Annotated in this window: 64 protein-coding genes (2 of these 64 cut by a window edge); 29 read left to right on the top strand and 35 right to left on the bottom strand. The window is 39.0% G+C overall.

The annotated features are described in order from the left end of the window. From MR181_RS01935 to MR181_RS01805, 27 genes are all read right to left on the bottom strand, one after another. Positions 1–861: the 5' portion of a recombinase family protein gene (locus MR181_RS01935; RefSeq protein WP_242334260.1), read on the bottom strand. It extends 717 nt beyond the left edge of the window; the window shows 861 of its 1578 coding nt (coding positions 1–861); the start codon lies at positions 859–861; the stop codon falls past the left edge of the window. Continuing rightward, the gene (locus MR181_RS01930; protein WP_242334257.1) at positions 854–2515 is read right to left on the bottom strand and encodes a recombinase family protein; all 1662 of its coding nucleotides are present in this window, start codon (positions 2513–2515) and stop codon (positions 854–856) included. Before MR181_RS01930 ends, MR181_RS01935 begins: the two co-directional genes overlap by 8 nt. A 35-nt stretch (positions 2516–2550) precedes the next feature. Then, entirely contained in the window at positions 2551–2784 is a 234-nt protein-coding gene (locus MR181_RS01925) for an SHOCT domain-containing protein (RefSeq protein WP_057741378.1), read from the bottom strand. Between the two features lie 467 nt (positions 2785–3251). Continuing rightward, positions 3252–4130, bottom strand: a complete 879-nt coding sequence (locus tag MR181_RS01920; protein WP_242334254.1) for a GH25 family lysozyme — start codon at positions 4128–4130, stop codon at positions 3252–3254. Continuing rightward, positions 4127–4540 (bottom strand): phage holin family protein, encoded by a 414-nt coding sequence (locus tag MR181_RS01915; protein WP_242334251.1) that lies wholly within the window; start codon positions 4538–4540, stop codon positions 4127–4129. Before MR181_RS01915 ends, MR181_RS01920 begins: the two co-directional genes overlap by 4 nt. Beyond that, positions 4527–4910 (bottom strand): phage head closure protein, encoded by a 384-nt coding sequence (locus MR181_RS01910; RefSeq protein ID WP_242334248.1) that lies wholly within the window; start codon positions 4908–4910, stop codon positions 4527–4529. The genes MR181_RS01915 and MR181_RS01910 overlap by 14 nt, the downstream gene beginning before the upstream one ends. Beyond that, positions 4910–5188: a head-tail connector protein gene (locus MR181_RS01905; RefSeq protein WP_003671991.1), complete on the bottom strand. Its 279-nt coding sequence runs from the start codon at positions 5186–5188 to the stop codon at positions 4910–4912. Before MR181_RS01905 ends, MR181_RS01910 begins: the two co-directional genes overlap by 1 nt. 16 nt (positions 5189–5204) lie before the next feature. After that, positions 5205–6383, bottom strand: a complete 1179-nt coding sequence (locus MR181_RS01900; protein WP_242334245.1) for a phage major capsid protein — start codon at positions 6381–6383, stop codon at positions 5205–5207. A gap of 19 nt (positions 6384–6402) precedes the next feature. Continuing rightward, complete coding sequence (locus MR181_RS01895) at positions 6403–7074, bottom strand: head maturation protease, ClpP-related (protein ID WP_242334243.1); 672 nt, start codon at positions 7072–7074, stop codon at positions 6403–6405. Continuing rightward, positions 7071–8336: a phage portal protein gene (locus tag MR181_RS01890; protein ID WP_242334241.1), complete on the bottom strand. Its 1266-nt coding sequence runs from the start codon at positions 8334–8336 to the stop codon at positions 7071–7073. Before MR181_RS01890 ends, MR181_RS01895 begins: the two co-directional genes overlap by 4 nt. A gap of 28 nt (positions 8337–8364) precedes the next feature. Beyond that, positions 8365–9963 (bottom strand): terminase large subunit, encoded by a 1599-nt coding sequence (locus MR181_RS01885; protein WP_242334238.1) that lies wholly within the window; start codon positions 9961–9963, stop codon positions 8365–8367. A gap of 67 nt (positions 9964–10030) precedes the next feature. Beyond that, positions 10031–10237: a DUF5049 domain-containing protein gene (locus tag MR181_RS01880; protein ID WP_007124177.1), complete on the bottom strand. Its 207-nt coding sequence runs from the start codon at positions 10235–10237 to the stop codon at positions 10031–10033. A 2-nt stretch (positions 10238–10239) separates the two neighbouring features. Beyond that, positions 10240–10860 (bottom strand): hypothetical protein, encoded by a 621-nt coding sequence (locus tag MR181_RS01875; protein WP_242334235.1) that lies wholly within the window; start codon positions 10858–10860, stop codon positions 10240–10242. 72 nt (positions 10861–10932) lie between these two features. Continuing rightward, complete coding sequence (locus MR181_RS01870) at positions 10933–12159, bottom strand: site-specific DNA-methyltransferase (protein WP_242334232.1); 1227 nt, start codon at positions 12157–12159, stop codon at positions 10933–10935. Continuing rightward, positions 12159–12701, bottom strand: a complete 543-nt coding sequence (locus tag MR181_RS01865; protein WP_003671981.1) for a P27 family phage terminase small subunit — start codon at positions 12699–12701, stop codon at positions 12159–12161. Before MR181_RS01865 ends, MR181_RS01870 begins: the two co-directional genes overlap by 1 nt. Before the next feature lie 119 nt (positions 12702–12820). Then, a complete protein-coding gene (locus MR181_RS08905; protein WP_003716700.1) occupies positions 12821–13000 on the bottom strand; it encodes an HNH endonuclease in 180 nt (59 codons plus the stop codon). A 345-nt stretch (positions 13001–13345) separates the two neighbouring features. Continuing rightward, positions 13346–13813 carry a restriction endonuclease gene (locus MR181_RS01855; protein WP_242334229.1) on the bottom strand — a complete coding sequence of 156 codons (468 nt, stop codon included), beginning with the start codon at positions 13811–13813 and terminating at the stop codon, positions 13346–13348. Next, positions 13810–15165, bottom strand: coding sequence for a DEAD/DEAH box helicase (locus tag MR181_RS01850; protein WP_242334226.1), 1356 nt, complete (start codon positions 15163–15165; stop codon positions 13810–13812). The genes MR181_RS01855 and MR181_RS01850 overlap by 4 nt, the downstream gene beginning before the upstream one ends. Next, positions 15146–15427, bottom strand: a complete 282-nt coding sequence (locus MR181_RS01845; RefSeq protein ID WP_242334223.1) for a VRR-NUC domain-containing protein — start codon at positions 15425–15427, stop codon at positions 15146–15148. The genes MR181_RS01850 and MR181_RS01845 overlap by 20 nt, the downstream gene beginning before the upstream one ends. Before the next feature lie 211 nt (positions 15428–15638). After that, positions 15639–17894 (bottom strand): phage/plasmid primase, P4 family, encoded by a 2256-nt coding sequence (locus tag MR181_RS01840; protein WP_242334220.1) that lies wholly within the window; start codon positions 17892–17894, stop codon positions 15639–15641. Between the two features lie 2 nt (positions 17895–17896). Then, the gene (locus MR181_RS01835) at positions 17897–18283 is read right to left on the bottom strand and encodes a DUF7768 domain-containing protein (RefSeq protein ID WP_229048342.1); all 387 of its coding nucleotides are present in this window, start codon (positions 18281–18283) and stop codon (positions 17897–17899) included. 84 nt (positions 18284–18367) lie between these two features. After that, positions 18368–20302 (bottom strand): DNA polymerase, encoded by a 1935-nt coding sequence (locus MR181_RS01830; protein ID WP_242334217.1) that lies wholly within the window; start codon positions 20300–20302, stop codon positions 18368–18370. A 55-nt stretch (positions 20303–20357) separates the two neighbouring features. Beyond that, a complete protein-coding gene (locus MR181_RS01825) occupies positions 20358–20909 on the bottom strand; it encodes a DUF2815 family protein (RefSeq protein WP_346816012.1) in 552 nt (183 codons plus the stop codon). Position 20910: 1 nt separating this feature from the next. After that, entirely contained in the window at positions 20911–22050 is a 1140-nt protein-coding gene (locus MR181_RS01820) for a DUF2800 domain-containing protein (RefSeq protein ID WP_242334214.1), read from the bottom strand. Further along, on the bottom strand, positions 22047–22382 hold the full coding sequence (locus MR181_RS01815) for a hypothetical protein (protein WP_098034985.1): 336 nt from the start codon (positions 22380–22382) through the stop codon (positions 22047–22049). Before MR181_RS01815 ends, MR181_RS01820 begins: the two co-directional genes overlap by 4 nt. After that, entirely contained in the window at positions 22366–22569 is a 204-nt protein-coding gene (locus MR181_RS01810; protein ID WP_098034986.1) for a hypothetical protein, read from the bottom strand. The genes MR181_RS01815 and MR181_RS01810 overlap by 17 nt, the downstream gene beginning before the upstream one ends. Positions 22570–22667: 98 nt before the next feature. Next, positions 22668–23186, bottom strand: a complete 519-nt coding sequence (locus tag MR181_RS01805) for a sigma-70 family RNA polymerase sigma factor (protein WP_098034987.1) — start codon at positions 23184–23186, stop codon at positions 22668–22670. Positions 23187–23609: 423 nt separating this feature from the next. Between MR181_RS01805 and MR181_RS01800 the strand changes: the two genes are divergently transcribed. The 6 genes from MR181_RS01800 to MR181_RS01775 all read left to right on the top strand — a co-directional run bounded on the left by MR181_RS01800 (position 23610) and on the right by MR181_RS01775 (position 30416). Then, a complete protein-coding gene (locus MR181_RS01800; RefSeq protein WP_242334211.1) occupies positions 23610–24479 on the top strand; it encodes a hypothetical protein in 870 nt (289 codons plus the stop codon). A gap of 12 nt (positions 24480–24491) precedes the next feature. Continuing rightward, complete coding sequence (locus MR181_RS01795) at positions 24492–25142, top strand: hypothetical protein (protein WP_242334208.1); 651 nt, start codon at positions 24492–24494, stop codon at positions 25140–25142. After that, on the top strand, positions 25133–27430 hold the full coding sequence (locus tag MR181_RS01790; protein ID WP_242334205.1) for an AAA family ATPase: 2298 nt from the start codon (positions 25133–25135) through the stop codon (positions 27428–27430). The genes MR181_RS01795 and MR181_RS01790 overlap by 10 nt, the downstream gene beginning before the upstream one ends. Before the next feature lie 95 nt (positions 27431–27525). Beyond that, the gene (locus tag MR181_RS08900) at positions 27526–27606 is read left to right on the top strand and encodes a helix-turn-helix domain-containing protein (protein ID WP_242334538.1); all 81 of its coding nucleotides are present in this window, start codon (positions 27526–27528) and stop codon (positions 27604–27606) included. Positions 27607–27616: 10 nt separating this feature from the next. Then, positions 27617–28615 carry a DUF2971 domain-containing protein gene (locus tag MR181_RS01780; protein WP_242334202.1) on the top strand — a complete coding sequence of 333 codons (999 nt, stop codon included), beginning with the start codon at positions 27617–27619 and terminating at the stop codon, positions 28613–28615. Positions 28616–28655: 40 nt separating this feature from the next. Then, positions 28656–30416: a restriction endonuclease FokI recognition domain-containing protein gene (locus tag MR181_RS01775; RefSeq protein WP_242334199.1), complete on the top strand. Its 1761-nt coding sequence runs from the start codon at positions 28656–28658 to the stop codon at positions 30414–30416. A 48-nt stretch (positions 30417–30464) separates the two neighbouring features. On the opposite strand, the gene MR181_RS01770 is transcribed toward MR181_RS01775, so the two are convergent. Beyond that, on the bottom strand, positions 30465–32441 hold the full coding sequence (locus MR181_RS01770; RefSeq protein WP_242334535.1) for a Dam family site-specific DNA-(adenine-N6)-methyltransferase: 1977 nt from the start codon (positions 32439–32441) through the stop codon (positions 30465–30467). A 1088-nt stretch (positions 32442–33529) separates the two neighbouring features. On the opposite strand from MR181_RS01770, the gene MR181_RS01765 reads away from it, so the two are divergent. The 7 genes from MR181_RS01765 to MR181_RS01735 all read left to right on the top strand — a co-directional run bounded on the left by MR181_RS01765 (position 33530) and on the right by MR181_RS01735 (position 39001). Continuing rightward, positions 33530–34087, top strand: coding sequence for a hypothetical protein (locus tag MR181_RS01765; protein ID WP_242334197.1), 558 nt, complete (start codon positions 33530–33532; stop codon positions 34085–34087). Positions 34088–34310: 223 nt separating this feature from the next. After that, positions 34311–36212 (top strand): heavy metal translocating P-type ATPase, encoded by a 1902-nt coding sequence (locus MR181_RS01760; RefSeq protein WP_242334194.1) that lies wholly within the window; start codon positions 34311–34313, stop codon positions 36210–36212. A gap of 25 nt (positions 36213–36237) precedes the next feature. After that, on the top strand, positions 36238–36468 hold the full coding sequence (locus MR181_RS01755) for a heavy-metal-associated domain-containing protein (RefSeq protein ID WP_242334191.1): 231 nt from the start codon (positions 36238–36240) through the stop codon (positions 36466–36468). Further along, positions 36468–37013, top strand: coding sequence for a DNA-binding protein (locus MR181_RS01750; RefSeq protein ID WP_242334189.1), 546 nt, complete (start codon positions 36468–36470; stop codon positions 37011–37013). The genes MR181_RS01755 and MR181_RS01750 overlap by 1 nt, the downstream gene beginning before the upstream one ends. A gap of 19 nt (positions 37014–37032) precedes the next feature. Then, a complete protein-coding gene (locus MR181_RS01745; RefSeq protein ID WP_242334186.1) occupies positions 37033–37668 on the top strand; it encodes a Crp/Fnr family transcriptional regulator in 636 nt (211 codons plus the stop codon). 25 nt (positions 37669–37693) lie between these two features. Next, positions 37694–38281 carry a uracil-DNA glycosylase family protein gene (locus MR181_RS01740; protein ID WP_242334183.1) on the top strand — a complete coding sequence of 196 codons (588 nt, stop codon included), beginning with the start codon at positions 37694–37696 and terminating at the stop codon, positions 38279–38281. A 12-nt stretch (positions 38282–38293) separates the two neighbouring features. Further along, positions 38294–39001, top strand: a complete 708-nt coding sequence (locus MR181_RS01735; protein WP_242334180.1) for an aspartate/glutamate racemase family protein — start codon at positions 38294–38296, stop codon at positions 38999–39001. Positions 39002–39100: 99 nt separating this feature from the next. Here the strand turns inward: MR181_RS01735 and MR181_RS01730 are convergent, their stop codons facing one another. Both MR181_RS01730 and MR181_RS01725 read right to left on the bottom strand, forming a co-directional pair. Then, entirely contained in the window at positions 39101–39271 is a 171-nt protein-coding gene (locus MR181_RS01730) for a hypothetical protein (protein WP_242334177.1), read from the bottom strand. Next, positions 39271–39876: an Rpn family recombination-promoting nuclease/putative transposase gene (locus MR181_RS01725; RefSeq protein ID WP_242334176.1), complete on the bottom strand. Its 606-nt coding sequence runs from the start codon at positions 39874–39876 to the stop codon at positions 39271–39273. Before MR181_RS01725 ends, MR181_RS01730 begins: the two co-directional genes overlap by 1 nt. Before the next feature lie 543 nt (positions 39877–40419). Between MR181_RS01725 and MR181_RS01720 the strand changes: the two genes are divergently transcribed. Both MR181_RS01720 and MR181_RS01715 read left to right on the top strand, forming a co-directional pair. After that, a complete protein-coding gene (locus MR181_RS01720) occupies positions 40420–40947 on the top strand; it encodes a DUF7010 family protein (protein ID WP_242334173.1) in 528 nt (175 codons plus the stop codon). A gap of 118 nt (positions 40948–41065) precedes the next feature. Then, complete coding sequence (locus MR181_RS01715) at positions 41066–41839, top strand: CPBP family intramembrane glutamic endopeptidase (RefSeq protein WP_242334171.1); 774 nt, start codon at positions 41066–41068, stop codon at positions 41837–41839. Between the two features lie 79 nt (positions 41840–41918). Here the strand turns inward: MR181_RS01715 and MR181_RS01710 are convergent, their stop codons facing one another. Together MR181_RS01710 and MR181_RS01705 are read right to left on the bottom strand one after the other, a co-directional pair. Next, on the bottom strand, positions 41919–42365 hold the full coding sequence (locus MR181_RS01710) for a DUF3021 domain-containing protein (protein WP_242334168.1): 447 nt from the start codon (positions 42363–42365) through the stop codon (positions 41919–41921). Beyond that, complete coding sequence (locus MR181_RS01705) at positions 42362–42796, bottom strand: LytTR family DNA-binding domain-containing protein (RefSeq protein ID WP_242334165.1); 435 nt, start codon at positions 42794–42796, stop codon at positions 42362–42364. The genes MR181_RS01710 and MR181_RS01705 overlap by 4 nt, the downstream gene beginning before the upstream one ends. A gap of 406 nt (positions 42797–43202) precedes the next feature. Here MR181_RS01705 and MR181_RS01700 point away from each other — a divergent pair, with 406 nt between their 5' ends. The 3 genes from MR181_RS01700 (at position 43203) to MR181_RS01690 (ending at position 44948) form a co-directional block, all read left to right on the top strand. Further along, positions 43203–43505, top strand: a complete 303-nt coding sequence (locus MR181_RS01700; RefSeq protein WP_242334162.1) for a hypothetical protein — start codon at positions 43203–43205, stop codon at positions 43503–43505. A 20-nt stretch (positions 43506–43525) separates the two neighbouring features. Next, a complete protein-coding gene (locus MR181_RS01695) occupies positions 43526–43729 on the top strand; it encodes a hypothetical protein (protein ID WP_242334159.1) in 204 nt (67 codons plus the stop codon). 82 nt (positions 43730–43811) lie between these two features. Further along, positions 43812–44948: a CPBP family intramembrane glutamic endopeptidase gene (locus tag MR181_RS01690; protein WP_242334156.1), complete on the top strand. Its 1137-nt coding sequence runs from the start codon at positions 43812–43814 to the stop codon at positions 44946–44948. Between the two features lie 39 nt (positions 44949–44987). Here the strand turns inward: MR181_RS01690 and MR181_RS01685 are convergent, their stop codons facing one another. Further along, positions 44988–45713, bottom strand: a complete 726-nt coding sequence (locus MR181_RS01685; RefSeq protein WP_242334153.1) for a lantibiotic ABC transporter permease — start codon at positions 45711–45713, stop codon at positions 44988–44990. Position 45714: 1 nt separating this feature from the next. Beyond that, on the bottom strand, positions 45715–46602 hold the full coding sequence (locus MR181_RS01680) for an XRE family transcriptional regulator (protein ID WP_242334150.1): 888 nt from the start codon (positions 46600–46602) through the stop codon (positions 45715–45717). Positions 46603–47032: 430 nt separating this feature from the next. Here MR181_RS01680 and MR181_RS01675 point away from each other — a divergent pair, with 430 nt between their 5' ends. The 4 genes from MR181_RS01675 (at position 47033) to MR181_RS01660 (ending at position 51217) form a co-directional block, all read left to right on the top strand. Then, positions 47033–48505, top strand: coding sequence for a C69 family dipeptidase (locus MR181_RS01675; RefSeq protein WP_242334147.1), 1473 nt, complete (start codon positions 47033–47035; stop codon positions 48503–48505). Positions 48506–48753: 248 nt separating this feature from the next. Further along, positions 48754–49110: a hypothetical protein gene (locus MR181_RS01670; protein WP_242334144.1), complete on the top strand. Its 357-nt coding sequence runs from the start codon at positions 48754–48756 to the stop codon at positions 49108–49110. 127 nt (positions 49111–49237) lie between these two features. Further along, positions 49238–50623, top strand: a complete 1386-nt coding sequence (locus MR181_RS01665; protein WP_242334141.1) for an MFS transporter — start codon at positions 49238–49240, stop codon at positions 50621–50623. 45 nt (positions 50624–50668) lie between these two features. Then, positions 50669–51217, top strand: a complete 549-nt coding sequence (locus MR181_RS01660) for a hydrophobic protein (RefSeq protein WP_191911411.1) — start codon at positions 50669–50671, stop codon at positions 51215–51217. A 106-nt stretch (positions 51218–51323) separates the two neighbouring features. Here the strand turns inward: MR181_RS01660 and MR181_RS01655 are convergent, their stop codons facing one another. Then, positions 51324–52031, bottom strand: coding sequence for a Bax inhibitor-1/YccA family protein (locus MR181_RS01655; RefSeq protein ID WP_242334138.1), 708 nt, complete (start codon positions 52029–52031; stop codon positions 51324–51326). Positions 52032–52138: 107 nt separating this feature from the next. Between MR181_RS01655 and MR181_RS01650 the strand changes: the two genes are divergently transcribed. The 7 genes from MR181_RS01650 to MR181_RS01620 form a co-directional block, all read left to right on the top strand. Continuing rightward, positions 52139–52912, top strand: a complete 774-nt coding sequence (locus tag MR181_RS01650; RefSeq protein ID WP_242334532.1) for a sulfite exporter TauE/SafE family protein — start codon at positions 52139–52141, stop codon at positions 52910–52912. Positions 52913–53032: 120 nt separating this feature from the next. Beyond that, the gene (locus MR181_RS01645; RefSeq protein ID WP_242334135.1) at positions 53033–53542 is read left to right on the top strand and encodes a helix-turn-helix domain-containing protein; all 510 of its coding nucleotides are present in this window, start codon (positions 53033–53035) and stop codon (positions 53540–53542) included. Positions 53543–53625: 83 nt separating this feature from the next. Further along, entirely contained in the window at positions 53626–54021 is a 396-nt protein-coding gene (locus MR181_RS01640; protein WP_242334132.1) for an iron-sulfur cluster biosynthesis family protein, read from the top strand. Positions 54022–54129: 108 nt separating this feature from the next. Then, positions 54130–54618, top strand: coding sequence for a prolyl-tRNA synthetase associated domain-containing protein (locus MR181_RS01635; RefSeq protein WP_242334125.1), 489 nt, complete (start codon positions 54130–54132; stop codon positions 54616–54618). Between the two features lie 125 nt (positions 54619–54743). Beyond that, a complete protein-coding gene (locus MR181_RS01630) occupies positions 54744–55412 on the top strand; it encodes a type 1 glutamine amidotransferase (RefSeq protein WP_242334116.1) in 669 nt (222 codons plus the stop codon). Positions 55413–55553: 141 nt separating this feature from the next. Then, positions 55554–57077, top strand: coding sequence for a glutamate--cysteine ligase (locus MR181_RS01625; RefSeq protein ID WP_242334113.1), 1524 nt, complete (start codon positions 55554–55556; stop codon positions 57075–57077). Between the two features lie 66 nt (positions 57078–57143). Then, positions 57144–57671, top strand: the 5' portion of a protein-coding gene (locus MR181_RS01620) for a lactate/malate family dehydrogenase (protein ID WP_242334110.1). 402 nt of this gene lie beyond the right edge of the window; the window shows 528 of its 930 coding nt (coding positions 1–528); the start codon lies at positions 57144–57146; its stop codon lies off the right edge, out of view.

Below are 57671 nucleotides of genomic sequence, written 5' to 3'. Positions count from 1 at the left end.
TACATAGTATTGAGGCATGATACCGTTATTCTTGACGCGTTTCTTGCTCAGAAAATCAATAGTGTAAGTCTTTTGCAATAGAGCATCACCCATGTATTTCTCATTCTTTAGAATTTTTGAAACACCGCTGGATTGCCAGTTCTTTGTTTTACCACCAGTTAAAATACCATCAGCTTTGAGTGAGTCCGCGATTTGCTTCATACTCATCCCGTTTAGATAACTATAGAAGATCCGTTTGATGACTTTAGCTTCTTCCGGTTCAATTACCAGATTACCCTGAGCGTCCTTGGTATAGCCGAGAAAATGATTATGGTTGACGAAGACCTTACCTTGTTGGTAGCGGTACTGGATTCCCATTTTAACGTTTTGCGATAGGGATTCACTTTCTTGCTGGGCAAGAGAAGCCATGATGGTAATCAGCACCTCACCTTTGGCATCCATGGTGTTGATGTTCTCTTTTTCAAAGAAGATGGCCACATTGATGGCTTTTAAGTCTCGGATATACTTCAAACAATCAATGGTATTTCGAGCAAACCGGCTAATTGATTTAGTGACGATCAGGTCAATTTTACCGGCTTTGCAGGCTGCAATCATCTGATTAAATTGTTCCCGCTTCTTAGTGTTAGTCCCTGAGATTCCATCATCGGCGTAGATACCTGCAAACTCCCAGGTTGGTTCTTTTTGAATTAGTTCTTTATAGTGAGCCACCTGAGTTTCATATGAACTGGCTTGTTCATCATAATCAGTCGAAACCCTGCAGTAGGCCGCCACTCGGAGCTGTTCAAATGGTAGTCTATTTTTTTGCGGTTGAACGCTATTGCCTTTTTGCTGATGAGCGGGGATAATCCTCACTTTACCCAATTAAATCACCTTCACTCTCGATAATACTGTACAAATATTCTGCTTGTTTGATTGGATCGTTGTAACGTTGTTTGATGATGTCACGGTAAAAGTGTTTCTCAATAGTAGCGGCTTTATTCAGCTTTTCGGGTAGTGACAGTCCGCACTTCAATTTAAAAGTTGCTTCGTTTGAACTGTTTACCACCACCTGTCGGACAAATTCCTGAAATAGGGTGCCGTCAAATTCTGTTAGCATTTGGCCTTGCTGGCACCAACGCAACAAGGCACGAACATCCTCAAAGTTATTTGCTGAATCAGTATTTTGACCATTAAGCTGTTTAATCTTCTCCCGACATTGATAGGTATCTTGTTCGAGCTTCGCAGTTTGGTTGACGTAGATCGCTTTATCTAGTAAGCTGGCATGCATCAATTCGGTGAGCGTTTCAGCTTTGTGGTCATTTGTTTTGATTTGCTTAGTTAAAGAAATCAGTTGACCATCGCTATTGGCATTAGATTCTTCTTTCAGGCCTTCTAACAATGGCCGCAGTAAGAACTTCTCACTGTAAACTAGCTTATTTATTATATTGCAGAAGGCAGCTTCCAAACTTTTTTCACTGACTGCTTTAACTGGACACTGTTGAGCTGACTTCAAATGTTGCTGGCAGGCCCAGCAGATTTTATGCGGCCTCGTTTGTCGCTTGAAAACTGTACCGCAATAGCCGCAGGTGATCTTTCCAGAAAAAAGATAATGTTGTTGATACTTATGGCTACCAACTTCAATGTGGTGCTTTTGTGCTGCTTCCTTAATCAATACTTGAGCCCGATGGTAAGATCTATGATTAATCAGACTTGGGTGATGATCCTCAATTAGGTATTGGGTTATTTCGCCTTGATTAAAGTGACGGTGATATTGATCGTCACGGTAGGTTTTCTGGCAAAGCATGTCACCGGTGTAATTGATATTTCGTAAAATATTGATCACAGTGTTGCTGCGCCATTGTCCGCCACGCTTTGTCGGCACCTGCTTTTGATTTAATTTTTTAGCTATTTGGCTGGCTGATATGCCACTTAAAAAGCGTTGAAAGACTTGTCGTACAGTCTTGGCTTCAGTATGGTTGATGACTAAGTTGCCATCTTTAATTGAATAGCCATAGGGTGCTGAAGATACGTGGAACTTACCACTAGCAAATCGTTGCCTGATCGCCCAACGCAAATTACCTGCCGTCGAGTGGGATTCGTCTTGGGCAAGGCTGCTGAAGATGGACAAGAATAATTCACTGGCCATCTCTCCGGTATTAATGTGTTCCTTCTCAAAGATGATTGGGATATTTAATTGCTGCAGTTCTCGAACGATTTCCAGACAGTCAGTTGTGTTCCGCGATAAACGGCTGATTGACTTGGTAACTACAAGATCAATCCGGTGATTACGACAATCTGTCAGCAGTTCTTTTAGGGCATTGCGCTTGGTTAATTTAGTTCCAGAGATGCCTTCATCATAGTAGATCTTAGCCAGCTCCCAATTGGGGTGGTTGTTAATGTACTTTTGATAATGGGAACGCTGATTTTCAAGACTTTCAAGTTGTTCGATATTATCAGTGGAAACTCGACAATAGGCCGCCACACGGAGTTGTTTGACATCACGTTGGTAACCTTGAATTTTGGTAATGGTTGACATGACATTCCTCCTTTCATCAGTGTGGTATGTTAGCTCTAGAACCTTGATGTATCAACATTTCCAGGGCCTAATAGTGGTGAAAATGATTGCTTGTTTAAGGTATCGATTTGGTTGAATTCATCAGGCGTGATTAATCCCTTTTTAAGTAGCTCCTGAATAATTTGCCGCGATTGCTGATAGTGCAAGTCGTTCATGAGTTGTTCAGAGTTAATTTTGTTGCTAGCTTGTTGCAGTGGTTGATGAGTCACTGATTGTACTTTTTTTGCCATGTTTAATTACCTCCACTGATAAGCCAGGAAAAGCGGAAAAGTAAACCATGGTAAAATAAAAAAGCTGGCAGAAAACCAGCTAAAAGTTGAAAAATCAAGATAGATTAGATATGATTGTAAATGAAAAGAGAGCAACGAGTTGCCCCTCGTTACCCTCAAACGCAGTTCAGGTGACTGAAGGATGGCTAACCATTATGGTTAGCTTTTTTTATTATCGCGTAGGCTTTAGCACAGTCAATGACTAGCTGGCCAATTGCCACGATAATTATGGCGGCAGTAATTGCCACTCCTCCAGTCTTTTCCTAAATAACATGACTTTCACCTCCACAGTTCAGATTATTTGAGGGGTGTGTAGCCACGTTAACTGCTAAGCCTTCCATGTTGGGAGCGACCCAATACTTCCGGCCTGCTAATATTTTAGCATAGAAACAACAAAAAGCCTGCAGACCGTAGTCCACAGGCAAAAGTTACAATAGTTGATTAACTCGTTTTTGAATTTGGGTGGGGTCATAGCCAGCTTGCTTCAATCGGTTGATTCGCTCATTACCATTACCCCAGGAGCCACGGATAACTTCACGAGCAATTTGGTCAACTGACTTACGATTTAAGAGACGATTAATCTTTTCTTGGACCACTGCATAGTCGTAACCGGCAGCGGTTAAGCGTTGTTGACGGTCAGTACCATTACCCCATTGACCATCTAAAACTTCAGCAGCTAGTTCATCAGGGTTCTTTCTGGTGATTGGCTGCTTTTTGTTAATGACTGCTGCATAGTCGATATAGGAATAATCCAGATCACAGTTGCCATTGACACCTGGAACAGAACCAGTAGAGGAATGTTGCCAGATTCCGTAATTACCACTGTAGTTACAACGCGGACCATATTCAGCCACCCAGACAGCATAACGCTGAGCGACAGCTGATGAAATATAGTTTTGTAGTGGTGACCGTGAGATGTAGAGACCGGCGTAACAACCGTTTTGTTCTAGCACACAGCAAAAACTTTTGACTAAACTATCACAGAAGGCACGTCCCTGATGGAATTGCCATTGTTCTTCGAGGTCAAAGTAAATTGGATAATCAAAATGACGGTTACCTAAAACAGTCAAACAGGCACGAGCTTCGTTAGCTGCGTCTTCGGGAGAAATAGCATAGGAATACCAATAAGCTCCTACTTGTAAACCGGCTGCTTTGGCTTGGGTATAGTGTTCTGCAAAGTAACGGTCTTCTTGGCTCGCTGACCGACCATAGCCAGCTCTGATTAGAACAAACTTAACACCACTTGCTTTGACTGCATTGAAATCCACATGTCCTTGCCATTCAGAAATATCAATCCCAGGAATCATGATTTATCACCATCCTTGTCATGTAATTGTTGGAGAATACTCTTTAACTTATCGGGCACAGGTAAGCCTAAGCGACTGGTATTTTCCAGTAATGAGATTCCTTCATTAGAGATATAGAAAAAGACTGTTGCTGTTCGGATGGCCGAACCGTTTTTTAGCAGATAGACGTCAAGAGAGTGGGCAATACCTACTAAGAGTAGAATCAGCATTTTTCTAGTGAGACCACGAAAACCGATCTCACTGGAGAGTTTATGTTCATTAATTGCGCAGAGCACACCGGTAATATAGTCCGCCACCATGAAAATGAGTAGAACATACAAAAAGCCATCCAGGCCGCCTAAAAACCAGCCAAGAAATGCACCAACAGCACTAAAACAAGTATTGATGATGGTTAAACTAGTTGTCTTCATCTGGATTATCAACTCCTCTCGAATACTCGGCCTTAATTTCCAGATACTCATGGTTGTATTTGACGTCATCGATAAAGCCGATATTGTAGCCGCGTCCTTCAAACCAGATGTTAGTTTCTTCGTCAACGTCGTCACGGTATCGGATAATAAAGGACAATTGCTTTTCCAATTTAACGGATACCGCCGTGTAGTATTCCTGACCGTGCAATGCCGAGACTTTAGCCCATACATCACCGAGGCGAACATCTTTGTACATCGACATTCCAGTATTAGGATTTTCGCCGACATATTTCTTTTTCATTAGAGTAATGCGTCGATCTAGTTCACCAATATCAGCAATCTTACTGATACGTTGGTTTTGCTGTTGCATTAAAATTCCTCCTTCCGGTAAGGGGACAAAATAGCCCGAAGAAATTTAATCATGGCATCAAAATCAGCTGTTTCCCGATATTCATAAAGGTAAGCCACTGTATAGAGAATGGCGGTATGAATATCATCAGGGAGGGGATCAAACGCTGATAGTGGTTGGCGAAGCACATTCTCGACCGTAGCTGTTGCCGATCCAATCAACTTTGTAATGAGGTCATCTTCAACAGTGTTGTCTACTCTCAGGTAGGCTTTTGCTTCGGCCAAAGTAATAGCAGCCACATTTCATCAATCCTTTCTATTTAGCAGCCATGGACAAGGTTTTAATTGCTTCTGGTAGGATAACTTTGCCGTCAACTCGTTGTGAGCCTAAAAAACCAACTTGACCAGTTACGGCATAAAGTTCATTAAGACGTTTGAAAGTTCGGCCTTGTCGATCTGCAATCCAGTAGTAATTGAAGTCGCCAAAGAGAACTGGCTTATTGGAAGCAGACAGTGTTGGCATGAATGGACTGGTATAAACAGGGCAGTTGAGGATTCTGTCTGGCTGACCTGCTTGAACGGAAGGTTGCCAAATGTATTGGTCATTTTTATCTTTCATCTTGCGGATGACCTTCACAGTATCATCATTCATCAAAAAGACAGCATTTTGACGGTATGGTGTCTTCAAAGAATAGAAGAGATCGATTAAATCATCAAAAGTTAATGAATCAGCCTTAGCAGCTGTTGATCCAGCTGAAGCACCATTAGTATCGGTCAAGATACCAGTAGGTTGACCAGTACCGGTACCGTTTAAAAAGGCTTGTTCTTCAGCGTTACCGAGCCTGCGACCGAATTCATCAGATAGGTAAGCCATCAAATCAAATGCCGAATCATTTAGTAATTCTTCTGACACTTTGATCAGGGTCCCTAATTTATGAGCGCCAAGTGACACCTGGCTAAATTGTGTGTTGGACTCTGTGTAGGCCGCTTCTTCTTCTAGCCAGGCTGCGGTACCTTCACTGGCCACTACTGGAATTTTGTGTTCACCGCTATTGGTTTGGATGACATGGCTGATGGTTCGTAGGACATTTGCTTCTTGAAGCTTTTGGATAAGTTGATTTTCAAATTCGTCGGGCACTAGGAAGCCACCATCTGGATCCGTACCTTCTTTCAGTGCATCAACGACCACATGACCACGCATCATTTGCCAGAAATCTTTTGCATAAGCCTCCTGGGCCTTGGGTAGCTGGTTAGCAATTGGGGAATTAGTAAGGGCCTTACTGGTGGGTTGGTTCATTGCCACCTCAATTTCTGCCTGCTTGTGTCGTCGATCGATTTCCTTGCCGAGATCGACAACTTCTTGCTCCATCTTTTCATAGCGGGCATTGTCGTCAGCTGATAGTACATCCGACTCCTTTTGCTTAGAATCCAGGAAATCCTTTGCTTGCTTCCAAATACGGGCACGCTTTTCTTGTAATTCAGTAATCTTACTCATTGATAAGTCCTCCTAAAAATTAGTGTGATAACAAAGAAAGCCGCTTTTGCAGCGACTTTACAGAGATATTAGATTTTGTTTGTGGCTTTAGCTTATTCAATAGAACCAATTCAGATTGCTTATCTGAATACGAGTAACAATCTGTGACATCTTTATCTTGGCCCAGCATATTGTCAGCAAAGCCCAACTCAATCGCTTTATTGACATTCATCCAGGTTTCGTCATCCATCATGGATGAGATTTTTTCGCGAGGAAGGTTTGTTTTAAGCTCATAAGCATTAATGATTGATTCTTTGGTTTCAGCTAGCATCTGTGCAGCTTGATCAAGATCTTCTTTTTGTCCACCAACAATAGTTAATGGATTATGGATCATGATCATTGCGGTTGGAGCCATGGAAACTTTTGTTCCTGCCATGGCGATAACTGATGCCGCTGAAGCAGCGATACCGTCAATTTTGACGTTCACGTCATCGGGATAATTCATTAGCATCGTGTAAATGCGACTGGCAGCGACACAGTCACCACCGGGAGAATTTAACCAGAGATCGATTGGCCCTTTCCCTTGACTTAATTCATCTTGAAATACTTGGGGAGTGACTTCATCATCAACCCAGCTATCTTCAGCAATCGTACCGCTAATAGTTAAGACACGTTGATTCTGAGGGCCGCTCCAGTTCCAGAAACGTTTCATTCTTTTGGTTCCTCACTTTCTTTAGATGGTTGAGAATTATAGAAGTTACCAGCTTGGTTGAGTGGTAGCATATTGCCATTTACCAAGTATTCGTCACCGCCTTCATTAGTAGGAATGCGGTTTAGATCTTCAAGTTCCCGAATATCGTTTGCGGACAACCAGCCATTTTGTCGCCCAATGGCGTAACCATTCATACGACTTTCGTAATCACCACGTAGTAGTCCATCAACATTGAATTTGACGAAGAACTTTCGTTGATCATTAGCGGAAAGTAGCTGTTGATTCATAGCTTGTTCCCAGCGAATGCACCAAGGGTTCAGGGTGTACTTTACAAATTCTAGTGATTGTTGCTCGATATTTGAGAAAGTTGAACGGTCTAGGTCACCAACCATATGCGGTGGTACACGAAAAATTCTGGCAATTTCGTCGAGTTGGAATTTTCGGGTATCAAGAAATTGCGCTTGGTCAGGTGGAATGGAAAGTTGATGAAAAGTCATTCCTTCTTCCAAGACAGCAATGCTGTGATTATTAGATCCCGAAAATTGTGACTGCCAACTTTTCCGAAGCCGTTCAGGGTCTTTGACTACATTAGGGTGCTCGAGAACACCACCAGGCGTGGCATCATTTTTGAAGAAAGTGGCTCCATATTGTTCGGCAGCCATGGATAATCCAATCGCATTCTTAGCCATAGCAATAGGGCTGTAGCCAATCAAACCATCAAAGCCTAGTCCTGCGATATGGAGAACTTCATCGGATAAGAGAATAACTTGTTTTGATTTATTCTTTGCTTGGTAATCATCGTAGTTGCGATTATAGGTGTAGTAGATTTCACCGTTGGCAGCACGGTTAACGTCCATTCGATCTGGCATCAAAGGATAGAGCCCAGTGATCAGGCCCTGACCGTTTCGAATGATTTGTGCATAGGCGTTACCCCACAGCAATAAATGGTTCATCATGGTTTCACGAAAGATAAAACTGGTCATTTCTGGATTTGGCGCATCATGAAGCAAAAAATAAAGCGGGTGGTTAATTGCCCGCTGTTTGCCACCATCGCTGGTGTATTGATAAATATGGAGTGGTAGTTCAGCTAATCCTTCAGCCAAGACCCGCACACAAGCATAAACCGCTGTATTCTGCATTGCAGTGCGTTCGGTCACATTTTGGCCAGCCATCGAACTGCCGAAGAAAAATGACATGGTGCTAGACAGGGTATTTTTTGGTGAAGCTTTATTGGTATGGAACAATTTATTAAATAGGTTCATGGTATCAACTCCTTTCAGTTCTTCAGAATTACAACATCAATAGACCCCGACCATCATAAACAGAATCACCATTATCCTCATTTCGGATAGCACGATCCAGTCCCATAATGGTAGCCACTACGCCATCAATTTTTTCGGTTGACTTAGCCTTATCCGGTTTGATATTTCCGGCTGGGTCAGTGCGGATGTAGATGTTGTCCATCATCCAGCGTAAGACTGGGTGACCACCATGAGCGATCTTCTTTTCCAGAGTTAATCGCATTAGTTCTTTCGTTGGTGGGGTCATATCTTTAAATCCCTGACCAAATGGAACTACAGTGAATCCCATCCCTTCGAGATTTTGAACCATTTCAACTGCACCCCAACGGTCAAAGGCGATTTCTTTGATGTGGTATTTTTTACCAAGATCATCAATAAATTGTTCAATGAAGCCATAGTGGACGACATTACCTTCCGTGGTTTGTAGATATCCCTGCTGCTTCCAAATATCGTAGGGGACGTGATCACGGCGAACCCGTAAATCAACGTTATCCTCGGGAATCCAGAAGTAAGGTAGCAGGGTGTAACCTTCTGAATCATCTCTAGGAGGAAACACCAGTACAAAAGCCGTAATATCAGTAGTTGATGACAGGTCAAGACCACCATAGCAATCGCGGCCACGTAATTCATCGGGATCAACAGGAAAGGCACAAGCATCCCATTTGTCCATCGGCATCCATCGAACATCCTGCTTCACCCACTGATTTAACCGTAGTTGTCGGAAGGTATTCTCTTCAGCCGGATTCTCCTTAGCTGAATTATAAGCATCCTTAACCTTCTCTATCTTGACGGTAATACCCAGGGAGGGATTAGCTTTCTTCCAAACTTCAGGACTCGACCAATCTTCATCACGCCCGGCACCGTAAATAACCGGATAAAAACGGGGGTCATGTTTACGGCCCTTCATGATGTCGATTGCTTTTTGATGAACCTGGTAACAGATAGAGTGTTCATCATTACCGGCAGTCGTGATTAAAAAGTAGAGCGGCTGCGTTCGAGCATCGCCGGAACCCTTAGTCATGACGTCGTAGAGTTTACGATTGGGTTGAGTGTGTAATTCATCAAAAATTACTCCTGACACGTTGAAACCGTGCTTGGAATAAGCATCAGCAGATAAGACTTGATAGAAACTATTAGTTGGCTCATAGATCAGCCGTTTTTGGGAAGCGAGGATCTTACAACGCTTTTTTAAGGCTGGGTTCATCCGCACCATATCAGCGGCGACGTCAAAAACAATGGCGGCCTGCTGGCGATCAGCAGCACAACCATAAACTTCTGCACGTTCTTCACCATCAGCGCAGCAAAGCAGTAGAGCAACAGCCGCCGCCAGTTCTGATTTGCCTTGCTTTTTTGGAATTTCGACGTAAGCAGTATTGAATTGACGATACCCATCAGGTTTTAAGATGCCAAAAATGTCGCGAATAATTTTTTCCTGCCAGTCAATGAGGTCAAAAGGCTTACCCGCCCAGGTTCCCTTGGTATGGCATAGGCATTCGATAAATGAAACTGCAAAATCAGCTGCGTCTTTGTTATAAGTAGAGTCCTTGGCCATGAACCTAGTTGGCTTGTAATCTTTTAGTTTTCGCAAGAGGGCATCACATCCTTTCAGTTGTACTAAAAAAGCACTGAGTGTTAACTCAATGCTTGATTGATGATTAATTAAACTTGCCAGTTAATATCAAATTTACGTATCCGGCGCGGTCAGTATTCAAGTAATCGATTAAGTCATGGCAGTTATAGTAGTATGCCAGTCTTTTGACATTTTCCACATCAAACATATTGGCTTCACCAGTGTTGCGGATTTTTAAGACCTGCTGGCGGATTCGGTTACGTTTAGCTAATTCGTCCTTAATTCGATTCATGATTAGTTCCCCTGGTTCTTAAAAGCAGCTGATCCAGTTAAGTTGCGTAACAATACTTTCCGTTGGTCTTTAAACTTGGGACTGATAAATCCTAGGCGTAGCAGGAAACAGCGGAAAGCATATTTTTCATTACTCTCTTCGTGTGGTTCTGACATGATTCGCTGGTGGCTGATGGCATATTGGACCAGCTTGTCGACAAATTGTTGATAAGCCAAAGCATCGTCAAGTTTCACTTCTTTAAACCAATCGAAGGATACCTGTTTTTCATCGACGTTTAAGGGGAGGGCTTCCAGCTGGCAAGCGTCCTTAATTAACTGCCCCTTAGCCCAGATTAGGTGGCGCAGGTTATCAAGAGCCTGATCTGTAAACTTATCTCGCTGGTAGGCTAGGTTCAACTTGATTATTTCAGTAGGGTGGAAGCCTTGCTGTTCAAGATAATCGAGTAAATTGGCCGGGATCTCATCCGGGGATGTTAGGACTCCATCTTTGTTAACAGTGTACTTGCCAATCTGATAAGCGTAGGTAGGTGTGTATTGATATTCGGCCTTTCGATGAGTATAGTCAGCCAGCTTCGTCACCAATTCTTTTCGTTGCTGGCCGTGTACATTAAATTTAATTTCCATCTTCTGTACCTCCTTGTTTGATCACTGTATACATCACTCTAAAGGGTACAGATAGCAAGGAACTTCGACGATTTAAGCCGGCTTTTTTACTTTGCTGTAAAGAATAGTTTTACCATTTCTTTCCACACTAACGTTTTTGCTTGAACCAACCTGTTCAATATAACGTTGCACAATCACATCGCAATATTTAGGATCGAGTTCCATCATGTAACAAATCCGATTAGTTTGCTCGCATGCAATCAGAGTTGAACCGGAACCACCGAATGGATCGAGAACGGTACAGTTGGACATGGTGGAATTCATGATTGGATAGGCTAGTAGTGGGATTGGTTTCATCGTTGGGTGTTCCTTACTCTGCTTTGGGCGATCAAATTCCCAGATGGTGGATTCCTTTCGCCCGGTGTACCATTCGTGTTTGCCATCTTTCTTCCATCCATAGAGTACGGGTTCATGTTGCCACTGATAGGGAGAGCGACCAAGTACTAATGATTGCTTCTTCCAGATACAGCAACCGGATAAATAAAAACCAGCATCTTGGAAAGCACGGCGGAAGTTAAGGCCTTCCGTATCGGCGTGAAATACATAGATGCTGGCATCGTTAGCCATTGCTTGATTCATATTTTGAAAAGCAGCAAGCAGAAACTGGTAGAACTTGTCATCGGCTTGATGATCATTCTTGATCTTGCCAGCTTTGCTAGAGTAATCGACATTGTATGGAGGATCGGTTAATACTAGGTTGACCTTATGATCACCCAGTAATTTCTGGTAGCTTTCTGTTTTAGTAGCGTCACCACATAATAAAGTGTGTTTACCTAAGTGCCATAAGTCACCAGGCTTTGAAAAGGTCGGTTTATCCAATTCGCTATCAACGTCAAAATCATCATCATGCGTATCGTCAGCGGTGCTAAGAAGGTCTGAGATCTCATTCTCGTCAAAGCCGGTTAAGGAAACATCCAAGTCGCTGGCTTGTAAGTCAGTCATTAGCAAGGCCAACTTGTCTTTATCCCAATCACCGCTGATTTTATTGAGGGCAACGTTGAGAGCTTTTTCTTTGTCTTCATTTAAATTAACGACAACACACTCGGCTTCTTTGATCCCTTCATCCTGGAGAATCTTTAACCGTTGGTGGCCACCAACCACGTGACCAGTTTGTTGGTTCCAAATAATTGGATCAACATAGCCAAATTCATGCATCGAGCGTTTTAATTTTTCATAATCAGGATCACCAGGCTTGAGATCCTTCCTTGGATTGTAATCGGCAGAGATTAAATCGGTAATTTTCTTTTTAACAAATTTCATTAGTTCATTCCTTTCCGGCTTCTTAAGAGCCGTTCCATGACATCATCTTGTGGTGTTGATCCTTGATAAGTTGTGGCGTTATTTTCCTTAACCACTTGAAAAATTTGAAACCATAATTGGCTGGACTGTTTCATATAGTCGCGGCTCATGGAAACATATGGTGAAGCAATTGCGTTACCAGTCGTAGGGTGGCGAGCGAGGAAACCAAACTTAGAGATACATTCTTCACACTGAATCCACCGGCTGACGCTAACGGCATATTGTTCAATCAATTGAGTGTTAACTAGTTTTTCACAACCACGCTCGACCAACCATTCCCAGGTTTCTTTGAAAATATCAGCGGCGTCAAATTCTAAACCATTCTTCTGTTTGGCCTTGAGGTATTTCTTGACTGGCGGCATCACGTGACCTTCTAGATTAGCTGGTTCTGGCAAATCGATGACGGTTGCTTCTTGGCCAGCTTCGAGCTTATCGTGAAGTGATTTAGATTTTCTGCCAGCCCCAACCCGAGCGCCACCACGGTTTGTACCATCTTTAGCCAAATCTCTCCCTCCTTCCGGCAGGGGTTAATACCCTGTTTGATTTCAATTTTTTGTACACGAAGGCCCAGGCCCGCTCCCGCGCGAAAAATTTTTAAGGATTTGATGGCCCCCTCCGTAGTTTAGTAATGATATCGACGTGGCTTTTTATGCCAGCGATCATCCATCTGGGCGGTGATGCGGGAGTGGCATGGCTTACATAATGCCATCAGGTTCTTGAACTCGTTGGTGCCGCCGTGTTCCAGAGGCAGAACGTGATGGACCTCGGTGGCTTGGGTATACCTTCCTTGGCTCAGGCACATCTCACAGAAGGGATGGTGGAGCAAGTAGCGTTGACGAATCTTTGGCCAGCCGTGATGATAGCGCGGACGACTACGCTTTGGTCGTTGGTAACGATTATAGTGAGAGCTGACTTGCTTGGCGTGCGCGTCACAATAAGTGTTGTGGGTTAATCGTGGGCAGCCAGGGTAGCGACAGGGTTTCTTAGGTGAGTAAGGCATGACACTCCTCCTTTCTGAGGTTATAAGAAAAGCCCAGCAGTTCTAAGCTGCCAGGCTTCAGTGTTATAAAGCAAATGCCTTATCTTAATTTTCTACACTATCATCATAACATGGATAGGCTAATTGTTTGTTCTGCGTTTTACCTTTCTAATGATAGGATCCATAAAGTAAGAGCGTGAGGTGATCGAGTGCTTTGTTCTTTCGATTGTAAGCAGTGGTTTTCGCAATGAAGTACTTGTCCATCACGATGGTTAGTCCCTCGTTCATTGACTGGTTTGGAGTGCGATAGCAGACATCTAAAACAAAGCGCTCGTCTTCAGATAACTCTTGCCAGGCTGGCTCGAACCACTTGAAGTAAAGTTGGGCTTGTTGGTAGCGTTCATTCAGCTTGGTTGTCTCATCGATGCCATGCAGCAGGCGATGCTCAGTTGGGTTATCTTTTTTACTGCTGCCAGGTACGAAACCGTAGCGTGGCGAACTGACACCAATCATTTGTTCCTTGGCTAGCTTCAGGTCGTCTTGGTAAGAGTCAATGATGAACTTCATACCATCGTAATCTTTCAATGCTGCAACGGTTGCTCGCCGTTTGTCTAAGTAGTTCCACATGATACTCATGCCATAACACTTCCTTTCAGGTTGGCTTTCACTGCGTTAATCAAAGCTAACTGGGTTTTGTCTTTGCGTTTCAGGGCCACCAGAATGTTTTCGTCAATGGTGCCTTCAGTGATGATGTGGTGGATAACTACTGGTTGACGTTGCCCTTGCCGCCAGAGCTGAGCGTTAGTTTGCTGGTAGAGTTCCAGACTCCAAGTTAATCCATACCAGATTAAGGTAGCACCACCAGCCTGCAGGTTAAGACCATGACCAGCAGAAGCGGGGTGGATCAAAGCTAAAGGAATCTTACCGGCATTCCAGTCCTGAATGTCACGGGGTGTTTTGATCTCACGAACCTTGAAACGACTTTTAATCTGGATTAGATCATGTTTGAACCAGTAAGCTACCAAGACAGGTTTACCATTAGCAGCTTCAACCAAATCTTCAAGGGCATCAAGTTTTCGCTGGTGAATTTGAACAATCTGCTGCTGGTCGTCGTAGACACAACCATTTGCCATCTGGCAAAGCTTATTCGATAGACTGGCTGCGTTGAGGGCATCGATTTGTTTACCCTGGGTTGAAACTACTAGCTGGGCATTAAGCTCATCATAGATTGCCTGCTCACTATTACTCATTTTTACCGGAACGGTGTTCATAGTTAACGGTGGCAGACTCAAGTAATCCTTAGACTTCATAGAAATGGTGATATCATCAATGGCGCGGTAGATACTTTGTTCAGCACCGGGCTTAGGTTTGTAGGTAAACACTTGATACATGTTTCGCTTGTCAGGGTCAAAGTAGTTCATTCGGTAAGATGAGATGAAACGGCCGAGTCTTTGGCCCATGTCTAGTACGCGGAACTCTGCCCACAAATCCATCAAGCCATTAGACGACGGTGTGCCTGTTAAGCCAACCACGCGCTTAATCAGTGGTCGCACTCGTTTGAGGGCTTTGAAGCGTTGCGAGCGGTAAGACTTAAAACTGGAGAGTTCATCGATCACCAACATGTCGTAGTCAAAGGAAGTACCAGAGGATTCAATTAGCCATTTTAAGTTTTCCCGATTAATGATATAAATGTCGACATCTTGCTGCAGTGCTTTGATCCTTTGAAACTTAGAACCAGTGACGACTGAATAGTTAAGGCCTTTTAAGTGGTCCCATTTTTCAATTTCTTCTGGCCAGGTTTGTTTAGCCACGCGCAGTGGAGCGACAACTAATACCCGTTGAACTTTCCCCTGCTGAATAAGTTGTTTAATAGCAGTTAGGGTAATGACGCTTTTACCTAGTCCCATATCAAGCAAGATTGCTGTCACAGGATGATCCAGAATAAACTGAGTTGCGTATTGTTGGTATTCATGCGGTTTGTATTGCATCTAGCATTCCTCCAATCTGATCAAACTGATCGCAAACAAAAACCTGGTAACCAAGTTGTTTTAACTGGTTAAGTCTTTGTACTTGCAACGGGCGGGGATGCTTACCAGGAGCCTTCATCTCGACAAAACCCATGTGGCCATCAGGCAGGAGAACTAACCGATCAGGTACTCCGGCTATCGATGGGGAGACGAACTTCAGGCAAAGACCCCCACGTTGGTGAGTAGCTTTGACAAAAGCAGTTTCAATTCGTTTTTCTAACATTTGTAAAATCCTTTCTAAACGTTGATTTGTCAGTGGTTCGTCAGGATTAATGACGGTCGTGACAGTTGATTTACTACTCTTCTCTATACTCTTTTTTCTATTTTTATTCCTATATACAAGTAATGTAAAAGAGTGTCATGACTGTCATTAGGGTTGGTAAACACTGATGTATCAAGCTTTTTGATTTTTAAAGTGTGACAGTCGATGACAGTCAACTGAGGAATTCGTCGGCATCAACTTTTAATCGCAGTCCCTTGATGAAACGACCGTTTTGTTTATGTTGACGTTGAAAGCCAGCATTTTTGAGGGCGGTGTAAAAGTCAGTCGTGCTGCGGATATATTCACCGATGCCTTGGCAGTATTCGCGATACTTTTGGTAGAGATCGCCCGACTTTTGTTCATAACTGGGGTCAAGTTCACAATTCTCATTAAGAAAATGTCCTAGCCAATCATTATCAGCGTGGTAGGCTCGTACCGCTTTGGTTACGGCAACTGGAGTGGTTAACTGGTAATTTTGCTGAATGGTTCGCCGTGCGCCCTCAATGATCCACTGCAAAACTGCCGGCCCAGCCTTTTCGGTTAGGTACTGGGCGTAGTTTTTAATATCATTGCGTTTAGCAATCGTGGCTTTAAAGGGGATTACAATTAACCTCCGCCAGATTCCTTCATCATTCCCACCCACGTGAGGCAGGTAGTTGGTGTACAACACGATGGTGTGGCTGGGCGTAAAGGAGAAGGGCTTCATGTATTTCTTCTCAGCATAGATTTCATCGGTTGAACAGAGTTGCTTGACGATGGAAGTATTCAGTCGTTTACCTTCTTCAAGTTCGGCAGAGATAATTAATCGCTTACCCTTGACTTCGGCCATCTCTGGTTTGACGTTTCGCCGGACACCAGTTGTTAAGGCATCAGCCGAGAGGTGACCGGTATAGGTACCGAGTACATTAGCGATGGTGTTCCAGAAGGTTGATTTACCATTCCTCCCGCTGCCGTAAGCAATAATCAGAGCTTCCAGGTAAACCTGACCAATCGCCACCAGACCCACAATTTCTTGGACGTAATTAATCAACGCTTGGTCACCACAGAAGAAAGTAGTGAGTGCTTCTTGCCAGAGTGAAGCTCCTTGACTACCAGGAACACAGGATGTGGATTTAGTGATTAATTCATCAGCTTGAATTTCTTGCTGACCATGCATCCCTTTCCTTAAATTGAAAGGACCGGTCGGGGTATTCAGCAGAAATGGATCAGCATCAAAATTATTAATCTCTTTGACGAGCTTTGGTCGAGAATTAGTTAAGATCCCGTTAATACCACGGGTGCTGCGTTCCTTGAGAATGAATGCTTCGTAAGCTTTAGCATTTTCGTAATCCTTGAATACGGCTAGTTGTTCATCGTTAAAAGTACGATTAGCTTTAGTTTTGCCCATGGTTTGCAAGGCGGATGCCACACCATTTTGCTGAATCTTCTTATAACTATTAGTGACACGAAGCTGAGCATCAGCTAATTGTTTATCGGTAAAGCGCTGGACTTCACCGAGAGCTAAAGGTTCCGATTCCTGCCAAACCTTCCCATCGAACCACATAAAACCTGATTGGTTGGTATAGCAAACCCGCTCTTTGCAGTTGTTGACAAAGACATAAGATTCACCAGTATCCGAGTAATCATCCGGTTGTAGATCGTCATTGGGCTGATTGTATTCTTCAGGCGGAATATAACCTTTTTGATTAGCCATGCGTTGACCAAATTTGGTGGCACTATGCCAGATGTTTTTTAATTCCTGCTTGCTTAGTGGTGGATCACATTTAGCAGCTTCTTCCTGAAATGCCTGACGAGCTTCAGCAGTATTGCCAAGACGCATAATGATGCGACCGGCAAAATGCGAAAGGGTAGCATTACGTTTGCCTTCATGGATTGATCCGATGTTTTGCTGAGCAAAGTAACGTTGAACCATCATAAATTTGTCTACGGTTTGTGATCCTTCATGCCAGATGGCTTTAGTACTAGGCACACCAAAGACAAAACGGGCCGCATCAAGCGCATTGTCATCAAAGTAGGGAAAATATTCTTGAATTTCGTGCTTTAGTTCAGTATAGGTTTTAGCATCCGTAATCTCAGTAATCGGAAAGTAGACATGAAACTTAGGTCGGGGTGCTTTATGGTGCTTGGCTTTCATGTTGTTGCGTGACAAGGTAATGGCGTAGGAAACATCATCGAAATAGTTAGCAATGTTTGCGGGTTTGATCCAAGTAGTCGGATCGTCAGAATGATCATTATCGCAGTCCATGATTAGGCAGTCAGCTTTGATGAAGTTGGCAATGGTGCGTTGGTTATTTTTAAATTGACCACAGACATGGTCATAGTGGACAGCCTGTTCTAATTCCTGTGCATTAGTGATAGCTTGTTGATGAGGATAGATCGTATTGCTAGCCAGACCGAAATTAGCTGCCGTCGATAAAGTAAAATGCATCTTTAGTTAGCCTCCATTTCGTTATTAAAGTAGCGGATATTTTTATTTTTACGTTTGGCTAAGCGGATGAAGTAGCGCATATCATGTGTTGGCTTACCAAATGACCAGGCTTCGGCGCATTTAGTTAGTAGCACAATGTTAATAAAGGCGGCTACTTGAAATTCGCGTGAATGGTGCATGTTAATAAATTGAGGTAGGTAAAGCTGTGGACAAACGGGGATGCCACCATGTTGATAGATAAAACGGCAGTAAGAGCGCACTGTCATGGTACTTTTAGCATCGCTCTTTACTACTTCTGTAAACGGCGCAATGACAAAGATCATTGGTCGGTAGTGTGGATTCAGTTTATCTTGGCGCAGCTTGGTAATTGCTATGGTTGCTTCTGACATAGATTCAGATCCTTTCATTAAATTAGAGAACTAAAAAAGCCCTCACCAATAAGCCAGATGAGGGCAGAAAGTAAACCATTAAAATTAATCTTTTTTGTAAAAGTCGCTAACAAAACCAGCAGCGTTGAGGATTAAGCCATTGGCCCAGTCTGGAACTTCGGTCATGAGCTGAACCATGGTGTCAAGTGACCAATTGGAAGGGGCGTCAATTACGGCTTCATCGTGAATATGCATTACCACCGTATTCTCAGTAGCTTCTAACCGCCGAATTGCTTCAGCTAGCAGGTCACGACTAGTTGCTTGGACAATGTTTTCTACCAGCTTGGCCCCATAGGTTTCAATTCGATCCCATTTTTTCACGGTGTTGATTCCCATGAAGGTAATCGATTCAGAACCAAAGCGATTGGTGCCGATCTTTGGTTTGGGGTAGCAAAGATAACGTCCCGATCGTAAACGAAGAAACATGCAACCACTGCGATAAATAAATTTCATTCCGTGGGTAGTTTGCGGGAGGTGCGTTTTAATGCATTCTTTAGCTGCTTTATCAACGTCCCACCAAAACTGCACAATGTGAGGACTAGCATTACGCCACATTTGAACCAGTGGCGGTAATTCATCATCAGTTAAGCCAAGCTTAGTGGCACCCATGGCTTTGAGGGCACCAATGGAACCGCCATAGCCCAGGGCGAGTTCGGCAATTTTACCCTTTTGACGGAGTTCACCATTGATGCCATGTTTGACGACCGGGACACCAAACATCTGACTCGCGGATGCACAATAGATATCTTCATTCTTGGCAAAGGATTCTTGTCGCCATTTTTCATTAGATAGCCAAGCAATCACCCGTGCTTCAACCGCTGAGAAGTCAGCCACGTAGAAATGATGATTTTTGCTAGGGATAAAAGCAGTGCGAATCAATTGTGATAAGACGTCTGGCACTGAATCATAAAGCATTGCAAGTGCTGGTACGTTGCCTTGCTTAACTAATTCGCGAGCTTCTTCGAGGTCTGGCATTGAATTACGGGGAAGATTTTGTACTTGTACAAGGCGACCAGCCCACCGACCTGTCCGGTTAGCACCATAAAATTGTAAAAGACCATGGACACGACCATCTTGGCACATAGCTTTCTGCATAGCCTGATACTTTTTGACACTTGATTTAGATAACAACTGGCGGAGAGCTAATACTTGATGGACCGTGCCGGTAGTGGTTTGTAATAGCTGTGCCACTGATGCTTTGGATAGTGAATTAGTTTTAATACCTTGCTGCTGGAGCCAGTCTTTTAGCTGTAATGGAGAGTTAGGATTTGCTAGACCTGTTAATTCTTTAGCAGTTTGTAAGTACTGGTCATGGAAGACGTTTTGACATTTGATCGCATTGTTAACCAGTTGTTGGTCAATCCGGATACCGCGATCGTTAATGTCTTGATCCATCCAGTAGTTTTCCCATTCATTCTGTGGGACGGGGAAGCATTCGAGCTTCTGGGTGATTTCCATTTCAACCTCGACGTCACGCTGATTGTATTGCTTAAACTGTTGCCATTTATCAGGAGCATGGTAGGGGAAGTTACGAGTGCGATTTTGATTGGCCTTCGTAGGTTTGCAAGGTGTACAGAAGTAGCGCACAAGCTCTTTACCAGCAGTGATCTTTTGCCGTGGTAACCCTAACACGCTTCCAATATCTCGTAGTGATAATGGCAAGCCGAGAGTGGCAGACCAAACGCGAGAACAATGCCAACCAGTTGGCTTTAAGCGGTGACCAACAAAGCGTGACAGACAGACCCGTTCAAATTGAGCATTAAAAGCACTCTTAATAATGTTGGGATTATCTAGGGCTTGGATAATCTGTGATGGAATCTTTTCGCCTTGGGTTAAATCAACGACTTTAACTGGTCCAAAGTCGACAGCATAGCCGAATAGCAAGAGTTCAAAGTCATCACTATCGGCATAACGGTAAACCCCGGTATGATTTAGGTTGGTGCTGGAATAAGTTTCAATATCAATCGAAAGCCGTTTCATTAGAAATCCTTTCTACAAAAAATGGGTAGTCAAAGTCGACTGCCCATCTTTTGGTTTAAGCTAAGAAATCATCGTCATTACTATCATCAATTGCTGTAAAGTCATCACTGGCACTAGCATGTCCACCCAGTGGTTCACCATCACGGATCTTTTGGATGTTACCCAGGCCACAGGCGATTCCACGGTTACCGTTGGTGTTAAAGGCATAGAAGTTAATTGAAACCCGAGCGTAGCAGCCACTGTAAACTTCATTGCGATCAAGGATTGGTTGAACATGCTTGTCCACAATTTGTGGAGCAGTAATTGAATTAGCGTTGATAAAATAGCTATCTTGGTAGGCTGCATCATCACGTTCAACGTCACCATCACGAAGTGGAAGCTTCAGAGCGGCCTTGTTAGGCTTCTTACCACCAAACTTTCCAATGCCTTCTTGAATGGCAGCATCGATGGCCTTCTCAATTGCGGAGACTGTCTTCTGATCTGACTTGGGGATAATCAGACTGACTGAGTATTTTTCTTTACCGCCATTAATAGACTTGGGTTCCCAGATGTTGGCGTAAGAAAGACGAGTGTTAATACCAGTAACGACCTTAGTTTGTTGTGACATGTTATGGTTCCTCCTTAAATTCATCCTTTGGGTTTGATTTTCCAATACTCTGCCGCCAATCGGAATTCGGCACTAGAGTCGGCTTGCCCGCCGGTTTAATAATCTCTTGACTGAACAGTTCGGTGAATTTCTTTTTGCCGAGCTGTTTTTCTAACTTAGTAATTGGCAATAACTTTTGTTGGTAGATGTTATGAATGTCATTAGTTTCAGCAATCTTGGCGACTGCTTTCTCATCTTTATAACGACGGATGGAACGGCCTTCAACAATTTTGTAGCCCGGCCACCGCTTACCATGATTAATTGCCAAGTCAGCAGCGTAATCTTTAACTTCGTGTGCCCACCGATTTAAATCATCAATATGTTCCAGAACTTCAGCTACTTCGCTGTCTGTTAGTAAACTCGGTGAACGGAGCTGAAACCGGGTGAGCTTGTGATGATAATTGTAGCGAGCACGCAGTACCGCATTGCAGGCTGAAAACTGACACCAGGGACCATATCGGACCGTTCCCTGACCAGCGAAGGCCAGTTCAGCTTTTTCTTTCAGTTCGGTGTTGGCCCAGTGCATCAGTTCTTTGGCATTGATGGTCCAAGTACTGATGTTGGCCATGCGGGGTTGAAAGATCGTTGCTTCGACTTCATCAATGTTGTAAAGACTGCCGAACATCTCGAGGGCTCCGATTGCGTAAAGTTTCATCTGCGGATTGTTTTTAGCTTCCACACGGACACCTTTGCCGTATTTGAAGTCGATGATATGGAGCAGGTGATCAGAAACAATCACACAATCGCCAGTACCGAAGCCCTGTGGGACATATTTAGAGAAGTCCAGCTTCTGTTCCACGCTAATGTTGGCATCAGCCGCATATTGTTTAGCCTGGGTGTATTGCTCTATGACATAACTGGCATAGTCATCAGTTAAACTTTCCATCTCATCGGATTGATAATCCGAGGTGGGACGCTTGAACTGATCGCCGAGCAGCCGATGGATCTTGTATTCACCTAAAGCGTGAGCAGCAGTTCCCTCAGCGGCGGCTTCTGATGTGGAGTGCGGGAAGTATTGCTCTAGACGTGGTAATGGCGGAGCACTTAGCCACCGATTGGCACTGGAAGCCGATAATAAAGCATGGTGGGTTGGTGAGCTCATTGGCCGATCCCCTCCGCACTGTAATACAGATTCTCGTAATCTTTAGGATCAACATCCGACAGCTTTTCGGCACCGAACTTGTGAAGAAGCTCCTTGACCTGTTCTGTATAACCTTCTTGGCACTTCTTAGCCAGCAGTTGACGGATCGTGATCTTATCTTGAACTGGATTGCGTTTCGGCTGTTCATTAACATCTTGATTATTGTTACTGCCGAATAACTGTTGACGAACGGTCTGAATGGTTTTAAGACCTTCCACCGCTTCTTCAGCCATGCGATGATAGAATTCTTCGCGCTCCTTCAGTTGCAGGTTCAAATCATTCATTGCACTCATGGGAAACCTCCTTTACCTCATTAATCTGTAGCTGTTGAACATCTTTGCCGGGCGCAATCACCATCAAGTGATGTGGCTTGCCAAGCAGTAGACGGAGCAATCGTTCCCGGATAGTGATGTTGCGCATACTGACAATACCTTCTTGGTGAGGGTGCTTAGTGACCTTGATTGATACCTTATTTGCCATCATCTGGTCTCCTTTCGTTAGGTTTCGTGAGTTACTCCTCACACCTATTTGCCAGAAACAGCAAAAAAGTGAACCTACTGTGGTCCACTTTTTTCTAATTAATTTTCAATTCCGTAAAACTGGCGCAGCTTTTTAATTGCGGCTTTAACGTGACGACCGGCCATAACCTTGCTGATGCCCATCTCTTTAGCAATTTGATTTTTCTTCATGCCGTGGCAGTAATACTGTATGACAGCGTATTTTTGTTTGCTCGTCAAGGTGGCTAAAGCAGTCGGTAATTGTTCAGCTAACATTTGTCGACTTTGACAGTCCTCTTTTTCAATGATTTTGTCGAGTAGGCTGTCCTTGCCGAAAATTGAGGTAACTTCAATAGAGTTCCGATCCGCCAGGGTGTCCATCATATTCATATCTGGATCGGATAACCCTTGCTTGAAAAACTTATCTTGATGACGTTCGTTGCGATGATCGGAGTTGTACTGCTGATGATCAAAGTCGAAAATGATGTTGCCCTGAGCATTTGTAACTTCAATAGTTTGGTTATCCATATGCTTAACACGGACAATTAACTTGCCGTTTTGTTCACCGACTAATTCGTACTCGCTATTATTAAACTTCATAAAAATTCCTCCTCTTGGGATCACCCAAGCGAAGGAATCGAAGGCACACTAAAAGCCACTAACAAGGCAATAAGAAACAGACCTAAACGATTAATCGCTTGGGTACTGCAACTTGCCTTACTAGTGGCTTGTTACAGAATGTTATGCAATTAGGTGCATGCTAGTAAAAGTTGTTGATCGGGCAACACATGCTACTGATTACAAAGATATCTACAGAGATTTGAAAACTTGATATAATTAAAATGTGAATATATACAAAATCAAAATTTTTGTAAACATCTTTAAGCAATCAAAGTAAAGAGATTATATTTCTTTACATCTTTTAACCTGTCATTACTTCAGTCGATGTCAATAGATATATCGCCTTACTTCAGTTACTTTGGTTTCTTGAGTTACTTTTGAGTAGATTGAAGGTGGTCCAAAGTGAAAGACACAGGCAAACATGATCAAATGTATTTATGCGGGTGTGTTCTATTTTTCTTACTTTTACAGAGCGTGAAGCCAAATGGTAATGCAAGATCACATATATCAGGTAATCATGATGAACACTCTGATCTAATTGTCATGAACGAATTGATACGTACATTTACAGGTGATGATTACTCCATTTCTGCTAAAGATACCTCGCAATATAAAGACGGAAAAACAGAAGGAACAAAAAATATACCGTTCAATGATTGCGTAAAAATATCTGTTTATCAGAAACTTATAAATAATAATTACTTGCTGGCCCTGGATAGAATGAAAGTTTTCATTGATAAACACTTTGATCGCCAAACAAGTGAGTGGTTTGTAGGAGCTGTATTGGAGATTATACAGAAAGATGATTCTATTAGTGACAGCCAGAAGTTTTATACAATGGCTAACGGTAAAGCCATAACTAAAGGGCAACTTTTGAAGAATAAAAGTTTTGAATTGGAGCCTTTTCTTGTAGGCATCCTGTTTTTCGTATTATCTGAAAGACGAGGGGAAAATAAAAAAGGGGTAGCAACTTTAAATATCTTAGGTAAAAAAGAAAATCGGAAGCCGAGAGTGTTTAGCAGTGATATTGGACAGATGACGGCCAAAAAAATTACAGTGTCTGGCTGGGTAAAAGATTGGTCATCGGATAGTGCCCAAAATAAAAAAACCTCCTCAGACGAATCTGAGAAGGTCGATATTATTGAACCTCAAAAACATGATGAACGTTCAAGGGCGAATCAAACAGTCATTAATCATCAGACAAACGTTGTGCAGAATGGTGATCATAACATTAACTTGACGAACAATGGAACGATAAATATGAATTTGTAAAGGGAGATTTTAATGGGTAACTATCTAATGGAATCCGGCAAAGAAATTGCCAAAAATGTCACGCAGAATGGTAACAAAAGTACATACATAGATAATCATGGAACGGTGAATATTTATAATTCTGCTCAAAAAGGGCAACCATTGCACGGTTCCACGGCTGATATGATTGCTTTGCGGTCATTTAGTCGTCAATATTACCAACTGATAGTGGCCGATAATTCAGATGTATTTGAACAGAATTACGTAATTATTCCCACAAACCGGGCATTAACTCAAAATATGGTACCACCTGAAATACTGCACAGGTGTTCCTCTTTATCAAAAAAGGGAATAGCAGAATTAAAAACTTTCCCAGCTTTGATTTGTCGAAAAAACACAGGATATCACTGTGAAACCAATAGTACTAGCTATGATCAAATGTTCGCATTAGGATACATTCACGATGTGTTTGTCAGGAATACTTTTATAAGATTAGATTTTAGAACCTTGTGTATAGTTTCTAAACAGGCCATTTGTAAGCCAGACATCGCACACTCGCTGGGGATTAACGTTGGCTGTGATTTAACCGATCTAAATATTTGCGGCTGGTCTGTCCGCTCCAAAAATGTTTTTCAGGTTTTAAAGCGTCTAAAAATAGATATTACAAAAGGAGGATGGAAATGATTAATTCTAGGAAAATGCCATCGAAGATAACAGAGGTATTAGTAAATCAAGCCACATTCAAAAACAATCCAGCAAAAATTACCCCCACGTATATCAACTATTTCTTCGGTAGCAACGGCACCGGTAAGTCAACTGTTGCTAAAACAATACGGTCAGGCAAAGGAGTAACGTTTGCTACAGGAACGACTACTGAAGATAAAAAAATTATGCTTTATGATCAAGATTATATTGAGCGGAATGTCCGAAGTAATGAGAACTTACCAGGTGTTTATACGATTAATTCAACCAACGCTGAGATTCAGGAAAATATTAATGAGCTGAAGAAGAAAAAAGAAACGTTGGATGAAAAAAGGACCAATGCTATAGAAGATCGCGATCGTCATGAGCAAAAATTAGAACAGCTGAATAATCAATTTTATAGCAATTGCTGGGATAAGACGGAAGCCATTCGTAAAACGTTTGCAAAAACTCAGAAAGGTTTTAAGGCATCTAAGAAAAAATTTGTTGATAAATTATTAGAAACAGCACCGCTTTCTCAAGATACTCAAAAATTAAAAGATTTGTATGATACTGCCTATGCGGAGGATGCAAAACAGTATCCGAAGTTTAACGAATCAATTGATCCATCAATTCTGGATAAGGTGCAGGATAATGAGATTCTTTCTATTGCCATTGTCAATTCAGCTGACACCCAGTTGGCCTCATTTTTCAAACAGATTGGGGCTACTGAGTGGGTACAACAAGGACATTCTGAATTCCAAAAGAAAACCAATGGCAGGTGTCCCTATTGTTCTAGAGAGCTAGAACTTTCTTTTGAACAAGAATTTCAGCGAAGTTTTGATGATCAGTATGAACATAATCGTCAAAGATTAAGGCTGTTTCTTGAAAATTACCGGAAAACAGCTAATAATTTATTTTCGTCTATCCGTAAAATTCCTGAACCATTATATCCAACAATTGAGCGTCAGAATTACAATGATAAACTGAATGCTATAAAAGGTGTAATTACAGGTAATATTGAAAAGATTCGTTCCAAAATAGAAGAGCCTTCAAAGATAGTTGAACTTAACGGTTTAAAAGCAATGCTGACTGATCTGCAAGGTATGATTACCGGGTTTAATAGCCTTATTGATGAGAACAATACAATCGTTGCGTCTAAGTCCGTAAAGAAGCAAGAATGTAAAGAAGCTGTTTTTGCTTTGATGGCTTTTGACATGAAGGAACTAATTGCCAATTATCAGCAAGCTAAAGAACAGATAGATGATGAAATAAAAGCACAGGAAACAAAAATCAAAGAGTCATATACGAGTTTAACTTCTATAAATGAACAGATCGTTGAATTAAATCAGCAGACAGTAGAAACTGAAACTGCCATGAATAACATTAATACTATGCTGCAAGATTCAGGATTTCAGGGATTCAAACTTCGCCCTGCAAAAGCCCTTTCAGATGATAAAAAAACACCAACTATCAATTATGAGGTTGTACGTACCGAAACCGGTACAGTAGCCAAGAACCTTAGTGAAGGAGAAAGAAACTTTATTGCCTTCATGTATTTTCTTCAGCAAGTTTATGGAAGTGACAATAAGAATGGAAATTTGAAAGACAAGATAGTCATTATTGATGATCCGGTTTCCAGCATGGATAGTAGCACACTATTTATCGTCAGTGCTGAAATTAGGAAGTTAGTATCAATTTGTAGAAATAATGCTGACAATAGACGCAATTTGACTGACGACAATTTTATTAAGCAGATTTTCATCTTTACGCATAATGCCTTCTTCCAGCGTGAAGTTTCCTATGAATACGAAAATGAATATAACTACGTTTCTTTCTATCTGATCAGCAAAAAGAATAATCAGTCGGATGTTAAACTTTGCGAGAAACAAAATCCCAACTGTCCAACCCACATGATGAATGTTAATCCAGTTAAAAATTCTTATGCTACTTTGTGGGAAGAATACCAGCAGGCGTCTGGTGCAGTATTAATTAATGTCATGCGCAGGATTCTGGAATATTATTTTTTGCAAATATGTGGGCACAGCAGGGCAAGCCTACGTAAGCAAATTTTGGAAGATAATAGAGATAAATTCATTCAAGATGGATTTCAAAATTATAATCTGGCGTCAGCAATTCTTTCCTATATTACCGATGAATCGATGGGAATAACTGATGATGTGTTATTTGTAGAGACAGATGTAAATGACGATCAATGTCGAAAAACGTTTGAACTGATATTTCAGTGTATGGGTCAGGAACAACATTTCAATATGATGATGAATAAATAACTTATTTATCAGTCACGAAAAAATTAGCATTTGCTACAACAAAAAGCCAGTGGAATAAATGCTGCTTCTATTGCAAAGTTAAGTAAAATGGCAATGTGACGACTGAAGTATTGCTAAAACTTTGTAAGTCTTTAGATTGTGACATTAGTGATATTATGGAAATTGTAAAAAATTAGGTGATATTCCATGCATGATAAAAATTATATAGATTCTTATTTGAATAGCTTACTGACTGATGATGTCCCCAAAAACACTAAATTAATGATAGCTAACTTAAATGACAATGGTAAACGAGCTATCGTTAATTATCACGATCCACATTCAGCTTTTCATAAGCATGCGGATATAGTAATAAATGTACATACATTTGGAGAAAGTGCAGAGAGAAATACATCATTATTCCATTACACCACTATGAGTTCCTTGAATAGCATTTTGAATTCAGGTTACTTTAGAATAAAACAAGCTAATTTTATGAACGATCCCGATGAATTTAGATGGGCAAGTAAGTTAGCTATTAAATATTTAGAAAATTGTAAAGCCACTAGTGAAGAAATAAGTAGCTTTAAACAAATGGTAGAGAATCAGCCTTTTTATGATGCCTATATCTGGTCATTTTCAAAAAATGATGATTCCGAAACACTTTTTCACGTGTATGGTGGAAATGAAGGAATAGCCCTGGAGTTAGGCGAAAAAGATGTAATGAATATGCTGGCTACTCATAACTCCCACGGTAAAAAGAGTTTAGATCAATTTGACTTAGGTGATGCTTATACGTTTCCATTAAATGTGATGTACGATGCGCAGAAGCAAGAAAACTATATAGAACCATTAGCCCAAGAATGGTTAGACGCATATAGAGGATTAAAAAATGATCCTGACGATATGAAGGAAATTCTTACACTTTGTTCAAAGAACATTGCATTATTTAATATGGCTTTCAAAAATCCTAAGCTATCTCATGAAGAAGAGTTTAGATTCGTGTCGTTACGAAAAAATGACGGTACAGTTTCACCAGAATTAGAAATAAATGGAGTTCCTTATATCAACTGTGAGTTTATTTCTGAGTACATACAATCGGTTACCATATCGCCGACGTGTGATAAGAGTGAGAAAGAAGTTAGGGCAATTATTAGCAAATATAAACCAGGTGCTGATGTAAAGAAAAGTACTTTACCATATTAGCGATGTTACGGCATATAAAAAATGAAAGGTGACTTTATTAATGGCATTTAGAACATTTGGTTGGGTTCAAAATCCTTCTGATTTTACAAAGTTGAAAAAGACAGTTCAGGTATTTGATCCACAATCTAAACAATATGAAGAGTTGGATAAGCATACAATTAATAATGTGATCTATTTTGATAGCGATAAAGAAAGATTACAAGACGAGCTTGATAATAAAGTATCCGAGTTTACTTATGAAGATTTAGTCGGTACTAGTCGCAATAAAGCGGGAAAATCTCCTAAGAAGCGAAGCGATGCAATTGCTAATTCTTTGCTACAGGTTACCATACTACCGCAGTCTGCTAACACTAAAGGAAAGTTTTATACAGATAACTGGACAGCTGATGGATTCCTTCGTTGGGCAGTAAGCTTAGGCTTTGTTTCATATAATAGAGAAAAAGATCTATTTAAAATAACAGAGCTTGGGGAAAAGTTGTCACAAGCAGCTGATGGATCAGTAGAAGAGATGGAAATTCTTCAAAATGCCATGCTGTCTTATCCACCTGCTACTAGGATCCTGTCTCTGTTAGCTGAGAGTAAACAACCACTAACGAAATTCGCTATCGGAAATAGGCTGGGGTTCATTGGCGAAAAGGGGTTTACGTCTTATGATGAAGATTTAATGATTGATTGGTTAAAATCTGCGGCAACGAAAAAAGAACATGACAAGATTAAATCTGATGTTGAAGGTACTTCGGATAAGTATGCCCGCATGATAGCGGGTTGGCTGTCAAAACTGAAATTTGTAAAAAAACATACCAACAAATATGAGCTTGATGATGGGCGAACTATTTCTGGTTTCCAAACTTATTCCATTACTGGACAGGGGTTGCACGCAATAAAAAAGGCAAATGGATCATCAAAAAACTCAACTAGGCCTAAATACGTCTTATGGGAATTTTTAGCAATTGCTGGAAAACAAGATAGTGAACAAACACGAGATTTTGTAAGGACAAGGCGTGCAAAAATAATAATTGGACTTAGTCACCACCATACTATTTCTGCACTAATTGATTTTCTAAGCAATGAAGGTATTGAAGTAGATGAATCTTTGCTTAATAGTGAAATTAAAAAGCTTATTTCATTTGGGCTCCGTATAAAGCAAAACGGAAACTCGATTATTCTTCAAGATAATATTGTTGGAATTGATATTCCAAACCAAGCATTTACACCAGCAGAGGCAGATCTTGATTCTGAGAGAATAAAGAATCATTATCGTAAAATTACAAATCTTCCAGAGAAGTATATTGAGTTATTGGATATTGCATTTGATCATCATCGTCATCAGGATTTTGAAATCATAACTGCAGGACTTTTTAAAGACTGCTACGGATTATCGTCCATACATCTGGGCGGACAGAATAAACCTGATGGTGTGGTATTTAATGGTAAATTTGGAATTATTTTAGACACTAAGGCCTATGAAAAGGGCTATGGTATGCATATTAACCAAATAGATGAAATGTGTCGTTACATTGAGGATAACAAACAGCGTGATAAAATACGTCAACCAAATGAGTGGTGGAATAATTTTGGTGATAATATTCCTGAAAATAAATTTTACTACTTATGGGTTTCCGGAAAGTTCTTGCCAAAGTTTAATGAACAATTGAAGCAAACGCATTATAGAACTGGTATTAATGGGGGTGGATTAGAAGTTTCACAACTGTTATTAGGGGCTGATGCGGTTATGAAAGGTGCATTAAATGTCAACATTCTACCAACTTATATGCATAATAATGTTATTCAATTAGTTTAACAAAGCAAAAGAACTGTGATGATTATTGTGACCACAGTTCTTTTATTTTTAAAATAATGTATCCACTTGATATGTTTTAGGGTTGTAATTTGTTATTACAACTTCATCAGACTCTTCATTTTTCGTATTGTACGAAGAATTTCGGTAAGTATAATTTAAATGGGTAACGGTAATATAATTACGCGCATTAATATATTCTTTTAATAAATCATTACTACGTCCTTTGTGATTAAGAACGTTACTTAAAGCAAACTTAGTATGCCGAGAAGTTAAATTGTCCATAAGTTGGTACATAGATTTTTCTTGCTTTACTCCCCAATTTAAAAACCCACGATTTCCATCATTGTAATTGCCTGTTGTAATCAAGTATGGGGGATCCATGTAAACAAAATCTTTTGATGACAAAATAGAAGTGTCAAACTGATCAAATAATTTGTCAGTGAATTCTGCATCAATAGTATGCAACTTATTAACAAACATTCTGAGGTGTTCTTCCATATTTTTGCTAAAGCTACTTCGATTTTTACCAAATGGATTATTAAATTTCATAGAATTGTTAAATCTAAATTGATAATTATATGAATACGAAACTAACACATACAGGTCTAATGGGTTTGGATTGCTATTGTAAGCCTTTCTAAAATTTAGATAAGCTTCCTTGTTCGTTTTACTTAATCCATATTCATTTATTCTGTTGTGAATCATATCTACGAGTTCATCGGCAGAATGCCTGTCAAAAAATCTAAATAAATCATTGATACGGTAATTCATATCATTAAAATAGTATTTGTCAGCTTTAACATTTATTCCAACATTTGCACCACCTGAAAATAAATCTACAAATGTATGAATCTTATCTGGGAACAGTGGGATAATTTGCGGTAGGAGTTTGTATTTACCACCAATATAATTTAGTGGGCTTTTGATATAGGAAGCTTTTAACCTTGGTTTCCACGTACTTGTTTTTTTAATAGATTTGGAGATTTCGTTATTTTTGAAATTTCTGGCCTTTGACTTACTAAAGTAGATTAGCATTTCATTCAATCCACTTGTTTTAGACTTAATTTTGGATTTGTATTTTCGATAATCTATGTGATAAACTTCGACGTCTGCAGTACTATATTTATTTATAAGATTGACTAATTCAGCTTCTGGTATGATACCTTCATTACTATAACTAAGAATTACATGCCGGCTATTAATATTTTTGATTAAATCTTCCATTGCATTTAGTGCGCGTTTTTTCATAGAATAGTCACTACGTAATGCTTTCCAATCAAAAATACTAGTTTTACCTTTTAGTTCTGGTTTATTATTTCGTGCAATATTTTCTAATACATGGTAATTTGAGGCATATTGTCGATTATTATATGGAGTATCAATATACGTTATATCTGCTTTAATGCTTTTTATTAATTCATTGGCATCAACATTGTATGATTTATTTGCACGTCCATTATTAATTACATCTAGAGGTCTAACGTATAATTTATTAAGAGCACGATTATCCCATTTTTTAAGATAGGCACCATATGTTCCGGTGATGTTACTAATGTATGGGATAGATTCAACTAAAGATGAAACTAAATAATAGTATTCATTTTTTGATAGTAATTTTTTGTTTGACCAGTCATCAATAGAATCCCTTATAAAATCAATTCGCTGTGCATTATTCTTAGTAAAGTACATTGCTTGACCAGTAGGAGAGTAGGCTTTCTCGTAGTAATGATTAGTAGGCCTTATGTTTTTATCATCATTAAAATACTCGAACGGATTGCTAATGCCGATTTTTTTTAACCCATTAAATGTTAACCTATCATTATTTTCAATTGTTGCTTTTGAATTAACAAAACTAAAATATAATATATCGTTACTAATAATGGTATATCGACTTTTGAAATGTCTTCCTACTACATTTGTACCGGCAAATAAATCAAGAAAAATTTGCTCAGTACCGTCAATATGTTTGCTTAATACATTATCAATGTTTTCTAATAATGATCTTTTGGAACCAATATATCTCATGATTTTCACATCCGTATTCATCCTAGTAACAACTAGGATAAATCAAGAATAGTATAAATTCAAGCTATTTAACCGATTTTATTTCTAATCATCAGAATGTAAAAGATTAGAAATAGTAAGTAACAGAAAATGCTTTCCCCAAAAAATTGTGTGGAAGGGAAAAATTATTATTCTTCATGTATTAGATAAATGAGTATGTGTTGAAATTAAGCTTATGTGGTGGAGGTTTCAAATGAAACCCGGCATTTACTTTCCCACAAACCAATGAAATATTAGAGTTGTGATTAATTACTAGAATTTGGCAATAATAGGCCATTATAAAGACGAGTGTACATTTGTGCTGATTTGGAAAATGTAACAAGAAATGCTTAGCACAGCAGTTAGTCAAGAATGTGTAATTGATCAACCAAGCTCGTGGCATGTTGAGAGTATCACAGTACTGTCGAGGAGCTAAAAGCGACGAAGGGAGTACTAGTGATACTCCATACTATAGTACCCGAAGAGCAAGGGACGGAGTGACGTAGCGATTTGTTGGTACGAACCGTTGAGAGCGTGAAAGCTTTGAAATACTCCATGCGATATAACCTAGCCGTTGAGTTTTAGCAATTACGGATAGGCTACGCAAGGGTACTCCAAGAGAGCAAACGAAGAGTAGCTCGATTGGAAAGTATCTACTGCGCACCCAAAAATGAGGAGCAGAGCGACGAGTGATTGGAGAGTGGCCGCTGAGAGTGTTGCAATACTTAGACAGATAAATAGGTGGTAAACGCCGGTATGCCGGCATTCTTGATAGATGAAAAGTGTACTAATTCCTCTTTTGAAGCTTGGAATTAGTACACTTTTTGCTTATTGAGCTAGAGAGTCGAGTGGACAACGTGCTGGATTTTTAGGTTGTGTAGATAAGTGTCCGTTTTGGGGAGTTAAGTTGATGAGAGAAGCAGTAATGGTTGACAAGACGATAAGATAATGGATGTTAATTATTAAAGATATTTATAATCAAAGATTTAATTTATTGATTATAATCAATTTTTGTAAAATGCTTTTATGCTAGATTTATATCGCAATAATCAAATGGAAGGATGAGAAATATGATTGACTATATTGCAAAAATTAAACCAATAAATGCGGACAAAATTGAAACACAGGCGCATGGAATAGCAACATTTAGTGAAAATGGTAATAGCCTTCATATTCATGTGGAAATGTTTGATACGCCTGCCAATATTGAGCATTGGGAACATTTTCATGGATTTCCAGATGGGAAACAAGCTCATGTTCCGACGCTAATGCAGGACGTGAATCATGATGGTTTTATTGATTTACCTGAAACAGAGGCAGTATCTGGGACAACGATGGTTCCTTTTGATGATGCACCACAAGAAATGAACATTCCCCATGATGGTTACCCGGTTGCAGATAAATACGGTCATTATGAATATGATAAGGATGTCCCATTAAAAGATTTACAAGCAAAGTTTAAGCAAGCATTTGGTAGTGACGATCTTCAATTAGATAAACGAGTAGTTTATGTTCACGGCGTACCAGCGGATCTTAAATTGCCATCTAGCGTTGCCGGTAATGTTATGAGTTATGATACACATACAACTTTGCCAATTGCTGCTGGAGAGATTAAATTGGCACATTGATTTTTATAGAACTGAAATTTGAAAGCTAGAGTCTATGCTTTTTGCATGGTTTCTAGTCTTTTTTGTATATTCTCTCTTTTATTAAACGAAATTTACACGATAAAACTGTGATTTTTTGCTTAAAAGATAAATATAAAAAGACACTAGTATCTTGATAACAGTCAAGTTACCTAAATTGTTTTTTACTTATGATATGTAGTATCAAGAAAGGGAGAGGTGAAAAATGATTAAGTTACAACAATTTTTTATGAGGTACAAAAAGCAGCTTTTGCTTGTTAATACTATTCTGCTGTTGCTTGCTGAAGGATCTAAATGGCTATTGCAAATGAATTTACCATACCAGGCTTTAATGCTTATCGTGGGGATTGTCGGAGTGCTTCCAATTGCTTTGACGGCTATTTCATCTTTAAGGGTTAAATTAATTTCTATTGATGTTTTAGTATCGCTGGCGGTAATCGGTGCCTTCATTATTGGTGAATTTAATGAAGCAGCCATTGTTACTTGGCTATTTATGTTAGGAGATGTACTGGAAGAATTAACCCTAAAGAAAACGCGGTCAGCCGTTGCTGATTTAACCAAAATGGCACCACAGACTGCGTTAGTTGTTCAAGATGATGGCTCAACTGAGAAAGAAGACGTCGATTTCATTGATCCTGGTGAGAAGATTTTAGTTAAAACTGGTGATCAGGTTCCAGTCGATGGCAAGGTTATTTCAGGTTCTGGTTATCTTAATGAAGCCAGTGTTAACGGTGAATCTAAATTAGTTAATAAAAAAGCCGGTAATGAAGTATATGCAGGAACTATCCTTGAAAACGGTACATTGACTGTCGAAACTACCGCAGTCGGTGAAGATACGACTTTCGGTAAAATTATCGAAATGGTTGAAGAAGCACAAGATACAAAGTCACATACAGAAAAGTTAATTAACCGGTTTTCCAAATATTACACTCCGGCCGTACTTATAATTGCAATCGTTGTAGGTTTAATTACTAAAGACCTTAGGCTGGCTATTACAGTTATGGTGCTGGGTTGCCCAGGTGCTTTAGTTATTGGTGTGCCAGTATCTACAGTTGCTGGTATCGGTAATGGTGCAAAAAATGGCATTATATTTAAAGGGTCGCAAGTGATGGACCAAACTCATCGGATTGATGAAATTGCTTTTGATAAAACCGGCACTTTGACTGTTGGACATCCAGAAGTTAGTGCAATTGAGGTATTAAATGGGCCCAAAGATGAAATTATTAAATTAGCTGCTCAAATTGAGAGTCAAAGTAACCACCCCTTGGCTCAGGCAATTACAAAATTAAATAAACAAAAGCCAGCTTCAATTAAAGTGGAAACTGTTAAGGGTAAGGGAATCATCGCTACTTTAAATAATCAAAAATATTATTTAGGTAACCAAAAATTAATTGTTGAAAATACTTGTGCCAGTGCAAAATTGGGTAAAACAATTGATCATTTGAGTCAATTAGGTAATTCAATTGTCACTTTTGCCAATGAGGACCAAAGCCAATTAGCTGTTTTTGGCATTAAAGACCAATTGCGCCCAGAAGCTAATGATGCTTTAATCCACTTAAAAGAATTAGGGGTTAAGAAGCTAGTGATGCTTTCTGGAGACAATCAAGAAACTGCTGAACGAATTGCGGCGAAGTTGCCAATTGATGAAGTTCATGGTCAAATGTTGCCACAAGACAAGGCTGCTTTTGTTAAAAAAGAAAGAGCTAAGGGACACCATATTGCTTTTATTGGTGATGGAATCAATGATAGTCCGGCCTTAGCTAATGCTAATGTTGCAATTGCCGTTGGTAGTGGAACGGATGTTGCCATCGAAGTTTCAGACATAGTTTTAGTTAAAAATGACTTGCGGAAGATCGCTTATGCCCTTGGCTTATCCAAGAAGACAATTTTGAACATGAATGAAAATATCGTGATGGCTTTACTGACAGTCTTATTGTTGTTCATCGGTTTGTTTGCGGGTTATGTTGAAATGGCAAGTGGGATGTTTATTCATGAATTTAGTATCTTAATTGTTATCTTGAACGGGATGAGATTAATCAAATTTCAACAAAAAATTGACGATCATCAAGTTTATAATCAACAAAACAAAGTAGCATTAGATATGTAAATTAATAAGGAAGGGGAATTTAATCATGGAAAAAGTAATGATGAAATTATCTGGCATGACCTGTCCTTCATGCTTAAGCAAAATTGAAAGGGCGGTTGGTAGTTTGGATGGAACTGACCAAATCAAAGTTTTATTCAATGCAGGAAAGCTAAAATTTACGCTGGATCCTGATAAGACCAAAACTGTTGACGTCAAGACAACTATTGAAAAAATGGGTTATGAAGTACAAGAAATTAAGGAAAGGGAGCTTAACTGATGAATGCAAAAGAAAAATATCAGGTGGAATTGAAGCAAAGCGGCCTTGATCACCATCAGCCAACTGCAGCTGCCATGACTGGTCACATTATTTCTAACTTGTTAATCCATTCTTTAAAGATTAACCAAGCTAACTTATTTGCTAAAGGATCTGCTAGTCTTTTTTTAGCCGAAAAAGCTGCTAGTTGGATTGCTTATGAACGTCAGGAATTTGACCAATTGAATCACTTATTGGTTAATAATGGTGAAAGTATTCCAACAATTACAGCTCAATTTAAGGAATATACTATGCTAGAAGAAGATGGCAGCAGTAAATATTTAGCAGGTGATAAGCAATTATTTGCCTTGGTAAAAGATTTTGATACACAAACGCTCTTCATTACTAAGGCAATTGCTTTAGCTAACAATGAAAGTTGGCCAGAATTATCTGCTAATTTAACTAATTTAATGGCTTGGATTAAGGAGCAAATTCGGGTAACTCAAGACTTCTTAGGTCATGAACTAAAAGAAGGATTGTATGTCGAAGACGACGATGATGACTTTTAATTAAAGGACGATGAATTTAATGGCTGATTTATGTGTTAACTTAGTACCACTATTTAATGCTTTACCTCAGGATGAGAAGATGCAAATCGAAAAATTAGTTCAGCATAAAAACTATCAAAAGAGTGAAGTGATAATTGATCCAACGATAAACGATAATTTAGTAATTGTCGCTGATGGTAACGCTAAGCAGTACACCTTAGATGAAGACGGCTATGAGAATGTTTTGCAAATCTTGCATACAGGTGACTATATTGGTGAGGATTGGCTTTTTGGTCAAGAAAATATCAATAATTACGTCGAAGCTACGGAACACAGTGAAATTTGTTTATTAAAACGGCAGGATCTACTGAAGCTGATGCATAAACAGCCAGAATTAAGTATTCGATTATTGGAACTAAATATTGTTAAAGTTTCGGAAATGCAAAAACAAATTCACTTGTTGGCTTTGCCGAAGGTTGAAGATCGGTTATTAAAGTATTTACAAACATATGCAGATGAAATTGGTAAAAATAACTTTACCTTACCCTTAAAAATGAAGGACTTAGCCTTATACCTTGGAACAACACCTGAGACCTTGTCTCGTAAATTTGCTTTATTAGAAAAGCAAGGTCAATTAAAGCGTAAAGTACGTCAAATTGAGTTATTTCAAAACTAGCTTAAAAGAGAGTAGGTTATATTATATGCGAAGTGAATTTCGAAAAATCTTTCAAGAAATTCAGGCGGATCCTGATAACGCAACATTTACAAAGCAAGGAATAGAACCACTTTATTATGCTTCTTCATCAGCCAGAATAAACATAATTGGTCAAGCACCTGGAAGAATTGCTCAGAAAAAAATGAAATTTTGGGACGACCCAAGCGGTGATCGTCTGCGGGCTTGGCTAGGAGTTTCTAGAGATATTTTCTATAATTCTGGAATGATTGCAATTTTACCAATGGATTTTTATTATCCCGGGAAAGGCAAGTCTGGAGATCTTCCACCGCGCAAGGACTTTGCTAAAAAATGGCATCCACAGCTATTGAAATTAATACCTGATATTCAGTTAACCATTTTAGTGGGCGCTTATGCGACGAGAAGCTACCTTCACCTAGGATATAAAGATCGGTTGACTGATATTGTCAGGAATTATCAGCAATACCTGCCAGACTATTTTCCAATCGTTCATCCGTCACCACGAAATAAAATTTGGGAGGCAAAAAATCCATGGTTCGAGGAGCAGGTAATTCCAGACCTGCAAAGAAGAATTCAAATAATTCTAAATAATTAGGGGATGATCCAGATGCAGAAACTAGGCATTATCGGTGGTATAGGCCCAGAAGCAACAATGAATTATTATTCGGCAATCATTAAGCAGTATCAGGAGCGGATCGGGACTGATAAAGAGCTGCCTCGTATCACTATCGAATCCATTAATATGTACCACATGTTCCGTCTGCTTGATGCTCAACAGTATGATAAAGTCGCCGGTTATGTAGGAGCTGCGGCCAATAATTTATTGAAAGCCGGGTGTGACTTTGGATTGATGTGTGGCAATACGCCCCATCTATTATTTGATCAGATTCAAGCGCGCACTGATTTGCCATTGTTAAGCATTGTCGAGACAGCGGTAGCGGCTGCCCAGCAGTTGCACCTTCAACGATTGGCTTTACTAGGCACCAAATTTACAATGCAAAATAACTTTTTCATCAAGCTATTTCGAGAGACCGGAATTGAAGTTTGCCGTCCTAGTGAAAATGATCAATCCATAATTCATCAAAAAATTGTAGACGAACTCGAAAACGGGATTGTTAAGAAAGAGACTAAGCAGCAGTTAATGACAATTATCAATAAGATGGTTCAAAAAGATCACCTTGATGGCGCAGTCTTGGGATGTACCGAATTGCCGTTAATCTTAGGGCAGGAAGATTTCAAGAACATTCAAGTGTTTGATATTGCTCAGGTTCAAATCAAGGCTGCTGTGGATCAACTTCTAAAAAAGCTAAAATAACTGAGTGTCGCAGATCCTGAATATTTACATCTTAACTTTAATTATTTCACCATCTTTCAATGCAAATTCTATGTAGCATTGAAAGATGGTGATTTTTATTTACTTAAATAACTTATCAACTTCCTGATCAGATAACTTAAACTGCTCCTGAACTTTTTGCTTTAATTGTTCTTCTGGAACTCCTAACTGTCGAGTCAGCGTAATCATTTGTTGAATAGCATCTTGACGGACATCCTCATCGTGAAACATCATATGAGTTTTATTATCCATTATCCGTTCCTCCATTTTCTATTTCGGCTTAACTGGCCGATATAGTCCTGTAGTTCGTCTACATAACGATCATTCTTGACATCTTTATTATCTACGTAATGAAGAAAATTTTGCAAGTCTTTTGAAACATCATTTCGGTAACCTTTTGTGTTAAGAAAAATTGCGGTGCAACCATCTTGCATTGCTAATTCCTTAGCATTAACGCAGAAGTTACGAAATTCATACTTATATAAGCCTTTATTATACGGATCAAAGGGACAAATAAAAATGACGTAGGTTCGTTTCATTAAATTATATTGATCACCATGATTTAATAATTCAGCATCGATTCTCCCCCGATAATACCGTACCCGCTTTGGTAATCCCTTTGTATGACGCACCTGCATATCGATCTCGTAAACTGCATTTTGATCCTCAGTATAAATATCAAAACGAACGCCGTGACTATGGGGATCCTCCTGAACGGCCTTTTGTAATGTTGGAAATTCAATCCGGTTAATATTCAATTCAGGTAATATCAATTGGATTAAATGGCGACAAAGTTTCACATTACTCATCACACTGCCGAAAACATAATCATCCTGAATGCTAATTTGTTTTTGCAATATTATCACCTCAAATTTTGGTCTTACTATATTAAAGACGTAATAATTTGAGAATTGTATTTATCGAATTTAAATAAATGGTCTATGAGGGGTATTGACATAAAATGGTATGTTAACAAGATCTACTAAATCGTCTTTTCCATAAGATAATTATTAAATCTTCGACTAGCTTAAAAAATAACCACAACAAGTTATCTGAAAGCTGTAAGCCAATTTACATCTATCATCTATATGGATCTAAAGTTTATATTTACGCTGTTATAAATACACAATAAGATTATCCAAAGTTATTTGAGCAATATAAAGTAGTTGTTAATTATTTGAAGGTCCAGTTGAAAGGCCTAGAAGATTAGAGAATAAAAAGCACTCAGTCAAAATAGCTGAGTACCGAATATTCTATTAATTAACTTTAATCACTCCACCATCTTTAAACGTAAACTCCGCGTTGGAAGATGGTGCTTTTTATTTGGTGTAATCAAGCTACAAATATTAGTTATCCTTATTGTATAATTAAACAACCAAAATTAAAGGAGGGGACAGGCGATGACCCAACTCGAACAAAAAAGACTTGATCTAGCTGTTAAGCAAAAAAGAGGGCTGCATTTTATCGCTGCTTCTGTAATAATTTGGCTTGCGATTGCATTTATTTATTCATCTGCTATGCCGATCCTGACTAAGAATTTATTTGTTTTTATTTGTACAGGGATCTTATTACCGCTGGCATGGGGAATTTCAAAAATACTGAAAGTTAACTTTAGTGATAATGAAAATCCTTTGTCAAGTTTAGGTATCTTGTTTGCGGTGAATCAGTTATTATATTTGCTGATTGCCATGTGGATTTATCCGACTATTCCAGATAAAATGCCGATGGTTATTGCAATAATTTTTGGTGCGCACCTAATGCCCTTTAGCTGGTTATATAAATCTAAAGTGTACTTACTGTTCTCAATAGTTATTCCGTTTTTGGCGCTATTCATTGGCTTATCGTTTAGTCCAACTATTTTAGCTGTTGGAATGACAATTGTAGAAACCATTTTTTGCGGGTTATTAATTATTGAAAATAAAAATTGAAATTTATGGAATATGATCAGCAATATAAACTTAATCCGGTCAAATAAAGGCGTTGCAGTATAAGATCCCGTTGAGGTGTAAAATAACCTTAGAGACTATCCAATCGAGGCGAAACCACATGCGTAAATATGTCAAAGCGCTAATTATGATTATCCTGATTCTAGTACTAATGGTTGTTGGTCAAATTGCACCACTAGCAGTAGCTGATCACTTAAATTTCTCAGAAAACACGGCAGTTATCATAATGACAGTTACTTATCCAATAATTGTTATTGGTGGGGGATGGCTACTAAATCATTTTCTATTTCATCAACATCTTCCATTAGTGTCTAAGTGGCGTTTTCAATGGTGGCCAATCTTATATGCAATCTTGGCGGATGTCTTAATCTACTTAGTTTCCTGGATTATTCAGACTGGCTTTCATTCATCAGTAACAACAATGAATAACTGGTGGTTACAGTTCACGATGACGGTTGTGAGTGCCCCATTAGTAGAAGAATATATCTTTCGTGGATATATCTTTGGCGCACTGGATAGTATTTTCAGTCGTTCCGTAACGATTTGGCTAACAGCATTTGTTTTTGGCTTAATTCATCTATCGTCACTCGGTAAAGCAGCGTGGTATAATGCAATCTTTCTCGTAATCGCCTATACTGCAATGGGGATGTTCTTCACGTTAATTGCTGTGGCGGCGAAAAGCTTGTGGGCTAGTTTTACCGCGCATGTTGTGAATAATTTATTGATCTATATTATTGGAATTTGGGCGGCGGTTTCTACTTCATCAAGTATGATGTGGCGAAGTCTAACCGGAACTTTGCTTGGAATGGGAATTGCTGCTGGATTGGTTTATTGGCGTTGTCTAAAGAATAAACGAGGATTAACACGATTTTAGAGAAAATAGTAATATGCTTCTACAGATAGTAAAATGAACAGCTCGTGCCAGACTGACGCGAGCTGTTTACTTTAAAAGCTTATTGCCTAAGCTTCCTATTAATCTTTTCCAAATCCTGCTTTACCGCGTAAAAATTAATAAACCACATAATAAGATAAATCATTACGAAAATGCCAGTAAAAACTAACCAGTTAATTAGGTTTAATGGGAACCAGCCGGCTAGAATTGCCAGGGGAGTAAATCCACAATAATAGATGATAAAGTTAACGATTGTCCGTTTTAAAATTGACCAATTCTCAATATTAAAAATTAATGCACCAAAGTTAAATACAAGTCCCATCATCCCCCAGAGAATTACGGAAACTAACACTGCATTCAACGGTCGACTAAAATGGTCGGTAAAAGTTGGTGCAGATGGTACGTAATCTTTAAGGTTGTAGAGGTAACTAAAGAACAATGAAAAGACTAAGCCGAATAACTCGCCGACACTTACCCCGCTGACGGCATAAAGGAAATATTTTTTCATAAACCTAACCTCGCTTTCAAATTTTTGATTTTGCGTCGACTAATTGGAATTCGCTGGTGATTTTTTAGGATTACATCAATTGCGCCATTATCCATTAATTCTAAGTGATCGATATGCTTAAAATTGAAGATTGCACTCCTAGAGGCTTCGACAAAATCATTAGTTAATTGCGCTTTTAATACCGAAATTGGTTTCCGATACTGGTAGAGTTTATTAGCGGTTGCCACTTCTAAGCCGTGATCAGCTGTTTGAATGGCAAAAATATCACGATAATGGACGGGAACTAATTCATTATCATAGTTACACCATAGGACCTGCTCATTGTTATTTAAATATTCTAAAAGATCAGCGAGTTTAGGAGTCATTTTCCGCACCCAGATTTCAGCGTGTTCATCCTTAATTGAACTATCGACATGGCAGTTAATTTTCAAAGTGTTACACCTCCTCAATTGATGTACCAATTTTAACAAAAGATAACGGCACTAAATTCAATTAGTATTAAACGGTAAAAAAAGATAAGTAAGAGGTTTGATCGAGGACTCGGATGGGTGTGCAAGGAGCATTTTAATGTCGATTTCTCGCCAAGGGGTTATTTATTGGGGAGTTAAATATTACGTCACCTAGCCGGTTATACTGGAATTATTTGGGCGCAAGCAGTCAGCGATATCATTACCTGCCTGCTTGGTTACCTCCTCTACAAGCTAATTTTCAATTGGCAGGATAAAAAATAACGCGGAGATTTAATCTCTTCAGCATAAGTTATCTTAAATTTAAATAATTATTGTCATATGACTTTAGCGGTCTGGTAAACTTAAATTGATGAAAGAGGGTTAAGTGATGAAAACCGATCAAATTAAAGTTAATGTGACTGAAAATAAAGACGGGTCAGCAACATATGAAATGCTGATGCCTAATCAGCAATATAAGGTTATGAGCAAGGTCTTTGCAAAAAGTGGCTATACAATTGCGTCCTATTTTAAGGCATTCATGGAAAATTTAGTTAAAGAGGATGCTGATGGACCAGTTCATCGGTGGCTCGATCAGTTGATTGTTGAATCAGGGGATGAGCTCGGTGTAAAAAAAGAAGCAATTGAAAAAGCAAGGGTTCGAATTGCCAAGCTTAAAGCTGAAACCAAGTAATACTAAAGAAGATAATCATAATGCGACAAATACCGATTAATCAGGCGAAGTCGATCATAAAGCAGCTTTTGAAGGTAAAAAGACAGCAGAAAATTAGCCTATTAACGAATAAGAAGGATCGTTCATTAACAATTATCGTAAATGATGGTGAAGTAACCGTGAAAGAGCAAGGATATGTTAACGATACCAATATTCTACTGAGAGTACTGCTAAACATGAACTAACAAGGGCTTTCAAACGCGAATTTCCTCGTAGTCACCAGCTTTATATTAGCTATGGGTAAGACTATAAAAGGTGAATAATTAAATGAAATTATTGAAAAATATTTTAACTACTTATCGCTTGCAATTACTGCTCGCAATTATAATTGTAAGCATCAATACGTCGTCCCGTGGCGGTGTCGCTTCACTCCTAGTGCTTTTGATGCTAATAATTGCTTTACTATTTACTAGTGTGGCTCGTTCGTCTCGAAACTTGCGGTATATTAATTGGGGGATTCAGCTATTAACGGCTCCCGTTCTCCTATCATTTACTACCGGAAGCTTGCTAATGCTAACAGGCTCATCCTATTTTATTAGTATCCCAGTATTATTGAGTTACCTTGTAGCTTTCATCCCTTATACGAAACTTTACGTAAAGCCGTTAAGAAATACTTGGTTACGACTAGTATGGGTAATTTTCTTTTTCCAAATTGCCATCGGTCCCGCCTCCTATTATGGAATTACAGTTACGACTAGCAATGTGTGGTTCACCTCACTAATAACCACTGGCTGTTTAGGAGCAATTGCCTATTTGATTGTAATCATTAAAGCTTTTGCAAGCTGGCATTTACAAACGCTGCTATCATTTGCTAAGTACCACGTTAAGGTTAATTGGGGCGTGATCCTAGTTTATCTTTTGCTAGTATTACTCTTTTTGTACAGTAACTTGACAGGTTATCAAGAGCTAAGGATGAAGGGCGGATTACAATTGTGGCAAGATTTCCTTACATCGCTTGAAAGTGGAATTGGTGAAGAGACCTTATGTCGGTTTGCAATTTTGACCTTACTAATGATCATTTGTCGTCACTCAAAATGGAAGGTACCGTTAGTGATTTTTACTAGCTCACTGATCTTCGGACTTCTTCACTTCATTAACCTGATTGATCAAAATTGGTCTCTAACGGTCTATCAATTCTGCTTTACCACTATTTCAGGGATCTTTTTCGCCCTTATTTTCTTATACACTGGCCGATTATGGTTAGTTATGGTAATTCATTTCGTGATGGACTTTGTTTCTTCATTTAGCGAAATATCAGCGATGAACAGCACGATTAGTTTAGCTGATTATCAATCGATCGTGGTGTTAGCGTTGTTGATGCTTGTTCTTACCATTTGGATGATGAGAGGAAAACGGAGCAAAGTGATGCAAACTCGTGCGCAATTATTAATCACTAAAAATTAAGAGGGATTGTTAATGTTTGTATTTAACAATCCCTCTTACTCAGATATTATCAGTATTTCTATAATGAAGTTTAAATGCAATTATTATCAAAAATGGGAGTAGTGTGATTACACTGCTAAGTAAGAATATTCCGAAATTTTTAAGTAACTGGTCGCTTTGCTGAACTATTTGATAGGCATAATAACTCGGGAAAAGTTTTTGAATGTTGGTCATTAACTTAATCATTGAGTTTGTTGGAATAAAAACATTCCACGGAACGATAAATATTGCTAGTAGAAACATCAGTGGAGTTGAACCCGCGTCAATTGAGGAGCGATCGAAGGAAATACCAAACGTAAAGCCAATTACGCTTAGGTAAATCCCGAAGAGGTTAACTAAACCGAGAGATATCCAAGTTACCTGATTAAAGTTAATTGTATGGAGAAGGCAAGCAAGCAGTACCAATATAATGGTAATAATCATATTAAGAATTAATTGAGTAATTAGCTGTGAAATCAGATATTTCCAAATAGAGTAGTGACTAATTCGCGCTTGAAGAAAATAAAAGCGACGATTACTAGCAATCCGTTTACTAAAAGTTACAATTGAATTGCCCAAGATTCCAATCAAAAGGGCTAATATTAGCAGAATTAATTGGAAAGGTGATTTTTGTGGCATGTTGGTTATCTTAATCATCATCCAGTACCAACAAGTGGGGAAGAGAATAGTAAAAATTAAAAAGCGGCGATTACGAAGTACTTGTTTAAGCTGAATTCCTGTGATCATTTTAGTCCTCCTTGTTATTGAGTCGGTACCATTGAGCAATTGTTTGGTGGTGGCTATGAATCTCCTTAACACTGATGTTATGAGCAATAATGCCATCTTTTAGCAACCAGACTCGCGAAAAATATTTATCAATTTGATTGAAGTCATGAGTAACCACAATTGTGCTACCATTACGCTGATCTAATAACTTCCAGAAAAAATCAATTGAAGTGAGATCCATTCCGACAGTTGGCTCATCTAAAATTAATAACTTAGCAGAGCGTAAAGTGCTTATTAACAAACTGAGTCGTCGTTTTTGACCACCGGATAATTTTTGAATGAATTGATTAGCCTGATCATTTAGTTTAAATTTGATCAATAGATTATTGATGTATTTAGGTTGATAGACCTTATTAATTAATGCAGCTAATTTAACCTGTTCCATAACTGTAAGATCTGGAATTAGGACATCATCTTGAGGCATCACATTTAGATCCTGTTTAAGATTAAAATAGTATTTTATCTTGCCACTATCCGGATTGAGTAAACCAATGAGAATTTTTATTAACGTCGATTTACCAGCACCATTGCTGCCGAGAAGCGCAATTCGTTCATAGTTATTAATACTGAAAGTAACATCTTTTAGCACAGGCTTGTTAAAGGTTTTTTTCAGGTGATTTGCGGCTAATAACAGAGTATCAGGATCCTTACTACCAGTTACTAAATTATCTAAGCTTACGTTAAAAAGTCGTGCTAGTGAGATTAAATTATCTAGGTTTGGCTCTGTATCACCATTTTCCCATTTAGAAACTGCTTGACGGGATACAAATAGTTGACTAGCAATATCATTTTGAGAAAGCTGTTGCTCTGTCCGGAGTTTTCCCAACTGGTGGGCAAAAATATTTTTCATGAGAATACACATCCTTGTAGAAATGATGCTTTTATTTTAATGGATTTTTTAATCACATCAACTAAATGCCTAGATAATAATGTTTGCGCAAGTTGCAACCATATGTTGACAGCTAATTTCCTGGGAAATAAAAGAAGTATTTAAGGGAATAGTACAAACAAGTTTGCCGATCCTAAATAGACATAATCCATGAAAATAATTTCATGAATTATTGATTCTTTTAAATGAATATAGCCAATCTGATCTGTATCATCCTGAATGCCTATTCAATTAGCCGAAAAATGAGTTAATTAATATTCAAACTGTGAATGTTTAAACATGCCAATAAAATTGACTATTTATTGCTTATTGACTAATAGATAAAATCCTGTAAAGTTATTCGTGAAAGCGCTAACAAAAAAGCGATTAAATCTATTGGGAGATGGTTAAGATGACAGCTAATCATTTTAAATACTTGGTAGGCTTTGCCGCATTTGGATTTGTGATGGGAACAGTTAGTTCAGCAAGCGCCTGTACAACGGTTTTAGTTGGGAAAAATGCCAGTACAGATGGCTCGACAATGATTGCTCGAAATGAGGATGTTGATACTTCTTGGGCTAAACACTATGTTTATCATCCAGCTACTTCTGGAACTAATACTCAATACCGTTCTACTGATAATGGCTTTACAGTTGATCTGCCTACTAATGCTCAAAGCTATACAAGTACACCAGATTGGCAACAGAAAAAGGGTCAGGATCAGTTTGGTGAAGACGGAATTAACAGTAGTAATGTTGCAATGAGTGCGACTGAATCAGGAACGACCAACAAGCAAGCACAGAAAGCAGATCCATTTGTAAAGAAAGGAATTTCTGAACCATCAATGGTTGATGTTGTTTTACCATACGCTACTTCCGCAAAGGATGGGGTTAAACGACTTGGTCACATTGTTGAAACAAAGGGATCGGCCGAAAACAATGGTGTGATTTTCAGTGACAAGGATTCAATTTGGTATATGGAAATTGGTTCCGGACATCATTGGGCTGCTGTTCGGGTGCCAAATAATAAGTATGCGGTAATTCCTAACCAGAATGTCATTGGTAATGTTGATACTAAGAAGAGTAATTTTATGACTTCTAAGAATTTACCTAAATTCGTTAAAAATCACCATTTAAATGGTTACGTTAATAGTCATCAGGTTAATTTTGCTCAGGCATTTGGGACTAATAATAAGGAAGATGCTACCTACAATCGTCCACGAATTTGGGATGGCCAACGAATTTTAACACCAAGTAAGAAACAATCAATCACCCAAAAGCACTATGCAATGTTTATGAAACCAGATCATAAAATCTCTGTGCAGAAGGTACAACAGGTATTAGGCTCCCACTTTAATAACACCAAATACGATAGTAACGGTAAATGGGTTGGCGGTTACCGACCAATTAATGTGCCAACTGATGTTGAATCTCATATTCTGCAAATTCGTCCCAACGTTCCTAAGGAGATGGCCGGAGTTCAATGGTTAGCAATGGCTTCACCAGCTACTAGTGTTTATGTTCCGTTCTATTCAAATGTAAACAATACGCCGACTAGCTACCAAAAGGGAACGGACAAACCCGATAGTGAATCAGCTTATTGGACATATAAAATGACGAAAGTATTAACTGACCCATATAAGAACAAGCTGGTTAATAAAGATGTTGTTCCAGTACAAAAGAAAACAACTAGTCATTTAAGGACGTCATTAAAGAATAATGATCAGCAGGCAAAGAATCTTACCGGTGATGAGTTGACTAATTTCTTAACTCAATGTAACCAGCAAAATGCTGACTATGCCCAAAATGTTTTCCAAAAATTGAATAACAAGTTAATCGTTGACTCAACCCGGCAAACAAAAATTGTCCAGGATAAGAATTTATAATATTGTTCCAATGCTTACTAGCAAATAATTAGCTCTCAAAATTCGGCTTAGCTGTATTCTGAGAGCTTTTTTGTATATCCGTATTTCCCAGGAAATAAAGTGTTAGGACAGGGAGAAAGTTGTTTGTGATATCTCATATCTGTTAAAAAGATAGTTATGTTATTATAGGTGGCTTAATTGTTTTAATTAATATTATCTATACTATAATATAAATAGAATTATAAAATGATAATAAGGAGCCTTGAAAAATGAGAGTTACAAAATTAGTTGTTGGAATATTACTGTTGGTATTGGCAGCCTGGTTATTAATTGATGGGGTTGCAAATGGAATCCTGGGGATTTGGACTGATCCAAATTATGTTTACGCTAGTTTAGAAATTATTTTAGCTGGGCTATTTATTGGTGCAGGTGTTGTTTATATTGTTCAAGAAGATAGCTCGTTTCTTGGCGGTGACATTACTGGCCTAATTTTACTGGTAATTGGCGGTATTATTGGAATTGTCGGTGGCTTTATGGATCGGTGGATGTTTCTCTACGCTGTTATTAGTCTGGTAGTTGGGATTGGCTTCTTTATCTGGCATAGTAAAACATGTGAGGATATCTAGTAGTTTTATGAATTTTAAAATTTGTGATGATTAAGAAGGCTTCCAGTATTCGTTATTACTAATTTCTGGAAGCCATTTATGTATACCAAAATCTTCCATTATTAGAATTGAGAAACGAGGAGCTATTATGGATGATAAAGTAACGCCCAAATTACTTACAGCAATTTTATCAGCGGGGATGCTTTCTTTTTTAGGAATTCTCGATGAAACAGCTACTACGGTTACTTTTCCAACGTTAATTAAGGAATTTGCAATTACTACTGATCAAGTCCAGTGGGTTAACACATTAGTTCTCCTTGTGATTGCAACCATTGTTCCCATTAGTTCTCAAATTAGTTTACGGGTTACGACTAAGAGAATCTTTCTTACCGGAATTACCTTTTTTGTGCTTGGCCTAGTGATTGATATTTTTACGCCACGATTTGATTTGTTATTACTAGGGCGAGCATTTCAGGGGATCGGAACCGGAATTGGGTTACCATTAATGTATAATATCATTCTTACTAAGGTCCCCAAGACCCACCTTGGCTTTATGATGGGAATCGGGACAATGATTACTGCAGCAGCGGTTGCACTAGGCCCGGTGTTTGGTGGAATTGTAACTGAGCTTTTAAACTGGCGCTGGATCTTTATTATTTCAATCTTTCTTGCAATTATTAGTGCTTTTACGGGAACCTATTCGATTATGCAACTTAATAAATTACAAAGAGTTCCTTTTAAGTATGGTCAGTGGCTGACGATTGCCGTTGGTTTAGTTTTCTTAATGCTTGGCTTCACTAACTTTGCGAAAAATCATTTTTGGTCAGGACAAGTTATCGGTTGTTTACTGTTAGGATTAGCTAGTTTACTTATTTGGGGCAAACTTTCTTGGAATGATTCAACAGCCTTAATAAGTCCACGTCTCTTTACGAATCTTGCTTTTAGTACGCAGCTTCTTTGCTATTGCTTTGCCAAGATTAGTACGTTAGCGCTTGGCTTTATTTTCCCTATCTATGTTCAAACGGTTAACCAGGGTTCAGTTTCTCTCGCCGGCTGGATAATGTTACCAGGAGCAATTATTGATGCCTTAATGGCAGCCTTGGCAGGAAAATTATTAGATAGGCAAGGCGCTCGACTGCCGATTATTCTTGGAACAATTGCTAGTTTAATTGGTATTGTTATTATGAGCATTTGGGGAATGCATCTTTCTAATCTTGCAATTATTCTTCTCTATTCTCTGTATTATGGTGGCTACGGAATGTGTTTCAGTAGTTTAATGACGAGTGGTCTAACCTCATTAGCTACTGACAGTCATGCACAGGGGAACGCAATTTTTAACACTTTGCAGCAATTTTCAGGTGCTGTTGGTACAGCACTTGCGGGAACACTTATTGCACTTAGTCAAAGTAACCATCAAATTTCTCGAGCAGTAGCAACGGCGATTGGAGCAAAATGGACCTTTCTCGTTTTAACTGGCCTAATGATTCTTAACCTAGTTCTTACTACTATCTTTGTTCCGCGGAAAAAGCATTGACGCTTCTTTTGGTAGCTAACCGTTATTCCCTGAGAAGGTGAGTGTGTGTTACTTTTAATAATCTTTTCTTTACTTGTTTTATATAATTTTATTCGGGATACATTCCGCTTTGAACCAGTTACGCGGACAAGTTTTATTATTCTGCCAATTTACGCCACGATAATGACTGTTATCTCAATGATCGTTGAACTAAAAGAATGGCACTTCTCAATCATTTTCACTTTGGCTTTAATCGGTGTACTCCTTGGATGGTTCCAAACCTTTAGTCTAAAGGTTATTCAGATTAATGAGCATTCACATGATGAGTCTTCTGGATTTAAATATTGCCGTGGTTGGTCATATCTGTATGGGTTTATTTTAATCTTTATTGTTGAAATAATAACTAACTTTTCATTAGGAGAAAGAGTAACCTTTAAGGGGGTCTTTTTCGAATTGATTAATGAAATTTTACGTGAGCGATTTAAATTTTTACCATATAATGGTTGGGTTATTTGGTTGCTATTGGCGGTAACAACTAGTGTTTACACATTAATCTTAATTCATCGGTATCCAATTATTACTAAGGTCTTAACGCGTAAGCAACGTGAGAAATAGGAACCTACTTTCGTATAATTCTTGCTATAGAAAATATAAAAATAGCGAAGACGGTGAGTAAAATTCATATCGTCCTCGCTATTTTAGTTAAAATTTTTGTAATCAATTACCGTTCATCACTTGAACCAAAGATATCCAAGAAATTAATAAAGAGGTTAATGAAATCAAGGTATAGTTGTAAAGCACCCAGGATAGCTAACCCGGTAGTAGAAGCTCCTCCACCATATTCCAGATAAATATTCTTCATTCGTTGAGCGTCCCAGGCAGTGAGAATGGTAAAAATAATAACGGCAATTACTGAAAGAATATAGTCAATTGCAGGATTTTGTAGAAAGAAGTTAACAACCATTGCAATAATCAAGCCGATTAACGCTGCTGAGGCAAAGGAACCGACCCTAGCAAAATCACGATGCGAACAAGTACCAATCAGTGCCATAGTTAGGAAAATACCAGCAGATGAAACGAATGCAGTTGCAATATCAGTTCCGGTATATGCTCCGGCAATAAACGCAAAAGTAATCCCATAAACAATTGACGTAATTATTAACAAAACAAACCCTAATCCAGGACTACGAGTAGCGTTAAAACTAATTCCAAAAGTAAGAAAAATCGGTAATAGAATGATTAACCAAATTCCCCACCGGTTGTTGATCATGAAAGAAGTAAATTGCTTAGCAAAAACGCCCATCACCAACCAAGCTGTTAGAGCGGAGATTAGTACTGCTAAAGTCATTAGTCCGTACATTCGAGTTAAGAACCTATTTAAACCATTAATATCATTGACGACCCTTCTATTAGGTGAAAATTCATCCATGACTAGCACTCCTTTCGTTTACTATTTACTATACCTCTATTATATAATATAAATAAAATAATAACGAACATGATTGGTTATAAATATTGGAGGACGCTGAATTGCAAATGTTAACGATTGTTGGGGTAATTATTGTTGGTTTAATTACTGGAACTGTTACAAGCTTGATTGGTGCTAGTGGTGTTTGCGTTGTGGTTCCAGCCCTTACACTCTTTTTTGGTCTTAATTCGCACTTAGCAATTGGGACAAGCTTAATGGTAGACGTGATTACTAGCATTGTCGTTGCTATTAACTACTTTAAGCACGGTAACGTTCGTCTTCAAGCAAGCTTATGGATTACGGTTGGATCAATTTTAGGCGCCCAGTTAGGTAGCCATTGGGCCGGAATGATTAATGATCCTTCACTTAGTATGATCTTTGCAGTCGTTTTAATTGTTTCTGGGATTGCCACTTTAAAAAAGGGGGTTAATAACCATTTTGATTTACAAAAAGGGATCCACTTTAAAAGTAGTTTTACTCAGGCTTTATTATTATTAGTTATTGGTGCCGTAATTGGAGTTATTAGTGGTCTTGTCGGTGCTGGTGGTGGCGTGATGATCCTGTTAGCGATTATTTTCATTCTTCATTACCCAGTACATCAGGCAGTTGGAACATCTACTGTCATTATGGCGATCACGGCTTTATCATCCATGATTGGCTATGCTCGTCAAGGGAATGTTGATTGGCTGATGGGACTATTTATTGCTAGTGGTGCGGTAATCGCTGGAATTATCGGTGCTCGTTATGCAAATTCGATTAATGAAGAGAAACTAAACAGGGTTATTTCATGGATCTTTATTATTCTGGGTTTCATAATGATTGGGATGCGTCTAATTCATTAATTTCCCGGGAAATTAAATTACTGACGGGTAACTGTCAGGATTCTGACGGCTAAATGGCGTTGTTATCCGTAATATTAAAGTGTAATTTAAAAGTACAAGCAAATAAGGGAGGGATGTCCCATGGTAGAGACTGAAGTTAAAAAATTACGGGTTGCCAAACACTTATCTCAAGAACAACTTGCTGAAAAAGCCAAAGTTTCTGTAAGAACTATTCAACGGTTAGAAGCTGGTGATGACGCTAGCATCTCAACATTAAATTTAGTTGCAAGCGCATTAGGAGTAGAAGTTGGTGAGCTTTTTCCACAAACTCAATCTGCACAGCAAAAGGAAAAAATTCAATCAGCTGATGAACAGTTACAATCACAGTTACACCAGCGGCATGAGGAATATCATACTTTTAAGAGTATCTATAATGCCTGCTTCATTGTTATTATGATGATTTGGGGATGTCTTTTTCCATTAATCCACAATGACGCTTTTTTTTCGATCGCTGGTGTTTTGTGGATTGGTGGTTGGCTGCTTTTTGGCCCGTTAAAAAAGGAAATTAAAATCAAAAGAATCGATCCTAAATTAGATGCTAAGTATCCATTGACTGTTAATCGGATTGATAAAGATAAGAAGACAAATTAAAAGTCAGGAGCATTTTTCTTTATCTCTTATAAAAAGTGAGTAAAATAATAGTTACCATATCGCTTAAGAGGGGAGAGTTATTTATGAAAAAGTTAACTGTAACTGACGCAGCATTGGAACGAATTAAGAAATATCTTCGTCCTGATAAGCAAATCGTTTTAGACTTTGACGATGGGGTTGGTCCATTCTCAGCAATTGGTAATTGTAGCTTAGATGCTAATTATCGCCTAATTTTTGTTAACCGTGACGTTAAATTACCTGATTTTGACGAAATCGTTAGTTCTAATATTGGTGATATTCGGATCAAGAGTGAATGGTATGCTAGTGCTCAGTTTGAAGATCAAATGGAACTGCGTTTTGATCCTAAGCACTTTACAATGCCATTGGTTAGCCCAACAAAAATTTTAACCGATAACGTTGAAGTTGTTGAAATTGATGAACCGCTTAAGACAGAATATAGCGGGACTCATGATTGCTAACAAATAATTTAAGACTAAATGAAAATATCCAAAAACGAAGCTGCGAACTTTGAGCTATAATGATTGTTCGTAGCTTTATTTTTAGAGTGTATTTTAATGAGGAAAAACATGGATCCACAACAAATTTATCAATTGCTAAATCTTAATGGAATTAAATATCAGTCAATTCACCATCCAGCTGTCTTAACGACAGATGAAGCTGATCAGTATGTTCAAGACTATTCATTCGCAAGAACAAAGAATCTCTTTTTGCGCACTCATAACCAAAAAAAGTATTTCCTATACGTTCTTCCTGAAAATAAGCGTTTTAATGAAAAAGGTTTTCGTCAGGCAGTTAAAACATCTCGATTATCATTTGCTTCCCCAGATGAACTGAACCAGATTTTGGGCGTGGCTCCGGGAATGGTGTCACCTTTTAACTTACTTAATGATCAAAGTCATCAGGTATCACTAATTGTTGAGCAAGAAGTTCTTAAAATGAATAAAGTAATCGGAGTACATCCAAATACTAATACTCAAACCGTGATATTAGAGACTGCTGATTTGTTGGCACTTTTGAAAAAGGTTGGTGCTAGTATTCAGATAATTAATCTTTAGCTTCGGTCGGAGTTAAACAAGTTTATTGTCGTTCGCTTTTATTGACACCTGATCCGAATAACATTAGAATTCTAATGACTAAGTGTAGTCTATTGGGGAGTAATTAAAAATAGGAGTAATAAGCAATGAGAGTAAATATCTTACAACATACATCTAATGAAGGACCTGGTTCTATTCGGGATTGGATTCATGCAAATAACGATGAAATGTATGTTTATCACCCAGATCAATTCGGTAATTTACCAACCGCAGCTGAGACTGATATGCTCGTCGTCCTTGGTGGACCGATGAGCCCTAATGATGACTTTCCGTGGTTGGAAGAAGAACGAGAATTAATTCGGACCTTGCTTGATGAACGTAAACCAATTTTTGGTGCTTGTCTAGGAGCACAGCAGATCGTTAAAGCGTTAGGCTACCAGGTTACTGAAGCTCCGCATAAGGAAGTTGGTTGGGCCCCAGTTTATCGGCAAAATGATGCAATTCCCGGTATTCCCGAAAAGTTAACCGCTCTGCATTGGCACCAGGATATGTTTGAGATTCCTGATGATGCTAAATTGCTTTTTAGCAGCGATTTAAACGAAAATCAGGGCTTCCTGTATCGCGATAATGTTATTGGTCTCCAATTTCACTTTGAACCGATGAAGGATAATGTCCGTGAAATTACCATTAACGATAACCAATACCCGCTTGAAAATAATGATCTCCACCAAACAACTGCTGAAATTATTAATCATGATGTTCCAGCAGAAAATAAGCAAGTAATGTTCAAACTGCTAAATTACATCACAAAATAAGAATATTTGGTGCTTTCAGAAGACCGTAGTAAAGCGATTTTAACCCGCTTGTTTTATATGATTATTACTTCACTTTTGAGGTTGCTAATTTAGTATTCAAAGTGTTATTGTTTAAGGTATATGAGAAATGAGGTGATTTGAATGGCTGATCGATATACCGTAATTCGTCAAGCATTAAGTAAGCCGGAGTTAAACGCAAAGCTGTTTGCATCGGAGTTCGGACTAGAGGCAAAGAAGCACCGGGTATTAACTAATGGTCGAGCAAGTCGCTACCCATATCCAGAAGCGCTCCGTTCTCGTCGTCATAACCTATACTTGAATTCTGGCTTTACTGATAACATGATTGATTTCGAAACATCACCAGTTGTTGGCAGTAAAAATGCAGTTCGTCAATTGAAGATGCTTGAACAGATTATGGTTGGTCAACTCCATGAGGATGAACGTCTATGGCCACTCAGCCTTGCTCCAGCACCTGTTTATAATCATGACTTAGATTACCTAATGACTGCTAATACAAAGCCTTGGGATCGAGCTAATCATGATTATTTAGGTAAGAAGTACGGGATTACCCAAGAATTATTAGGCGATGTTCATGTTAATTTCAGCCTTAACAAGGGACTTTTACAATCCTTATATGATCAATTCTATAAGGATGAATATGATTCACTTGTTGATTTTCAAAATCATCTTTATTTTAAGATGGCTCAGTGTTTTGTCCTTTACCAATGGCTATTTACTTACCTTTATGGTGCCAGTCCGGTTTCGGAAGATATGCACATTCCAGAACATCTTGAATTACCAGTTCGTAGTTTGCGGTGTAGTGATTACGGTGATGATAATCTTCCTAATGAGCAAGTTGGGTATAATTCATTAGAAGAACATTTTGCCAAGCTGCAGCAATTTTTGGATGACGGGACATACTACAGTATTAAGGAGTTCTTTGGTCCTGTTCGCTGTCGGCGTCATAATCATGATGTTGGCGATTTACAGGGAATGCTGACCAAGGGAATTAATTATCTGGAGTTTCGTTCGTTTGACCTTGATCCGCTTTCTCGGACAGGAGTTAGTGACGATACAATTAATTTCCTTGAGTTATTAATGATTAATACATTAATTAAGCCGCTTCCGGATAATTTACCAGAAGAATTAGCTGCTGCCCGCAAGCTTAATAATGAAGTCGCACTCCAAAAACCAAAGGAGCAAACTCCAGAGATGCACGAAGCAGCTATTAAGATTATTACTGAATTACAGGATTTAGTTGATGAATTTAATGCGCCGCGTGAATATCGGTTAGCTCTTAAATTTGTGCAACGGCGGGTTGATGATCCTGCTTTAACAATTAGCGGTCAATTAGCGGACCAGATTGAAAACGGGAATTTACTTTCATTTGGATTAAAGTTAGCTAATGATCGCTTTACTGCCAACATGAACATGACTCATCCGCTTCAAGCAATTAGTAATAAGTATTCCGATGATACACAACGCTTGATTAAGGCAGCAATTGAGTTGGGGGTAGATGTTTCATTCAATGATGATGGTGTGACCTTGACGGTTGGTAATCATGATGAAACGTATGAGGCTCAAGGAGACTTTGAGTTCCCTGATGGTCCACGTAAGTATATCTTAGATACATTCCCTGAAGCGGTTAAGTTCCAGGAACAATAATAAATTATGAATAATGGGGCCTCACAATTCCTTGTGGTGCCCTTTTTTGGGTTAAGGAGGAGCAAGATGCGGAAGATTGGAATTATTGGCTTGGGCCATATCGGACGATTATTAGCGCATACCTTAGTCATAACTGGCAAAGCAGACCAGTTAGTTTTAATCGATCAAGATGATGAGTTGGCTGTTGGTTTGAAAGCAGATTTAGAAAATGCTCAAACCGCCTTGATGTCAAGAACTACAATCATAATTCAAGATTACGCAGCCTTAAGAAATGCGGATATTTTGATAACAGCATTCGGTGATAGTCAACTTCTTCAAGAACAACAGATGGCAGAATTAACGTGTAATGGACAGGCTATTGATCAGATTGCACCACGAGTAAGGCAAAGTGGCTTTTCTGGAACTGTCTTTAATATTAGCGATCCGAACGAAGCAATTACGGCCTACCTTCAACAACAGCTTGCCTTGCCACCGAAACAGGTAATCGGAATTGGGACGACGATTGATACCATGCGAATGCGTCAGGCGGTTGCTAAAGGCGCGCAAGTATCGTCACAGAATGTTAGTGGTTTTGTTTATGGTCAGCATAATGGT

The organism is Limosilactobacillus urinaemulieris, from assembly GCF_932750685.1.
Lineage (GTDB): Bacteria > Bacillota > Bacilli > Lactobacillales > Lactobacillaceae > Limosilactobacillus > Limosilactobacillus urinaemulieris.
The sequence above is the reverse complement of the archived record's forward strand: the minus strand, read 5'-3'. Positions and strand labels throughout refer to the sequence as shown.

Excerpts from the sequence above, each read along its gene's own strand:
- MR181_RS01930 (WP_242334257.1), bottom strand. The coding sequence starts at position 2,515 with ATGTCAACCATTACCAAAATTCAAGGTTACCAACGTGATGTCAAACAA.
- MR181_RS01925 (WP_057741378.1), bottom strand. The coding sequence starts at position 2,784 with ATGGCAAAAAAAGTACAATCAGTGACTCATCAACCACTGCAACAAGCT.
- MR181_RS01920 (WP_242334254.1), bottom strand. The coding sequence starts at position 4,130 with ATGATTCCTGGGATTGATATTTCTGAATGGCAAGGACATGTGGATTTC.
- MR181_RS01915 (WP_242334251.1), bottom strand. The coding sequence starts at position 4,540 with ATGAAGACAACTAGTTTAACCATCATCAATACTTGTTTTAGTGCTGTT.
- MR181_RS01910 (WP_242334248.1), bottom strand. The coding sequence starts at position 4,910 with ATGCAACAGCAAAACCAACGTATCAGTAAGATTGCTGATATTGGTGAA.
- MR181_RS01900 (WP_242334245.1), bottom strand. The coding sequence starts at position 6,383 with ATGAGTAAGATTACTGAATTACAAGAAAAGCGTGCCCGTATTTGGAAG.
- MR181_RS01895 (WP_242334243.1), bottom strand. The coding sequence starts at position 7,074 with ATGAAACGTTTCTGGAACTGGAGCGGCCCTCAGAATCAACGTGTCTTA.
- MR181_RS01890 (WP_242334241.1), bottom strand. The coding sequence starts at position 8,336 with ATGAACCTATTTAATAAATTGTTCCATACCAATAAAGCTTCACCAAAA.
- MR181_RS01880 (WP_007124177.1), bottom strand. The coding sequence starts at position 10,237 with ATGAATCGAATTAAGGACGAATTAGCTAAACGTAACCGAATCCGCCAG.
- MR181_RS01875 (WP_242334235.1), bottom strand. The coding sequence starts at position 10,860 with ATGGAAATTAAATTTAATGTACACGGCCAGCAACGAAAAGAATTGGTG.
- MR181_RS01870 (WP_242334232.1), bottom strand. The coding sequence starts at position 12,159 with ATGAAATTTGTTAAAAAGAAAATTACCGATTTAATCTCTGCCGATTAC.
- MR181_RS08905 (WP_003716700.1), bottom strand. The coding sequence starts at position 13,000 with ATGTGCCTGAGCCAAGGAAGGTATACCCAAGCCACCGAGGTCCATCAC.
- MR181_RS01855 (WP_242334229.1), bottom strand. The coding sequence starts at position 13,813 with ATGAGTATCATGTGGAACTACTTAGACAAACGGCGAGCAACCGTTGCA.
- MR181_RS01850 (WP_242334226.1), bottom strand. The coding sequence starts at position 15,165 with ATGCAATACAAACCGCATGAATACCAACAATACGCAACTCAGTTTATT.
- MR181_RS01845 (WP_242334223.1), bottom strand. The coding sequence starts at position 15,427 with ATGTTAGAAAAACGAATTGAAACTGCTTTTGTCAAAGCTACTCACCAA.
- MR181_RS01840 (WP_242334220.1), bottom strand. The coding sequence starts at position 17,894 with ATGCATTTTACTTTATCGACGGCAGCTAATTTCGGTCTGGCTAGCAAT.
- MR181_RS01835 (WP_229048342.1), bottom strand. The coding sequence starts at position 18,283 with ATGTCAGAAGCAACCATAGCAATTACCAAGCTGCGCCAAGATAAACTG.
- MR181_RS01830 (WP_242334217.1), bottom strand. The coding sequence starts at position 20,302 with ATGAAACGGCTTTCGATTGATATTGAAACTTATTCCAGCACCAACCTA.
- MR181_RS01825 (WP_346816012.1), bottom strand. The coding sequence starts at position 20,909 with ATGTCACAACAAACTAAGGTCGTTACTGGTATTAACACTCGTCTTTCT.
- MR181_RS01820 (WP_242334214.1), bottom strand. The coding sequence starts at position 22,050 with ATGAGCTCACCAACCCACCATGCTTTATTATCGGCTTCCAGTGCCAAT.
- MR181_RS01815 (WP_098034985.1), bottom strand. The coding sequence starts at position 22,382 with ATGAGTGCAATGAATGATTTGAACCTGCAACTGAAGGAGCGCGAAGAA.
- MR181_RS01810 (WP_098034986.1), bottom strand. The coding sequence starts at position 22,569 with ATGGCAAATAAGGTATCAATCAAGGTCACTAAGCACCCTCACCAAGAA.
- MR181_RS01805 (WP_098034987.1), bottom strand. The coding sequence starts at position 23,186 with ATGAAGTTTAATAATAGCGAGTACGAATTAGTCGGTGAACAAAACGGC.
- MR181_RS01795 (WP_242334208.1), top strand. The coding sequence starts at position 24,492 with ATGGGTAACTATCTAATGGAATCCGGCAAAGAAATTGCCAAAAATGTC.
- MR181_RS01790 (WP_242334205.1), top strand. The coding sequence starts at position 25,133 with ATGGAAATGATTAATTCTAGGAAAATGCCATCGAAGATAACAGAGGTA.
- MR181_RS01780 (WP_242334202.1), top strand. The coding sequence starts at position 27,617 with ATGCATGATAAAAATTATATAGATTCTTATTTGAATAGCTTACTGACT.
- MR181_RS01775 (WP_242334199.1), top strand. The coding sequence starts at position 28,656 with ATGGCATTTAGAACATTTGGTTGGGTTCAAAATCCTTCTGATTTTACA.
- MR181_RS01770 (WP_242334535.1), bottom strand. The coding sequence starts at position 32,441 with ATGAGATATATTGGTTCCAAAAGATCATTATTAGAAAACATTGATAAT.
- MR181_RS01765 (WP_242334197.1), top strand. The coding sequence starts at position 33,530 with ATGATTGACTATATTGCAAAAATTAAACCAATAAATGCGGACAAAATT.
- MR181_RS01760 (WP_242334194.1), top strand. The coding sequence starts at position 34,311 with ATGATTAAGTTACAACAATTTTTTATGAGGTACAAAAAGCAGCTTTTG.
- MR181_RS01755 (WP_242334191.1), top strand. The coding sequence starts at position 36,238 with ATGGAAAAAGTAATGATGAAATTATCTGGCATGACCTGTCCTTCATGC.
- MR181_RS01750 (WP_242334189.1), top strand. The coding sequence starts at position 36,468 with ATGAATGCAAAAGAAAAATATCAGGTGGAATTGAAGCAAAGCGGCCTT.
- MR181_RS01745 (WP_242334186.1), top strand. The coding sequence starts at position 37,033 with ATGGCTGATTTATGTGTTAACTTAGTACCACTATTTAATGCTTTACCT.
- MR181_RS01740 (WP_242334183.1), top strand. The coding sequence starts at position 37,694 with ATGCGAAGTGAATTTCGAAAAATCTTTCAAGAAATTCAGGCGGATCCT.
- MR181_RS01735 (WP_242334180.1), top strand. The coding sequence starts at position 38,294 with ATGCAGAAACTAGGCATTATCGGTGGTATAGGCCCAGAAGCAACAATG.
- MR181_RS01730 (WP_242334177.1), bottom strand. The coding sequence starts at position 39,271 with ATGGATAATAAAACTCATATGATGTTTCACGATGAGGATGTCCGTCAA.
- MR181_RS01720 (WP_242334173.1), top strand. The coding sequence starts at position 40,420 with ATGACCCAACTCGAACAAAAAAGACTTGATCTAGCTGTTAAGCAAAAA.
- MR181_RS01715 (WP_242334171.1), top strand. The coding sequence starts at position 41,066 with ATGCGTAAATATGTCAAAGCGCTAATTATGATTATCCTGATTCTAGTA.
- MR181_RS01710 (WP_242334168.1), bottom strand. The coding sequence starts at position 42,365 with ATGAAAAAATATTTCCTTTATGCCGTCAGCGGGGTAAGTGTCGGCGAG.
- MR181_RS01700 (WP_242334162.1), top strand. The coding sequence starts at position 43,203 with ATGAAAACCGATCAAATTAAAGTTAATGTGACTGAAAATAAAGACGGG.
- MR181_RS01695 (WP_242334159.1), top strand. The coding sequence starts at position 43,526 with ATGCGACAAATACCGATTAATCAGGCGAAGTCGATCATAAAGCAGCTT.
- MR181_RS01690 (WP_242334156.1), top strand. The coding sequence starts at position 43,812 with ATGAAATTATTGAAAAATATTTTAACTACTTATCGCTTGCAATTACTG.
- MR181_RS01685 (WP_242334153.1), bottom strand. The coding sequence starts at position 45,713 with ATGATCACAGGAATTCAGCTTAAACAAGTACTTCGTAATCGCCGCTTT.
- MR181_RS01680 (WP_242334150.1), bottom strand. The coding sequence starts at position 46,602 with ATGAAAAATATTTTTGCCCACCAGTTGGGAAAACTCCGGACAGAGCAA.
- MR181_RS01675 (WP_242334147.1), top strand. The coding sequence starts at position 47,033 with ATGACAGCTAATCATTTTAAATACTTGGTAGGCTTTGCCGCATTTGGA.
- MR181_RS01670 (WP_242334144.1), top strand. The coding sequence starts at position 48,754 with ATGAGAGTTACAAAATTAGTTGTTGGAATATTACTGTTGGTATTGGCA.
- MR181_RS01665 (WP_242334141.1), top strand. The coding sequence starts at position 49,238 with ATGGATGATAAAGTAACGCCCAAATTACTTACAGCAATTTTATCAGCG.
- MR181_RS01655 (WP_242334138.1), bottom strand. The coding sequence starts at position 52,031 with ATGGATGAATTTTCACCTAATAGAAGGGTCGTCAATGATATTAATGGT.
- MR181_RS01650 (WP_242334532.1), top strand. The coding sequence starts at position 52,139 with ATGTTAACGATTGTTGGGGTAATTATTGTTGGTTTAATTACTGGAACT.
- MR181_RS01645 (WP_242334135.1), top strand. The coding sequence starts at position 53,033 with ATGGTAGAGACTGAAGTTAAAAAATTACGGGTTGCCAAACACTTATCT.
- MR181_RS01640 (WP_242334132.1), top strand. The coding sequence starts at position 53,626 with ATGAAAAAGTTAACTGTAACTGACGCAGCATTGGAACGAATTAAGAAA.
- MR181_RS01635 (WP_242334125.1), top strand. The coding sequence starts at position 54,130 with ATGGATCCACAACAAATTTATCAATTGCTAAATCTTAATGGAATTAAA.
- MR181_RS01630 (WP_242334116.1), top strand. The coding sequence starts at position 54,744 with ATGAGAGTAAATATCTTACAACATACATCTAATGAAGGACCTGGTTCT.
- MR181_RS01625 (WP_242334113.1), top strand. The coding sequence starts at position 55,554 with ATGGCTGATCGATATACCGTAATTCGTCAAGCATTAAGTAAGCCGGAG.